This is a genomic window from Mycobacterium neumannii, from assembly GCF_002245615.1.
GTDB lineage: Bacteria > Actinomycetota > Actinomycetes > Mycobacteriales > Mycobacteriaceae > Mycobacterium > Mycobacterium neumannii_A.
Window position 1 is genome coordinate 1 of sequence record NZ_NKCO01000019.1, and the last position, 57,671, is coordinate 57,671.

The 57,671-nt window shown below is 67.3% G+C and carries 54 protein-coding genes and 1 pseudogene (1 of these 55 running past the window's edge); 16 read left to right on the forward strand and 39 right to left on the reverse strand.

Annotated elements, in window-relative coordinates; genetic code table 11:
• Positions 1–70: 70 nt before the first annotated feature.
• Positions 71–1,624, forward strand: a pseudogene (gene treZ / locus CEX88_RS19485) (malto-oligosyltrehalose trehalohydrolase); the annotation flags it as partial.
• Positions 1,625–1,698: 74 nt separating this feature from the next.
• Here treZ and ilvA read toward each other — a convergent pair.
• Positions 1,699–2,979, reverse strand: a complete 1,281-nt coding sequence (gene ilvA / locus CEX88_RS19490; RefSeq protein WP_094294731.1) for a threonine ammonia-lyase IlvA — start codon at positions 2,977–2,979, stop codon at positions 1,699–1,701.
• A 29-nt stretch (positions 2,980–3,008) separates the two neighbouring features.
• The gene (locus CEX88_RS19495) at positions 3,009–3,446 is read right to left on the reverse strand and encodes a nitroreductase family deazaflavin-dependent oxidoreductase (protein ID WP_094294732.1); all 438 of its coding nucleotides are present in this window, start codon (positions 3,444–3,446) and stop codon (positions 3,009–3,011) included.
• Between the two features lie 88 nt (positions 3,447–3,534).
• On the opposite strand from CEX88_RS19495, the gene CEX88_RS19500 reads away from it, so the two are divergent.
• Entirely contained in the window at positions 3,535–3,762 is a 228-nt protein-coding gene (locus tag CEX88_RS19500) for a hypothetical protein (RefSeq protein ID WP_094294733.1), read from the forward strand.
• Here the strand turns inward: CEX88_RS19500 and CEX88_RS19505 are convergent.
• Complete coding sequence (locus tag CEX88_RS19505) at positions 3,759–4,172, reverse strand: SRPBCC family protein (RefSeq protein WP_094294734.1); 414 nt, start codon at positions 4,170–4,172, stop codon at positions 3,759–3,761. The two genes, CEX88_RS19500 and CEX88_RS19505, sit on opposite strands and share 4 nt — an antisense overlap.
• A 30-nt stretch (positions 4,173–4,202) precedes the next feature.
• Here CEX88_RS19505 and CEX88_RS19510 point away from each other — a divergent pair, with 30 nt between their 5' ends.
• Positions 4,203–4,886: a hypothetical protein gene (locus tag CEX88_RS19510; protein ID WP_094294735.1), complete on the forward strand. Its 684-nt coding sequence runs from the start codon at positions 4,203–4,205 to the stop codon at positions 4,884–4,886.
• 3 nt (positions 4,887–4,889) lie between these two features.
• On the opposite strand, the gene dnaE is transcribed toward CEX88_RS19510, so the two are convergent.
• From dnaE to lspA, 4 genes are all read right to left on the reverse strand, one after another.
• Positions 4,890–8,435 carry a DNA polymerase III subunit alpha gene (gene dnaE / locus CEX88_RS19515; protein ID WP_094294736.1) on the reverse strand — a complete coding sequence of 1,182 codons (3,546 nt, stop codon included), beginning with the start codon at positions 8,433–8,435 and terminating at the stop codon, positions 4,890–4,892.
• 191 nt (positions 8,436–8,626) lie between these two features.
• On the reverse strand, positions 8,627–9,526 hold the full coding sequence (rarD, locus tag CEX88_RS19520) for an EamA family transporter RarD (protein WP_094294737.1): 900 nt from the start codon (positions 9,524–9,526) through the stop codon (positions 8,627–8,629).
• Positions 9,523–10,452, reverse strand: coding sequence for an RluA family pseudouridine synthase (locus CEX88_RS19525; RefSeq protein WP_094294738.1), 930 nt, complete (start codon positions 10,450–10,452; stop codon positions 9,523–9,525). Before CEX88_RS19525 ends, rarD begins: the two co-directional genes overlap by 4 nt.
• Complete coding sequence (gene lspA / locus CEX88_RS19530) at positions 10,453–10,971, reverse strand: signal peptidase II (protein WP_238382123.1); 519 nt, start codon at positions 10,969–10,971, stop codon at positions 10,453–10,455.
• 73 nt (positions 10,972–11,044) lie between these two features.
• Between lspA and CEX88_RS19535 the strand changes: the two genes are divergently transcribed.
• A complete protein-coding gene (locus tag CEX88_RS19535; RefSeq protein ID WP_094294740.1) occupies positions 11,045–11,980 on the forward strand; it encodes an asparaginase in 936 nt (311 codons plus the stop codon).
• 36 nt (positions 11,981–12,016) lie between these two features.
• Positions 12,017–12,484 carry a hypothetical protein gene (locus tag CEX88_RS19540; protein WP_064395640.1) on the forward strand — a complete coding sequence of 156 codons (468 nt, stop codon included), beginning with the start codon at positions 12,017–12,019 and terminating at the stop codon, positions 12,482–12,484.
• Here the strand turns inward: CEX88_RS19540 and CEX88_RS19545 are convergent.
• The gene (locus tag CEX88_RS19545; RefSeq protein WP_094294741.1) at positions 12,466–13,836 is read right to left on the reverse strand and encodes a DNA polymerase IV; all 1,371 of its coding nucleotides are present in this window, start codon (positions 13,834–13,836) and stop codon (positions 12,466–12,468) included. The genes CEX88_RS19540 and CEX88_RS19545 overlap by 19 nt on opposite strands.
• 33 nt (positions 13,837–13,869) lie before the next feature.
• On the opposite strand from CEX88_RS19545, the gene CEX88_RS19550 reads away from it, so the two are divergent.
• Positions 13,870–14,103 (forward strand): RNA-binding S4 domain-containing protein, encoded by a 234-nt coding sequence (locus CEX88_RS19550; protein WP_094294742.1) that lies wholly within the window; start codon positions 13,870–13,872, stop codon positions 14,101–14,103.
• Positions 14,104–14,190: 87 nt separating this feature from the next.
• On the opposite strand, the gene ileS is transcribed toward CEX88_RS19550, so the two are convergent.
• Both ileS and CEX88_RS19560 read right to left on the reverse strand, forming a co-directional pair.
• Complete coding sequence (ileS, locus tag CEX88_RS19555) at positions 14,191–17,385, reverse strand: isoleucine--tRNA ligase (protein ID WP_094294743.1); 3,195 nt, start codon at positions 17,383–17,385, stop codon at positions 14,191–14,193.
• A 279-nt stretch (positions 17,386–17,664) separates the two neighbouring features.
• On the reverse strand, positions 17,665–18,309 hold the full coding sequence (locus CEX88_RS19560) for a hypothetical protein (RefSeq protein WP_094294744.1): 645 nt from the start codon (positions 18,307–18,309) through the stop codon (positions 17,665–17,667).
• Positions 18,310–18,445: 136 nt separating this feature from the next.
• Between CEX88_RS19560 and CEX88_RS19565 the strand changes: the two genes are divergently transcribed.
• A complete protein-coding gene (locus tag CEX88_RS19565) occupies positions 18,446–18,817 on the forward strand; it encodes a hypothetical protein (protein ID WP_064395525.1) in 372 nt (123 codons plus the stop codon).
• Positions 18,818–18,861: 44 nt separating this feature from the next.
• Positions 18,862–19,599, forward strand: a complete 738-nt coding sequence (locus tag CEX88_RS19570) for a hypothetical protein (protein WP_064426658.1) — start codon at positions 18,862–18,864, stop codon at positions 19,597–19,599.
• Positions 19,600–19,606: 7 nt separating this feature from the next.
• Here the strand turns inward: CEX88_RS19570 and lipL are convergent, their stop codons facing one another.
• The 4 genes from lipL to mutA are packed head-to-tail and all read right to left on the reverse strand — an operon-like array spanning position 19,607 to position 26,008.
• A complete protein-coding gene (gene lipL, locus CEX88_RS19575; RefSeq protein ID WP_094294745.1) occupies positions 19,607–20,881 on the reverse strand; it encodes an esterase/beta-lactamase LipL in 1,275 nt (424 codons plus the stop codon).
• 47 nt (positions 20,882–20,928) lie between these two features.
• Complete coding sequence (gene meaB, locus CEX88_RS19580; protein ID WP_094294746.1) at positions 20,929–21,921, reverse strand: methylmalonyl Co-A mutase-associated GTPase MeaB; 993 nt, start codon at positions 21,919–21,921, stop codon at positions 20,929–20,931.
• Positions 21,922–24,171: a methylmalonyl-CoA mutase gene (scpA, locus tag CEX88_RS19585; protein ID WP_094294791.1), complete on the reverse strand. Its 2,250-nt coding sequence runs from the start codon at positions 24,169–24,171 to the stop codon at positions 21,922–21,924.
• A 19-nt stretch (positions 24,172–24,190) separates the two neighbouring features.
• Positions 24,191–26,008: a methylmalonyl-CoA mutase small subunit gene (mutA, locus tag CEX88_RS19590; RefSeq protein WP_094294747.1), complete on the reverse strand. Its 1,818-nt coding sequence runs from the start codon at positions 26,006–26,008 to the stop codon at positions 24,191–24,193.
• A gap of 99 nt (positions 26,009–26,107) precedes the next feature.
• On the opposite strand from mutA, the gene CEX88_RS19595 reads away from it, so the two are divergent.
• Positions 26,108–26,854: a TVP38/TMEM64 family protein gene (locus CEX88_RS19595; protein WP_094294748.1), complete on the forward strand. Its 747-nt coding sequence runs from the start codon at positions 26,108–26,110 to the stop codon at positions 26,852–26,854.
• Positions 26,855–26,861: 7 nt separating this feature from the next.
• Here CEX88_RS19595 and CEX88_RS19600 read toward each other — a convergent pair whose 3' ends face one another.
• Positions 26,862–28,070: an SPFH domain-containing protein gene (locus CEX88_RS19600; protein WP_094294749.1), complete on the reverse strand. Its 1,209-nt coding sequence runs from the start codon at positions 28,068–28,070 to the stop codon at positions 26,862–26,864.
• A 30-nt stretch (positions 28,071–28,100) separates the two neighbouring features.
• On the reverse strand, positions 28,101–28,532 hold the full coding sequence (locus tag CEX88_RS19605) for an NfeD family protein (protein WP_064395516.1): 432 nt from the start codon (positions 28,530–28,532) through the stop codon (positions 28,101–28,103).
• Positions 28,533–28,592: 60 nt separating this feature from the next.
• Here CEX88_RS19605 and CEX88_RS19610 point away from each other — a divergent pair, with 60 nt between their 5' ends.
• Positions 28,593–29,441, forward strand: coding sequence for a hypothetical protein (locus CEX88_RS19610; protein ID WP_094294750.1), 849 nt, complete (start codon positions 28,593–28,595; stop codon positions 29,439–29,441).
• On the opposite strand, the gene CEX88_RS19615 is transcribed toward CEX88_RS19610, so the two are convergent.
• From CEX88_RS19615 to CEX88_RS19660, 10 genes are all read right to left on the reverse strand, one after another.
• Complete coding sequence (locus CEX88_RS19615; protein WP_094294751.1) at positions 29,438–30,424, reverse strand: ferrochelatase; 987 nt, start codon at positions 30,422–30,424, stop codon at positions 29,438–29,440. The two genes, CEX88_RS19610 and CEX88_RS19615, sit on opposite strands and share 4 nt — an antisense overlap.
• Positions 30,425–30,438: 14 nt before the next feature.
• Complete coding sequence (inhA, locus tag CEX88_RS19620; protein WP_094294752.1) at positions 30,439–31,248, reverse strand: NADH-dependent enoyl-ACP reductase InhA; 810 nt, start codon at positions 31,246–31,248, stop codon at positions 30,439–30,441.
• A gap of 29 nt (positions 31,249–31,277) precedes the next feature.
• Complete coding sequence (gene fabG1 / locus CEX88_RS19625; protein ID WP_094294753.1) at positions 31,278–32,057, reverse strand: 3-oxoacyl-ACP reductase FabG1; 780 nt, start codon at positions 32,055–32,057, stop codon at positions 31,278–31,280.
• Positions 32,058–32,117: 60 nt separating this feature from the next.
• Complete coding sequence (locus CEX88_RS19630; RefSeq protein ID WP_094294754.1) at positions 32,118–33,128, reverse strand: VWA domain-containing protein; 1,011 nt, start codon at positions 33,126–33,128, stop codon at positions 32,118–32,120.
• A gap of 23 nt (positions 33,129–33,151) precedes the next feature.
• Positions 33,152–34,159: a VWA domain-containing protein gene (locus tag CEX88_RS19635; RefSeq protein WP_094294755.1), complete on the reverse strand. Its 1,008-nt coding sequence runs from the start codon at positions 34,157–34,159 to the stop codon at positions 33,152–33,154.
• Positions 34,160–34,180: 21 nt separating this feature from the next.
• On the reverse strand, positions 34,181–35,128 hold the full coding sequence (locus CEX88_RS19640; protein ID WP_064406116.1) for a DUF58 domain-containing protein: 948 nt from the start codon (positions 35,126–35,128) through the stop codon (positions 34,181–34,183).
• The gene (gene moxR1, locus CEX88_RS19645) at positions 35,125–36,273 is read right to left on the reverse strand and encodes a chaperone MoxR1 (protein ID WP_064348434.1); all 1,149 of its coding nucleotides are present in this window, start codon (positions 36,271–36,273) and stop codon (positions 35,125–35,127) included. The genes CEX88_RS19640 and moxR1 overlap by 4 nt, the downstream gene beginning before the upstream one ends.
• Positions 36,274–36,408: 135 nt before the next feature.
• Positions 36,409–37,116, reverse strand: a complete 708-nt coding sequence (gene ripB, locus CEX88_RS19650) for an NlpC/P60 family peptidoglycan endopeptidase RipB (protein ID WP_064395509.1) — start codon at positions 37,114–37,116, stop codon at positions 36,409–36,411.
• Between the two features lie 31 nt (positions 37,117–37,147).
• A complete protein-coding gene (gene ripA, locus CEX88_RS19655; RefSeq protein WP_066850379.1) occupies positions 37,148–38,572 on the reverse strand; it encodes an NlpC/P60 family peptidoglycan endopeptidase RipA in 1,425 nt (474 codons plus the stop codon).
• A 245-nt stretch (positions 38,573–38,817) separates the two neighbouring features.
• A complete protein-coding gene (locus tag CEX88_RS19660) occupies positions 38,818–39,381 on the reverse strand; it encodes an Rv1476 family membrane protein (protein ID WP_094294756.1) in 564 nt (187 codons plus the stop codon).
• A 159-nt stretch (positions 39,382–39,540) separates the two neighbouring features.
• Here CEX88_RS19660 and CEX88_RS19665 point away from each other — a divergent pair, with 159 nt between their 5' ends.
• Together CEX88_RS19665 and CEX88_RS19670 are read left to right on the forward strand one after the other, a co-directional pair.
• Positions 39,541–42,390: an aconitate hydratase gene (locus CEX88_RS19665; RefSeq protein ID WP_094294757.1), complete on the forward strand. Its 2,850-nt coding sequence runs from the start codon at positions 39,541–39,543 to the stop codon at positions 42,388–42,390.
• Between the two features lie 20 nt (positions 42,391–42,410).
• Complete coding sequence (locus tag CEX88_RS19670; RefSeq protein WP_066850385.1) at positions 42,411–43,004, forward strand: TetR/AcrR family transcriptional regulator; 594 nt, start codon at positions 42,411–42,413, stop codon at positions 43,002–43,004.
• On the opposite strand, the gene CEX88_RS19675 is transcribed toward CEX88_RS19670, so the two are convergent.
• From CEX88_RS19675 to CEX88_RS19730, 12 genes are all read right to left on the reverse strand, one after another.
• Entirely contained in the window at positions 43,001–43,192 is a 192-nt protein-coding gene (locus CEX88_RS19675; RefSeq protein WP_064348432.1) for a helix-turn-helix domain-containing protein, read from the reverse strand. The genes CEX88_RS19670 and CEX88_RS19675 overlap by 4 nt on opposite strands.
• Before the next feature lie 103 nt (positions 43,193–43,295).
• The gene (locus tag CEX88_RS19680) at positions 43,296–44,924 is read right to left on the reverse strand and encodes an ABC-F family ATP-binding cassette domain-containing protein (protein ID WP_094294758.1); all 1,629 of its coding nucleotides are present in this window, start codon (positions 44,922–44,924) and stop codon (positions 43,296–43,298) included.
• Between the two features lie 12 nt (positions 44,925–44,936).
• On the reverse strand, positions 44,937–45,785 hold the full coding sequence (locus CEX88_RS19685; protein WP_066850389.1) for an enoyl-CoA hydratase: 849 nt from the start codon (positions 45,783–45,785) through the stop codon (positions 44,937–44,939).
• Between the two features lie 26 nt (positions 45,786–45,811).
• Positions 45,812–46,177, reverse strand: coding sequence for a thioredoxin (gene trxA / locus CEX88_RS19690; RefSeq protein WP_064395502.1), 366 nt, complete (start codon positions 46,175–46,177; stop codon positions 45,812–45,814).
• Positions 46,178–46,217: 40 nt separating this feature from the next.
• A complete protein-coding gene (locus CEX88_RS19695; protein WP_094294759.1) occupies positions 46,218–46,850 on the reverse strand; it encodes a hypothetical protein in 633 nt (210 codons plus the stop codon).
• A 49-nt stretch (positions 46,851–46,899) separates the two neighbouring features.
• Complete coding sequence (locus CEX88_RS19700) at positions 46,900–47,247, reverse strand: metal-sulfur cluster assembly factor (protein ID WP_064395500.1); 348 nt, start codon at positions 47,245–47,247, stop codon at positions 46,900–46,902.
• A complete protein-coding gene (gene sufU, locus CEX88_RS19705; protein ID WP_094294760.1) occupies positions 47,244–47,702 on the reverse strand; it encodes a Fe-S cluster assembly sulfur transfer protein SufU in 459 nt (152 codons plus the stop codon). The genes CEX88_RS19700 and sufU overlap by 4 nt, the downstream gene beginning before the upstream one ends.
• 1 nt (position 47,703) lies before the next feature.
• Complete coding sequence (locus CEX88_RS19710; RefSeq protein ID WP_094294761.1) at positions 47,704–48,957, reverse strand: cysteine desulfurase; 1,254 nt, start codon at positions 48,955–48,957, stop codon at positions 47,704–47,706.
• A gap of 2 nt (positions 48,958–48,959) precedes the next feature.
• Complete coding sequence (sufC, locus tag CEX88_RS19715; protein ID WP_066850399.1) at positions 48,960–49,730, reverse strand: Fe-S cluster assembly ATPase SufC; 771 nt, start codon at positions 49,728–49,730, stop codon at positions 48,960–48,962.
• Entirely contained in the window at positions 49,727–50,926 is a 1,200-nt protein-coding gene (sufD, locus tag CEX88_RS19720) for a Fe-S cluster assembly protein SufD (RefSeq protein ID WP_094294762.1), read from the reverse strand. Before sufD ends, sufC begins: the two co-directional genes overlap by 4 nt.
• On the reverse strand, positions 50,926–52,371 hold the full coding sequence (sufB, locus tag CEX88_RS19725) for a Fe-S cluster assembly protein SufB (RefSeq protein WP_094294763.1): 1,446 nt from the start codon (positions 52,369–52,371) through the stop codon (positions 50,926–50,928). Before sufB ends, sufD begins: the two co-directional genes overlap by 1 nt.
• Positions 52,368–53,087, reverse strand: a complete 720-nt coding sequence (locus CEX88_RS19730; RefSeq protein WP_094294764.1) for a helix-turn-helix transcriptional regulator — start codon at positions 53,085–53,087, stop codon at positions 52,368–52,370. Before CEX88_RS19730 ends, sufB begins: the two co-directional genes overlap by 4 nt.
• A gap of 91 nt (positions 53,088–53,178) precedes the next feature.
• Between CEX88_RS19730 and mptB the strand changes: the two genes are divergently transcribed.
• Genes mptB through CEX88_RS19745 form a run of 3 tightly spaced genes read left to right on the forward strand, consistent with a single transcriptional unit; the run spans position 53,179 to position 56,581 of the window.
• The gene (mptB, locus tag CEX88_RS19735) at positions 53,179–54,864 is read left to right on the forward strand and encodes a polyprenol phosphomannose-dependent alpha 1,6 mannosyltransferase MptB (RefSeq protein WP_066850410.1); all 1,686 of its coding nucleotides are present in this window, start codon (positions 53,179–53,181) and stop codon (positions 54,862–54,864) included.
• Complete coding sequence (locus CEX88_RS19740) at positions 54,861–55,808, forward strand: ABC transporter ATP-binding protein (protein WP_094294765.1); 948 nt, start codon at positions 54,861–54,863, stop codon at positions 55,806–55,808. Before mptB ends, CEX88_RS19740 begins: the two co-directional genes overlap by 4 nt.
• Positions 55,808–56,581, forward strand: coding sequence for an ABC transporter permease (locus CEX88_RS19745; protein WP_094294766.1), 774 nt, complete (start codon positions 55,808–55,810; stop codon positions 56,579–56,581). Before CEX88_RS19740 ends, CEX88_RS19745 begins: the two co-directional genes overlap by 1 nt.
• Here CEX88_RS19745 and CEX88_RS19750 read toward each other — a convergent pair.
• Complete coding sequence (locus CEX88_RS19750) at positions 56,495–57,178, reverse strand: hypothetical protein (RefSeq protein WP_094294767.1); 684 nt, start codon at positions 57,176–57,178, stop codon at positions 56,495–56,497. The genes CEX88_RS19745 and CEX88_RS19750 overlap by 87 nt on opposite strands.
• Before the next feature lie 90 nt (positions 57,179–57,268).
• Here CEX88_RS19750 and CEX88_RS19755 point away from each other — a divergent pair, with 90 nt between their 5' ends.
• Positions 57,269–57,671, forward strand: the 5' portion of a protein-coding gene (locus tag CEX88_RS19755) for a TetR-like C-terminal domain-containing protein (protein ID WP_094294768.1). The gene runs 167 nt beyond the window's last position; only the first 403 of its 570 coding nucleotides appear in the window; the start codon lies at positions 57,269–57,271; its stop codon lies beyond the right edge, outside the window.

Consider the following 57,671-nt stretch of genomic DNA (forward strand, 5'->3'; position numbering starts at 1 on the left):
CGTCGACGCCTACCAGTCGTGACACGACTCAGCCTTCGTCGGCACCGACAGATGGGTATAAGACACAGCCGACCCCCGCTCCCCCCGTCAGCCCGACGGTGTGCACGAGAGGTCGCAGCTGTGGCAACCGGATCCGTCGGCATGGACGGACGCCGACTGGGCCGGCCGCTCGATCGAGGGTGCGGTGATCTACGAATTGCACGTCGGGACCTTCACTCCCGAAGGCACGTTCGACGCGGTGGCCGACAAGCTGGACTACCTCGTCGACCTCGGCGTCGACCTCATCGAGCTGATGCCGGTCAACGCCTTCGGTGGCACCCACGGGTGGGGTTACGACGGTGTGCTCTGGTACGCGGTACACGAACCATACGGCGGGCCCGACGCGCTGGTACGCCTGATCGACGCCTGCCACGAACGCGGACTCGGGGTGCTGATCGACGCCGTGTTCAACCACCTGGGCCCCTCGGGGAACTACCTGCCCATGTTCGGGCCGTACCTGTCGGCCGGCAGCAATCCGTGGGGCGAGTCGATCAACATCGCCGACGCCGATGCCGACGAGGTGCGGCGCTACATCATCGACTGCGCGCTGCGCTGGATGCGCGACTTCCACGCCGACGGGCTGCGTCTGGATGCGGTGCACGCCCTCGTCGACACGACGGCGATCCACATCCTCGAAGAGCTGTCCGCCGAAACCGATGCGCTGGCAGCAGAGTTGGGCCGGCCGCTGTCGTTGATCGCCGAGAGCGACCTCAACGATCCGCGGCTCATCACCCCCCGCGACAAGGGCGGCCTGGGGATGACCGCGCAGTGGGACGACGACATCCACCACGCGATCCACTCCGCAGTGTCCGGCGAACAGCAGGGCTACTACAACGATTTCGGAACCGTTGAGGCGCTGGCCACCACGCTGAAGAACGGTTACTACCACGCCGGCACGTACTCGTCGTTTCGACACCGCAGGCACGGGCGCCCGTTGGACACCGCCACGATTCCGGGCACCCGCTTACTGGCGTATACGCTGACCCACGATCAGGTGGGCAACCGCGCCGTCGGAGACCGGCCGTCGCAGAACCTGACGTTCGGCCAGCTCGCCGTCAAAGCCGCCTTGGCGCTCGGAAGCCCGTATACGGCCATGCTTTTCATGGGCGAGGAATGGGGGTCGTCGTCACCGTTCCAGTTCTTCAGCTCGCATCCGGAGCCCGAACTGGCGCGGGCCACGGCCGAGGGCCGCAAGCGTGAGTTCGCCGAGCACGGCTGGGACGCCGACGAGATCCCGGATCCGCAAGACCCCGAGACGTTCGAGCGCTCGAAGCTGAAGTGGGATGAGATCGACGAGGGCGACCACGGCCGGCTGCGGCGGGTATACCGCGATCTGATCGCGTTGCGGCACAACGAGCCCGATGTGGCCGACCCGTGGCTGAACAACCTCGGGATCGACTACGACGAAGACCGGCGCTGGATCGTGATGCACCGCGGGTCGTTGTCGATCGCATGCAATCTGGGCACCGACGCGGTCGACGTCCCGGTCACCGGCGAGGTGGTGCTGGCGTGGGGCGAGCCCGAGGTCGCCGAAAAGACCACCCGCGCCGAGGGGCACTCGTTCGCGGTCATCCGCCGAAACTGAACGTATTCGCCACTTCGCGCGGAAAAGTCCTACACAGCTTCAGTTTCGACGCCGGGCGCGCGGCACCGATCATCTCAGAGCAGGTAGCGGTACGCCGGTGAGTCCGGTTCGAGCGCCTCGACGTGGATGTCCGAGGCGCGCATGCGCTCGAGCAGGCCCTCGAAGTCGGTCGCCGAACCCAACTCGATTCCGACCAGCGCCTCGCCGGTCTCGCGGTTGTTGCGCTTGACGTACTCGAACAAGGTGATGTCGTCGTTGGGGCCGAGGATCTGGTCGAGGAATCGGCGCAGCGCGCCCGGCTCCTGCGGGAAGTCGACCAGGAAATAGTGCTTGAGGCCAAGATGCACCAGCGAACGCTCCAGTACCTCGCCGTACCGCGACACGTCGTTGTTGCCGCCCGAGATCACACACACCACAGTCGATCCCGGCTCGATGTCGGCCTCCATCAACGCGGCCACCGACAGCGCTCCCGCCGGCTCGGCGATGATGCCCTCGTTCTGGTACAGGTCGAGCATCGCGGTGCACACGGCGCCCTCGTCGACGGTCGTCATCGATACCATGTCGCCGGCCGCCGCCAGCACCTCGTACGGCAGCGTTCCCGCACGCTTCACCGCCGCACCGTCGACGAACTGGTCCACGTCGTCGATCGTCACCGGCTCACCGGCCGCCAGCGCCGCGATCATCGCGGGCGCCCCCGCCGGCTCGACGCCCAACACGGAGGTGCCGCTGGTTCGTTCGACCAGATAGGTGGTGATGCCGGCGATGCATCCGCCGCCCCCGACCGGGACGACGACGAGGTCGGGTTCGGTGTCGAGCTGATCGATGATCTCGGCGGCGATCGTGCCCTGTCCGGCCATCGTGCGCAGATCGTCGTAAGGCGGCACCAATGTCGCACCCGTGCGGGCGATGTCTTCGGCCGCGGCGGCGGCGGCCTCGTCGTAGGTCCTGCCGCCGACGATCAACTCGATGAACTCGCGGCCGTGGTATCGGATCCGGTCACGCTTCTGCTTGGGCGTCTTGCCCGGCACGTAGACCCGGCCGCGCACGCCCATCGAGCGGCACGCCATCGCGAAGCCCTGCGCGTGATTGCCCGCCGACGAGCACACCACGCCTGCGGCCAACTCGTCGGGGGACAACTGCATCAGCAGGTTGTGCGCGCCGCGCAACTTGTAGGACCGCACCGGCTGCAGATCCTCGCGCTTCAGATACACCGCAGCGCCGGTGGCATCCGAGAGCCTGTCGCTGAGTTCCAGCGGGCTGCGCAGCACGACGTCCGCAATTCGCTGAGCGGCCTCGTCGATATCCGCCGCACGAAGTGGCGACGTCCTCGCGCTTTGCCTCAGTTCAGCGGACACCGGTCAATGGTGCCACCAACCAGCGGTTTTCAAGAAATCGGGGTCAGCACGAACACCGGGATCTGGCGGTCGGTCTTCTTCTGGTACTCGGCGTAGTCGGGCCACGCGGACACGGCCCGCTCCCACCAGACGGCCTTCTCCTCGCCGGTGACCTCCCGAGCGTCATATTCCCTGGTCACCGCGCCGTCCTGCAGTTCCACCCGCGGATGGGCCTTGATGTTGTGGTACCAGACCGGATGCTTCGGGGCGCCGCCCAACGAGGCCACCACCGCATACTGGCCGTCGTGTTCCACCCGCATCAGCGGGGTTTTGCGAATCTTGCCCGTCTTCGCGCCGACGGTCGTCAGCAGGATGAGCGGCTTGCCCTTCATATCCACACCCGCGGTGGTGCCGGATTGTGTGATTCGGTCGGTGTGTTCCCTCACCCAGTCCCACGGGCTGGGCTCATACTCTCCGGAAAGTGGCATCCCATCAGCTTAGACGCGCTGGAGATCCGCTGGCCTGATCCGGCGTTTCGGGTGGCCGAAAAATAGGTTACGAGCTATCGTGGGTGCTATGACCACCGCAGGTAACTTCCGCACCGCAGCCGCACGCGTGACGTGCGACGTGTCGGTGGCGGGCGTGCCGTGGCCGGCCTACAAGCTGATCGCTCTGGTGCTCGGCGCGCTGGTGGCGCTGGTGGTCGGGATCGCCACCGCGACGACGGCCGCCGCGGTGCTGACCGGTGCCGCGGTCGGAACCGTCACATGGCTGACGTTCAGCGCGCTCTGCCCGCGCCGTTAGTCCTCGATCAGCCTCTTGAGCGTCGCCAGGTCGGCGGCCACCGCGTCGGTGTCGGCATCGAACTGCTCGTCGGTCATCGCCGGCCGTCGGCGCACGCTGAACACCACCTCACAGCGCGGCTCGCCAGCGTCGGTCGGCACATTCCAGGGCTGCACCCGCATCGGGTTGTAGACCGCTTCCCCGGTGGGCAGGCGTACGACGTGGTCGAGCACGCCGAGATCGTTGCGCGGCGAGAACTCGACGGTCACCTCGCCCATCGGTGAGTCGGCCACCCAACCGCCCGGAGTCTGGCGAAGGCCGCCCTGTGCGAGGCCCGCCGCCCACCGCGGCCACGTCTGCGGGTCCGCGGCGAACTCGTAGACGGCCTCGGGCGGCGCGGCGATCCAGGTGCTGACGTGTCGTGACTCCATCCGACCATCCTGGCGCATCACAATGACGGGATGGAATCACCGCCGGAACAGCACCGCGTGCCGGCCTGGTTGCGGCGCGGCGATCCGGAGAGCACGATGCCCGTGCTGATCGCGGTGGTGGCGGTCATGGCGTTGCAGCTCGCGATCCCGAAGGACTACACGCTGGTCCCCCGTTGGCCGCTGGTGGTGTTGGAGGGACTTCTGCTGCTGGCGCTGCTGGCGATCAACCCGCGCGTCATGACCCGGCGCACGCGGTTCGGCCGGTACACCACATGGGTTCTGCTGGCGGCGATCACCCTCGACAACACGCTGTCGGCGGTCGTGCTGGCCGTCGGCATCCTCAGCGGCGACGAAAGCAACGATGCGGCGGTGCTGCTCGGCAGCGGCGCCTCGATCATCGTCACGAATGTGATCGTGTTCGGTATCTGGTACTGGGAGCTGGACCGGGGCGGGCCGTTCGCGCGGCGTGCAGGAGAGCGGCCCTATCCTGATTTCCTGTTCCCACAGATGACCACTCCGCATGTGGCCGAACCGGATTGGCGGCCCACGTTCATCGACTACCTCTACGTCAGCGTGACCAACGTGATGGCGTTCTCTCCGACCGACACCATGCCCCTCGCACGGTGGGCCAAGATGATGATGACGGTGCAGGCGATCGTCGCGCTGGGCACCGCCGGGCTCGTCGTCGCGCGGGCGGTGAATGTCCTGAATTGACCTTCAGCCGCCCAGGCAGCCCGGCCCGAGCAGGGCCTTGAGGTCGCCCATCAAGGCCGACGACGGTGTGACGCGCAGCGACGTGTCCAGTTCCAGCGTGGTGATCCGCTCCCCGCTGATCAACCGCAGATGCACCTGCGACGTACCGGGGTGGCGGGCCAGCACCTGCTTGAGCGCGCTGACCTTGTCGACGGTGCACTGCCGCGTCGGCAGACTCACCGCCAGCGGGCGATCCAGCTGTGCATTCGAGAAGTCTGGTACCACAAGGTCATTGGCGATCAACGAGATCCGATCGTCGCGGATCGCCACCTTCGCGCCGACCAGCACGACGGCGTCGTCGGCGATCTCGGCACCGAATGTCGAGTAGGTCTGCGGGAAGAACAGCACCTCGATGCCGCCGGTCAGATCCTCCAGTTGCGCCGAGGCCCATGGCAACCCGTTCTTGTTGACCCTGCGGTTGACCGAGGCAAGGATGCCGCCGACGCGCACCTGGGTGTCGTTGGGGAGGTCGCCGTCGAGGATGGCCGGGATCGCGGTGTCGACATGGGCGGCCAGCAGGTGGGCGATGCCGTTGAGCGGATGACCGGACACGTAGAGGCCGAGCATCTCGCGTTCCAACGCGAGTTTGTGCTTGTCCTCCCACTCCTCGTCGGGCACCTTGATGGTGAACACCGCGTCGGTGGCCGTGTCGGCGCCGCCGAACAGGTCGAACTGCCCCATCGCCTCGGCCTTCTTGGTGCCGAGCACGGAATCGACGGCGTCGGTGTGGATCAGGAACAACCCCTTGCGCGGATGCCCCAGCGAGTCGAACGCGCCGGCCTTGATCAGCGACTCGGTGACCTTCTTGTTGCAGGCGCCGATCTCGATCTTGTTCAGGTAATCGGAGAAGTCGATGTACTTCCCCTTCTCGGTGCGCGTGTTGATCAACGAGGCAACGACATTGGCACCGACGTTGCGCACCGCCCCCAGGCCGTACCGGATGTCCTCGCCCACCGAGGCGAAGTTCAGCCCCGACTCGTTGACATCCGGAGGGAGCACCGTGATGCCCAGTTTCCGGCAGTCGGCCAGGTACACCGCGGCCTTGTCCTTGTCGTCGCCGACCGACGTGAGCAGCCCGGCCATGTACTCGGCCGGATAGTTGGCCTTGAGGTAGGCCGTCCAGTACGAGACGAGGCCGTACCCGGCGGCGTGCGACTTGTTGAACGCGTAGTCGGCGAACGGCAGCACGGTGTCCCACAGCGCCTTGATGGCGGCCGCGGAGAAGCCGTTGGACTTCATGCCCTCGGAGAAGCCCTCGAACTCCTTTTCCAGGACTTCGCGCTTCTTCTTGCCCATGGCTTTTCGCAGGATGTCGGCTCGGGCCAGCGAGTACCCGGCCACCTTCTGCGCGATCCGCATGATCTGCTCTTGGTAGACGATCAGGCCGTAGGTCTCGGCGAGGATCTCGCGCAGCGGCTCTTCGAGTTCGGGGTGGATCGGCTTGATCGCCTGGCGGCCGTTCTTGCGGTCGGCGTAGTCGTTGTGGGCGTTCATACCCATCGGGCCGGGGCGGTACAGCGCGATCACCGCGACAACGTCTTCGAAACCGGTCGGCTGCATGCGCCGCAGCAGGTCGCGCATCGGCCCGCCGTCGAGCTGGAACACGCCGAGCGTGTCACCGCGGCCCAACAGCTCGTAGGTCGCCTTGTCGTCGAGCGAGACGGCTTCGAGGTCGAGCTCGATCCCCCGGTTGGCCCTGATGTTGTCCAGCGCGTCGCCGATGATCGTCAGGTTGCGCAGCCCGAGGAAGTCCATCTTCAGCAGGCCGATGGCTTCGCACGACGGGTAGTCCCAGCCCGTGATCACCGCACCGTCTTGCGGGCGTTTCCACAGCGGGATCGCATCGATCAGCGGCTCGGAGCTCATGATCACCGCGCAGGCGTGCACACCGGCATTGCGCACCAGGCCCTCGAGTCCGCGCGCGGTCTCGTAGATGGTGCGGACGTCGGGGTCGGTGTCGATCAGCCCGCGGACCTCGGCGGCCTCCTTGTACCGCTCATGGTTGGGGTCGGTGATTCCCGACAGCGGGATGTCTTTGGCCATGATCGGCGGAGGCAGCGCCTTGGTGATCCGGTCGGCGATCGCGAAGCCGGGCTGACCGTAGTGCACACGCGCCGAATCCTTGAGCGCGGCTTTGGTTTTGATGGTGCCGAACGTGATCACCTGGGCCACGCGGTCGCTGCCCCACTTGTTGGCGGCGTACCGCAGCATCTCGCCGCGGCGGCGGTCGTCGAAGTCGATGTCGATGTCGGGCATCGACACCCGCTCGGGGTTGAGGAACCGCTCGAACAGCAGCCCGTACGGGATCGGGTCGATGTTGGTGATGCCCAGCGCGTAGGCGACCAGCGACCCGGCGGCCGACCCGCGGCCGGGGCCGACCCGGATGTCGACCGACCGCGCGTAGTTGATGAGGTCGGCCACGATCAGGAAGTAGGACGGGTAACCCTTGTCGCAGATGACCTTGATCTCGAAGTCGGCGCGATCGGCGTACTCCTGCGGTACGTCTCTGGAGGGGAAGCGACGCTCGAGCCCCGCGCGGACCTCGTGGCGCAGCCACGACTCCTGGGTGTGGCCCTCGGGCACGGGGAAAACCGGCATCCGGTCCCGCACGGTCCACACGTCCTCGTAGGACGACACCCGCTCGGCGATCAGCAGCGTGGAGTCGCACGCCCCGGGCACCTGGCCGTCCCACAGCGCACGCATCTCGGCGGCCGTTTTGAGGAAGTAGCCGTCACCGTCGAACTTGAACCGGTTCGGATCCGACAGCGTCTTGCCGGTCTGGATACACAGCAGCGCCTCGTGATTCTGGGCGGCGTCACGGGTGACGTAGTGGCAGTCGTTGGTGGCCAGCGGCGGGATGCCGAGCTTGCGTCCGATATCGAGCAACCCCTCGCGCACCCGGCGTTCGATGTCGAGGCCGTGGTCCATCAGCTCGAGGAAGAAGTTGTCGGGTCCGAAGATGTCCCGCCACTTGGCGGCCGCGGCCACCGCCTCGTCATAGTGGCCGAGCCGCAGCCGGGTCTGCACCTCGCCGGACGGACAGCCGGTGGTGGCGATGATGCCTTCGGCGTGCTCGGCGATCAGCTCGGCATCCATACGTGACCACTTGCCGAGTTGACCCTCGAACGAGGCGAGCGAGGACAGTTTGAACAGGTTGCGCAACCCGGTGGCGTTCTCGGCCACCATCGTCATATGGGTGTAGGACCCGCTGCCGGATACGTCGTCACCCTTTTGGCCGGGATCCCCCCACAGGATGCGCTTGGTTTCGAAGCGCGATCCCGGGGCGATGTAGGCCTCGACACCGATGATCGGCTTGATCCCGGCGTCGGTGGCGGCGTTGTAGAACTCGCTGGCGCCGAACATGTTTCCGTGATCGGTCATCCCGATCGCGGGCATCTCCAGGCGCTGAGCCTCGGCGAGCATCGGCTTGACCTTCGCGGCACCGTCCAGCATCGAGTACTCGGTGTGGTTATGCAGGTGCACGAAGGACCGCGAATCCGAAGGGCTCATAGGAGGGCCAGTCTATGACCGCCTTCCGACAGTTCTCGGCGTGTCGGAAATGCGTGTCTTCGCGCAGCCCGCAGAATCCCGGCGTGACTGGAGAGTCCGACGGGATTCAACCCCGATACGGGCATCCGCAGGCCGGAAGCGGGCACTTCTCGTCGACGACGGACAATCGCCGGGCAATTGCCACGTCGTGGTCAACGCGACGAGTCGCAGAGATCTCGCTCTACCGTGGACCGACGTACGGCGTCGGCGCTGAAGACCAGCAGCGCCAGCCAGATAAACGCGAAGCCCAACCAGCGGGCCGGCGGCATCGGCTCCCGGCCGACGATCACTCCCCACGTCAGCTGCATCACCGGCGTCAGGTAGAACAACAGGCCCATCGTCACCAGCGGCAATCGCTGCGCGGCCGCGGCGAACAGCAACAGCGGCACCGCCGTCAGGACGCCGGAGAGCACCATCAGCGCGACGTGGTCGTCGCCGTAGTCGGTGAACGTCCCGTGCCCGGTGCTCTGCAGCACGACAATGTAGGCCGCCGCGAACGGCGTGGCGATGCCGGCTTCCACTCCGACGCTGACCCGCGGGTCGGTCGTGACGACTTTCTTCACCGCGCCGTAGAGGCCGAATGACAGCGCCAGGCCCAGCCCGATGTAGGGCGGTGCGCCCACTTCCATTGTCAGCACCACCACGCCGGTCACCGCGACGGCCAACGCGGCGAGCTGCGCACGGTTGAGCCGCTCCCGGAAGACGATCAGCCCCAGCGCGACGACCACCAACGGGTTGATGAAGTAGCCGAGCGCCGCGTCCACCACGTGGCCGTTGTTGACGGCATAGACATAGATCCCCCAGTTGATCGAGATCAACGCCGACGCGGCGGCTAGCAGCAGCCAGGTGCGCCCCCTGATCCGCTTCAAGTCGCCGAGCCTGCGCACGACCGCGACCACGACGACCATCAGCAGGAAGTTCCACACGATGCGGTGCGCGAGCACCTCAAGGGCGGAGGCGGGTTTCAACAGCGGAAAGAACGCGGGAAATGTCCCCCAGCACACGTAGGCGCCGACGCCGAACAACAAGCCGGGTCTGCGGGTCTCGCTCACAGTTCGTGATTGCGCAGTACGTCGAGGGCGTGCTGCAGATCGGCCGGATACGGGCTGGTGATCTCGACGCGTCGCCCGTCGGCGGGATGCGCGAAAGCCAGCGACCGCGCGTGCAGCCACTGCCGGTCCAGCTTGAGCCGCTTGGCCAGCGTGGGATCGGCACCGTAGGTGAGATCACCGACGCATGGATGGTGCAGCGCGGCGAAGTGCACCCGAATCTGGTGTGTACGACCGGTTTCCAGTTCGATGTCGAGCAAGCTCGCGGCGCGGTGCGCCTCGAGGGTGTCGTAGTGGGTGACGCTGTGCCTGCCGTTCTCAGTGACCGCGAACTTCCAGTCGTGTCCGCGGTGACGGCCGATCGGCGCGTCGATCGTGCCGCTCGACGGGTCGGGATGCCCTTGCACCAGCGCGTGATAGCGCTTCTCGACGGTGCGCTGTTTGAATGCCCGCTTGAGCACCGTGTACGCGCGTTCGGAAAGCGCGACGACCATGACCCCCGAGGTCCCGACGTCGAGGCGGTGCACGATGCCTTGGCGCTCGTGGATCCCCGAGGTGCTGATCCGGAAGCCCATCGCGGCCAGACCGCCCAGCACGGTCGGGCCCGACCAGCCCACGGTGGCGTGCGCGGCGACCCCCGGCGGCTTGTCGACCGCAACGATGTCCTCGTCGGAGTACAGGATCGCCATCCCGTCGATCTCGACGGGCGTGTTCTCCACCGGCGCAGGCGCTTCGGGCAACCGCACGTCCAGCCAGGCGCCCGCGGTCAATTTGTCCGATTTGCCCGCAGGGGCACCGTCGATCTCGACACCGCCGCCTTCAGCCAGCGCCGCGGCGGCCGTGCGTGACAGTCCGAGAAGCCGGGCGAGGCCCGCGTCAACCCGCATGCCCGCCAGGCCCTCCGGGACTGGTAGCGACCGATTGGCCATCTATTCGTCCTCGGCGGCTTTCCGCCGCCCGACGGTATCGAAGTCGAACCCGAACAGCGACAGTCCCACCAGCAGGATCGCCCCGCCGACCACGCACGGGTCGGCCACGTTGAAGACCGGCCACCACCCGATGGACAGGAAGTCCACGACGTGGCCCTGCAGCGGGCCGGGTGAGCGGAAGAACCGGTCGATGAGGTTGCCGAGGGCCCCGCCGAGAATCATGCCCAGCCCGACCGCCCACCACGGATTGACCAGCCGTCGGCCCATCCAGATGATCCCGATCACCACGCCGGTGGCGATCAACGTGAGCACCCACGTGTAGCCGGTGGCCATCGAGAACGCCGCACCGGAATTGCGCACCAGCGTCCACGTCACCGTGTCGCCGATGATCGACACGGGCTGGCCCGGGGTGAGGAATTTGACCGCGAGCACCTTGGTGGCGATGTCGGTGACCAGCACCACGCCCGCAATGCCGAGCAGCAGCCGTAGGCGTCGCCGCGGCGGCGCCTCTTCGGCCATCTCGTCGGCCACGTCTGGGTCGTCAGTCACGGCCCCATCATCCCAAAACGTCGATGCGGAAGAATCTCGGACCATGGGTCGCCTCGTTATCGTCACCACCGGCGGCACGATCGCCAGCGGCACGGGCGAGGACGGCGTCAAGCGTCCGTCCCGCACCGGGGCCGAACTGGCGTCAGGGCTCGAGGTCAATTTCGAAGTCGATGTGGTCGACCTGATGGCGGTCGACAGCTCGCAAATGACTCCCGCCGACTGGGATCGTATCCGGGCGGCTGTCGCGGCGGCAGCGGACGCCGACGGCGTCGTCGTCACGCACGGCACCGACACCATGGAGGAGACGGCGCTATGGCTCGACTTGACCTACCGCGGCACTACACCAGTGGTGTTCACCGGCGGACAACGAAGCGCCGATGCTCCGGACGCCGACGGCTCAACCAACCTTCAGGACGCTTTGGCGGTCGCAGCCAGTCCTTCAGCTCGGGGTCTCGGAGTCGTGGTCAGTCTTGCGGGCACGGTTTGGCAGCCGTTGGGATTGCAGAAAGTGGCGACCGAGGACCTACGCGGCTTCGCGGGTACGGTTATCGGCGCCGTGTCACAGGATAGGTTCGCCCGGCAAGCGCCGAAGGAGCGGCCATACTTCGGTGCGCTGCCGGCGGCGGCAGCACCGCGGGTGGACATTGTCGCCGCTTATCCTGGCGCGGACGCGGTGGCGATGGACGGCTGCGCCGCCGCGGGCGCCCGCGGAATCGTGTTGGAGGCGGTGGGGTCGGGCAATGCCGGCTCCGCGGTGATCGCCGGCGTACAGCGACTCTGCGCCGCCGGAGTGGCCGTCGCGGTAACCACGCGAGTGCCTGGAGCGCGGGTCAGCCCCACATACGGTCCGGGCCACGATCTGGTGGCCGCGGGCGCCATACCGGTGCGGCGGCTGCGTTCTGCGCAAGCACGGGTGCTGTTGATGGCCGCGCTGGCGAGCGGGCTGCCCGTCGACGAAGCCGTCGACCGATGGGGTTGACGCGCATGGCACCGTGGACGCGTGCCCCTCGACAACATGATCCGCCGAGGCGCCACGCTGATCGCCGTCCTGGCGCTGGCCCTGGCCGCGGGCGCGGTGGCGCGTGCCGAAGCGCCCCCGGGCGCCGACGCGATCGACGACTACCCCGTCGCGCAGGGCTTCTACCGACCCGGCCCGCCGCCCAACTACCACGTGTTTTTCAAGACACCCGACGGCCTGTCGTGTGGCATCGGCCCCAACGGCGGACCCATCGGCTGTGACGGTGTTCCCCTGGGCGCCCCGCCCGGAACCAACCAGACGTTCTTGATCAGCGGCGGCCCCGCGGAGTACCGGCACTCCCCCACGCCGACGTTCACCCGCGAGGGTGTCGACGTCCTGCCGGCGGGGTACCGGCTCGAGAACTGGGGTGCCAGTTGCGGTGTCGGATATCAGGGCACCGTGACCTGTAAGACGTACGGCGATCACGGCTTCACGATCTCGAGCGTTTACGGGGTGCTCTGGTAGCGCGCCAGTTCGGCGAGGTAGTCGGGCCAGTCGAGGGAATCGACCGGGTTGGCGCGCTCGATACCGGGCGTGTCGATCGGGAACGTGCGGGCCTGGCCCGGTCCGCTCGTCCTGGTCTCGAACCGGACCGTCATCACGCCGTGCCCGGCGCCCTGGATCCAACCATGCCCGAATTCGGGATGGGTGACGTCGTCGCCGATGCGCCAGGCGGGTGCGGTCGCGGCGAGGTCCGAGACGGTGGGTGGCACCCCGGTGTGCGTGACGTCGTCGTCGGAGGCCATCAGCTCCAAATCCGGGAACAACGACTCCTGGCGAACGTCCGTGAGCCCCGAAAAGCCAACACCCAGTAGGCGAATCGGCCCGACGTCGACAGGGTCGAGCAACAGCCGGCGCGCGGTGGCGATCAACGTGGCCGCATCGGTGGTGGCGTACGGCAGGGTCGCCGAGCGGGTGAGCGTGCTCATATCGGACTTCTTCAGCTTCACGGTGACCGTGCGCGCGCCCCGGCCGTCCTTTTCCAGGCGCCGGTGGGCATGCTCACCGATCGGGCCCATCGCTTCACGAAGCTGATCGAGGGTGGTCAGGTCTTCGGGAAACGTGGACTCCGCGCTGATCTGCTTGGCGGGCGCGTTCTCGGCGACCGGCCGGTCGTCGATGCCGCGGGCGAGCCGGTGCAGCGCCGGGCCCACGGTGCCGCCGAGGATATCTGCGGCCTCGGCCTCGCTGAGCGCGGCGAACGCGCCGATGGTCTCGATGCCGAGCCGATGCAGCTTCTCCCCGGCGACGGGTCCGATCCCCCACAACCGCCGCACCGGCAGACCGTCGAGCAGCGCACGCTCCTCATCGCGGCGGACCACGCGCATACCGTCGGGTTTGGCCAACCCGGATGCGATCTTGGCGAGTTGCTTCCCCGAGCCCGCCCCGATGGACGCGACGAGCCCGGTCACCTCGAGCACCCGCGCGCGCAGGGTCCGGCAGAAGTCCTCGACCTCATCCGCCGACGCGCCCGCGAGCTCGGCGGGCTCACCGAAAGCCTCGTCGTACGAGAGCTGTTCGAGAACGGGCACCGTTGCGCGCACGGTCTCGAACACCCGGCGGCTGGCCACGCCGTAGACGACGCCGCGCGGCGGGAGGACGACCGCAGTGGCGCCGACCAGCCTGCGCGCCTGGTGCATCGGCATCGCCGACTTGGCGCCGTACACCCGGGACTCGTAGCTCGCCCCGGCGACCACACCGCGCCCACCGAGCCCGCCGACCAGCACCGGACGCCCCCGCAGGGTGGGACGGGTCAGCTGCTCGACGGACGCGAAGAACGCGTCCATGTCGAGGTGCAGAACCCAGCGAGCGTCCATTGCTGCAGATGCTAAGGCGCTAGCCTGACGCGCATGGCACACCCAGGCGACGAACCCTTCGATGTCGTCATCTCAGATGACTCGATTCGGTTGGGTCAGTTCCTCAAACTGGCCGGACTCATCGACTCGGGCGCCGATGCGAAGTCGGTGATCGCCGACGGGCTGGTCACCGTCAACGGCGAAGTCGAGCACCGACGCGGCAGGCAGCTGCGCCCCGCCGATGTCGTGGTGTTCGCCGGCCGCGGCGCCCGGGTCGCCGATCGTTAGCGGTCGGGCGTTGCCGAGTGTGGGGTTGCGTCACGGTGATTCGCGAAATGCGTTCATCGATCCCACACTCGCGGGCGGGTGCGATCGCTAGATGGTTATTTTCCTGAGCCTGAACGGGAACCCGCCACCGACAGTCCCCGTCTTCCATTCGCCATCCTCGAAATTCAGGGCACCGCCTACCATGTCGAGGCTCGAATCGTCGCGTGCACCAAGCTCCAGGTTCGGGTCGGGCCTGATCGTGAAGCTGGGCGCCAACAACTCGTTGGCGATGAGATCGGCCAGCTCGTCGCGCCAACCGGCGGGGAACTCTCGGATGGTCAACTCCAGTTCGATTCGGTCGCCGATGTCGAGACCGAAGCGCCGCCGGGCTTCCTGGAACTCGCGCACCATGTCGCGGGCCCACCCCTCGGCCTCGAGTTCCTCGGTGACCGTGCCGTCGAGCACTACCAACCCGGCCCCGTCGGACAGCGCCGCGGTGTACTCCGGATCGGCGGCGACCAGCCGCGAGCTGTACTCGTCGGGCTGCAACACCGCCGGCCCGGCGGTCAGCGTGCCGTCGGCGTTGACCACGGCTTCTCCCGCCTTGACGGCTTTGATGGCCGCCTGAACGTCCTTGCCCAGGCGCGGCCCGGCAACCCGGGCGTTCACGGTCAGTTCGATGCGGCCGTAGGTGTCGATGTCGTCGGTGAGCTCGACGGCCTTGACGTTGAGCTCGTCGGCGATCAGGTCGGCGAACGGCTCGAGCCGCTGCGGGTTGTCCACGGCGACAGTGAGTTTCGGCAGCGGTAGTCGCACCCGCAGCTTCTTGGCCTTGCGCAGCGACGACGCCGCCGATGCCACCTCGCGCACCAGGTCCATCGTCTCGACCAACTCGGGGTCGGTGGGCAGCAGGTTCTCCTCGGGCCAGTCGGTCAGGTGCACCGACCGCTCACCGGTCAGGTCGCGCCAGATGCGCTCGGTGATCAACGGCAGCAACGGGGCGGCAAGCCGGGCGGTCACCTCCAGCACGGTGTGCAGGGTGTCGATCGCGTCGGCATCCTCCTCCCAGAACCGCGAACGAGACCGTCGTACATACCAATTCGTCAGCGCCTCGGTGAACTGCCGCAGCTCGTCACATGCCCCGGAGATGTCACAGACATCCAGCGACGCGGTGAGGTCGTCGCGCAGCACGGCGAGCTTGGCCAGGATGTAGCGGTCGAGCACGTGCTTGGAGTCGGTGCTCCACGAGCCCTTCTTCGGTGCGTACAACGCGAGGAAGGTGTAGGCGTTCCACAGCGGCAGCAGAACCTGCCGGACGCCTTCGCGGATGCCCTGTTCGGTGACGATCAGGTTGCCGCCGCGTAGGATCGGCGAGGCCATCAGGAACCACCGCATGGCATCGGAGCCGTCGCGGTCGAACACCTCCGTCACATCCGGATAGTTGCGCAGCGACTTGCTCATCTTCTGGCCGTCGTTGCCGAGCACGATCCCGTGCGCCACACAGGTTTTGAATGCCGGCTTGTCGAACAGCGCGGTGGCCAGGATGTGCAGCGTGTAGAACCACCCCCGGGTCTGCCCGATGTACTCGACGATGAAGTCGCCCGGGAAGTGCGAGTCGAACCAGTCCTGGTTCTCGAACGGGTAATGCACCTGCGCATACGGCATGGAGCCCGAGTCGAACCAGACGTCGAAGACGTCCTCGATGCGCCGCATCGTCGAGCGGCCCGTCGGGTCGTCGGGATTGGGCCGGGTGAGCTCGTCGATGTAGGGCCGGTGCAGATCGGTGGGCCGCACCCCGAAGTCACGTTCGAGCTCGTCGAGGCTGCCGTAGACGTCGATGCGCGGATACGCCGGATCGTCGGACTTCCACACCGGGATCGGGGTGCCCCAGTAGCGATTTCGCGAGATCGACCAGTCGCGGGCACCGGCCAGCCACTTGCCGAACTGCCCGTCCTTGACATGTTCGGGATACCAGGTGATCTCCTGGTTGAGCTCCACCATGCGGTCGCGGAATTCGGTGACCTTGATGAACCAGGACGACACCGCCCGGTAGATCAGGGGATTGCGGCACCGCCAGCAGTGTGGATAGGAGTGCTCGTAGGTCTCGTGACGCAACAGCACCGCACCGTGCGCAGCCGCGGGCCCGCTCTGGTTCTTCAGGTCGCGGATGATCTGCGGGTTGGCGTCGAAGACGTGCTGTCCGGCGTAGTCGGGGACGGTGGTGTCGAACCGCCCCTTGGAATCGACCGGTGTGACGGTCTCGATGCCCGCGGCCTGCGCGGTGAGCATGTCGTCTTCGCCGTAAGCGGGCGACATGTGCACGATGCCGGTGCCGTCCTCGGTACTGACGAAGTCCGCGGGCAGCACGCGGAACGAGCGGGGCGCATCGGCGAAGTACGCAAACGGCGGCAGGTACCGGGTCTCGAGCAGCTCGCGACCCGAGTACGTGCCGAGGACCTCCGGCTCTTCGCCCAATTCGCGCGCATAGGCGCCGACCCGCGCCTCGGCCAACACGAAACGCCGCGCGTCGGGCCCCTGCACCTGCACGTAGGTGACGTCGGGGTGCACCGCGACCGCCTGGTTGGACGGCAGCGTCCACGGCGTCGTGGTCCAGACCAGCAGGTAGGCGCCGGCCAGATCCCCTTCGGCGATCCGGAAACCCACGGTGATCGCGGGGTCCTGGCGACTCTGGTAGACGTCGTCGTCCATGCGCAGTTCATGGCTGGACAACGGTGTCTCGTCGTTCCAGCAGTACGGCAGCACACGGTTGCCCTCATAGGCAAGGTCCTTGTCCCACAACTGCTTGAAGGCCCAGATCACCGACTCCATGAACTCGGGTTCGAGGGTCTTGTAGTCGTTGTCGAAGTCCACCCAGCGGGCCTGCCGTGTGACGTAGGCCCGCCATTCGTTGGTGTACTTGAGCACCGAGGCTCGGCAGGCGTCGTTGAACTTCTCGATGCCCATCTCTTCGATCTGCGCCTTGTCGGTGATGCCGAGTTGGCGCTGCACCTCGAGTTCGGCGGGCAGGCCGTGGGTGTCCCAGCCGAAGCGACGCTCCACCTTAAAGCCGCGCATGGTGCGGTACCGCGGCACGATGTCCTTGACGTACCCGGTGAGCAGGTGCCCGTAGTGCGGCAACCCGTTGGCGAACGGCGGGCCGTCGTAGAAGACGTACTCGGGGGCGTCGTCGCGGCGGGCGATGCTGGCGCGGAAGGTGTCGTCGCGGTCCCAGTACTCGAGGACCTCGGTCTCCAGCGCGGGGAATTTCGGCGCCCCAGCGGCCGGCTTCGGGTAGGCGGTCATAGCTCCTGTGCCTCGTTCGGCTTCCGGTTCGAAGCCTCACATGTTCGTCAAGGCACGGGGACGACGTCGCGCCGGTGCGCGAGCGCCGCGGTACCACCCCGCTTGCGCACACTAAGGGGTGCGCGCCGCTCAGTTAGGGCGTTGACGGGCCCACCCGTTCGGTTCTACTGGGCTCGGAACGCCCCAGAGGTGGTGACGCCGAACTGTTCTTCCGAAGGCTCCCCGGTGATGGCCGGATCCAAGCCGATGGCGTCGATCTTACCGCCGAACGGCGTGTGCTCAGTTCGGGGGCAACGCGTCCGACGTGATCTCGACGAGCGCGAGCGGGAACTGTTCGGACAGCTCCTCGACCGTGTACTGCTCGAAGCGGCTGGTGTCATACCACCAGTCGATACGCACATCGCCACCGGCGCGGTAGACACGCACCTCCAGTGCGTGGCCGAGGCCAGGCGGCGTCTCCTGCACCGGCACGGTGTCCGACGGCGATTCGCCGATGTAGTTGAAGTACACCTCCGGCGAAGCGGCCACCTCGCGCTCCGAAGCGGCGGCCAGGATCTGGTGCACGGAGGCCAGCACCTCGGTGGCGCTCGCGTGCTGCCCCGCCACACACACCAGGGGTACCGCGTCGAGCAGAGAACCGCGCTCGCTCGCGATGTCGACTCGGACCAGGCCTTCACCGAGTGTGCGGGCGATGGTTCTGCTCAACGCGGCGACCAGGATCTCGTCGGCCGGCAGACCGAGCCATTCGGTGGCCCCGTCGAGTTCGGCCGTCAGCTCGTCGCTTGCGGGGGTCGAAACTTTGACCATGCTGGCGGAGGCACCGGCGTCCGCAGCGTCGTAGTCCGTGACGCGGACCGTTGCCGTAGCAAACTCACCGAGCGGGCGCAGAACCTCTGTGGGCGAAGCCAGGTAGGGAGCAACCATGCGACCAAAGATAGCTCAGGTGTCCCAAAAATGGGAGACACCTCCCAAAACTGTGACGCCAGTGTCAATATAGGCAAACTCCTCCAGTTTGCGGACCGCACTGCCCAAACGCGGGACGTTGGTTTAGAGTGGACAAGTGCCTCGGACAGACGAGAACGGCAGACAACTCAAAGCGCTGCTCGACTACCTGCTCGACGGTGACATCGAGGCCAAGGACATCTACGACGCACTGGGCACATCCAGCAGCACGTACTACCGCCGAATCAAAGAGCCGGACTATCCAGACGCCGAGGAGCTGCGGCGGGTGGCGGACCGGTTCGGTCTGAACTATCCCGACCTGCAGATCAGATTCGGCTTGATGACCAGGCAAGAAGTGCTGAGTTACGTCGAATATCTCGAACGCACAGGCGGTTCCGGCCAGACGGCCGTGCGGGAGACGACCAAGTCGCGAACCCGCATTCCTCGACTCTCCGAGCTGCGACCGCGGAGTGACGCCCCGCCCCTTTAGCCGTACACTTTGCTGAGTACTACGGCAGCTCCGAAGGCAACCCTATGGCTTTGGCGACACTGATCGCGATCACGCTTTGCTGTATCGCGTGGAGCCTGTGGATTCGCCGGGTCACCTGGTCCTCCCGTTGGGAGGTGGCCGCCACCCTCAACATCGCCCTGCAGGGCATGGCGGTGTTGTTGATGTCCCCGTGGGCCTCGGAAACGCTGGGGGTCGCGCTGCACGCGCTGACCGGCAAATGGAACCTCGAAGACTTCATCGGCCACGACTGCTACATCGTCGCCGCGTCGGCCGTCGTCTACAACGCCCTCGGTCGCCTGCAGGACGACCACCTGCTGCAGAGGTCGTTCAAGCAGTACGTCGAAATCCCGGCCACGCTGTGCATCCCGTTGCTGCTGGTCACCTTCTCCCTCGGCAACGGCGCGCGCATCTTCAAGCCGGACTTCTTCCAGGTGCCCACCGACTTCTGGCTGAACACCTACTGGCTGATCCTGTGCGGCATCCTGATCTACCTGCTGGGGTACGGCAGCCGGGCCCTGCTGGTGCTGCGCAGGGATCCGCGGTCGCGCAAGATCGCCAACGTCTATCTGATCTCGTCCGCCGCGGGCATCGCCGCGTGCATCGTGCGCCTGCTGACGGCCTACATCCCCGCGCTGCAGCAGCACGACGGCGGCGCGACCCTGGTGTGGGTCTTCGCCTGTATGTGCGGTGCCGGCTTCGCGCTGACCTCGGCGGAGTCCTGGCGGCAGAAGACGAAGTGGTTCAGCAGCGCTTCTCAGTGATTGCGCGTTACCCGGCAACCTCGCGCGACACGCTGTATAACGGCGCACCCAGATCGGGCACCGTCTGATAGCCACGCCTGCGCGCCCGCGCCGCGTCGCGCCGGATCAACACGCCCAGTCCGGCGAACGTCGCCTGGTCGAGCACCATCCGCGTGAGCAGTCGGTTGTGCACGAAGCCGAACGCCAGTCCGGTACTCGGATCGGCCCACCCGACCGAGCCGGCCAGCCCGGCATGACCAAACCCGGCCATCACCCCCGGGGGCACCGGGAGCGAGTGGTAACCCAGGTTGAAGCTCAACGGTACGAAGATGTTGCGGTCAGGCCAGTAGCTCGCCCGGCCGGTCAGCGCCGCGACCCGCTCCTCGGACAGGAACTGTTTGCCCTCGATGCGGCCACCGTTGGCGATCGCGCCGTACATCTTGGCCAGGCTCCTGGCGGTGGCCACACCGTTGGCGGCCGGGATCTCGGCGTCCAGGAACGGCGTGTCGCCCTGGACCACCGACTTCATGCCGGGGAAGTACATCGAACCGAACATCCCCGACACCCCGAGCGCCGCGACGCGCGGGGCGACGAAGTTGAAGACCGGGTTGGCGAGGGCGCCCTGCGGGGCGAGGATCTGCGCGGCGCGGGTCGGCGCGCCGGCAGGCGGGCGCCCCAGGTGCAACCCGTCGGTGTCCAGCGGCTCGGCCAGCTCCTCGCGGATCAGATCGCGCATGCCCTTGCCGGTGACGGCGCGGCCCAGGCCGGACATCAGCCAGCCGTAGGTCAGCGCGTGATAGGCCTGATGGCCGAACAGCAGCTTGTTGACCGGCGCGGCCGCCACCCGCTCTTCCATCACCCGATGGTCGAGCAGCTGGGCCTTGGTGCACCCGTTGAGGTGCGACAGCCCGGCCCGGTGCTGCATCAGCTCGCGCACCGTGATCGCGGCCTTGCCCTTGACGCCGAACTCGGGCCAGTACTCGGCCACCGGGGTGTCGTAGTCGATCAGGCCGCGGTCGGCGAGTCGGTGGATGACAGTGGACGCCATGCCCTTGGTGACCGAGAAGACCATCGCACCGGTGTCAGCGTTCCAGTACTGCGTGCCGCGGCGGTCCGAGTAACCGGTCCACACGTCGACGACGGGCTCACCGTGCAAGTAGATCGACAGGGCGCCGCCGCCGTAGCGACGACCAGGGAACAGTCGCGAGAAAGCACGCAGGGTGCAGGCGAAATTGGAATCGGCAGCGCCCTGGACACCGTGCGGAAGCGCGACGCTGCGCTCCCGTTTGTTGACACCCGTCACAATTTATTTAATTTACTCGCAGCCCCGGCAAATAAACCTACCGTTACCTATTTGTTAGGTTCGCGCATGTCAGAGGCGTCGAGCAGCTGCTGCGCAGCAAGCGCGGGAGTCAGCTCGCCGTCGCGGACCTGACGTTCGATCTCGGCGCGCATCCGCTTCACGTTCGGGTTCGACAGCACCCGGTCGAGGACCGAATCCCGCACCATCGACCAGGTCCACTCGACTTGCTGAGCGCGCCTGCGGCTTTCGAACTCCCCCGCCTCGGTGAGCACGTCGCGGTGCTTGAGCACCGTCGCCCACAGCTCCTCGAGGCCCGTCCTCTCCAGCGCGCTCATCGTGAGAACCGGTGGGCGCCACAGTGTTTCGCGGGGATAAATGAGGCGAATGGCACCGGCGAGCTCACGGGCGGCCCGTTTTGCCTCGATCGCGTGCTCGCCGTCGGCCTTGTTCACCACGACGATGTCGGCGAGTTCGAGCACGCCCTTCTTGATGCCCTGCAGCTGATCGCCGGTGCGCGCGAGCGTGAGGAACACGAAGGTGTCGACCATGTTGGCCACGGTCACCTCGGACTGCCCGACGCCGACCGTCTCGACCAGGACCACGTCGAAACCGGCCGCCTCCAACAGCACGATCGTCTCGCGGGTCGCCTTGGCGACGCCGCCGAGTGTGCCCGAGGTGGGCGATGGGCGGATGTAGGCGTCGGGATGCACGGCCAACTGCGCCATGCGGGTCTTGTCGCCCAGGATCGAGCCCCTGGTCCTGGTCGACGAGGGATCGACGGCCAGCACGGCGACGCGGTGTCCCTGGTTGATCAGGTACATGCCGAGCGCCTCGATCGTCGTCGACTTGCCGACGCCGGGCACGCCGGTGATCCCGACATGCAGCGAGTTGCCCGCGTGCTCAGTCAGCTTCAGCAGCAGTTCCTGGGCCTGCTCGCGGTGGTCGACGCGCGTCGACTCCACCAGCGTGATGGCTCTTGCCAGGGCGGCACGGTCGCCGTCCGCCACGGCGGCCGCAAGGTCGGCGGTCGGATCGGCCATCTAGTCGAGGCGGTAGCCCAGCCGATCGGCCAGCTTGTGCAGGAGGCCGACCGCCGCGTCCGCGATCACCGTGCCGGGCGGGAAGATCGCGGTGGCTCCGGCGGCGTAGAGCTCGTCGAAGTCGCCGGGCGGGATGACGCCGCCGACCACGATCATGATGTCGGGCCGACCCACCTCGGCGAGCGCTTCGCGCAGCGCGGGCACCAGGGTCAGGTGCCCGGCCGCGAGCGATGAGACGCCGACGACGTGCACGTCGTTGTCGGCGGCCTGCCGTGCGACCTCCTCGGGGGTGGAGAACAGCGAGCCGACGTCGACGTCGAAGCCGATGTCGGCGAACGCGGTCGCGATCACCTTCTGCCCGCGGTCGTGGCCGTCCTGGCCCATCTTCGCGATCAGGATGCGCGGCTGGCGACCGTCGGCCTCGGCGAACTTCTGCACGAGGTCGGTGGCTTTTGTGATGTTGCTGACCCCTGCACCCCCCATCTCATCGCGGTAGACGCCGGCGATCGTACGGATCTCGGCGACGTGGCGCCCGTAGACCCGCTCGAGCGCATCGGAGATCTCACCGACGGTGGCCTTGGCCCGCGCGGCGTTGATGGCCAGGGCGAGCAGGTTGTTGCCCAGCCCGTCCTCGCCCGCCGGTCCGCGGGCACCCGCCGCCCGGCTCAGCTCGGCCAGCGCGGCGTCCACCTCGGCCTGATCGCGTTCGGCGCGCAGCCGCTCGAGTTTTGCGAGCTGCTCGGCCCGCACCCGGCTGTTCTCGACCTTGAGGACCTCGACCTCGTGGTCCTCGTCGACTTGGTACTTGTTGACGCCGATCACCGTCTGCTGGCCGGAGTCGATGCGCGCCTGGGTGCGCGCGGCGGCCTCCTCGATGCGCAGTTTCGGGATGCCGTCGGAGATCGCCTGCGCCATTCCGCCGTGCTCGACGACCTCGCCGATGTGCATCCGCGCCGCGGTGGCCAGCTGGTGGGTCAGCCACTCGACGTAGTACGAGCCGCCCCACGGATCGATCGGCCGCGTGGTGCCCGACTCCTGCTGCAGCACCAACTGGGTGTTGCGCGCGATGCGGGCCGAGAAGTCAGTCGGCAATGCCAGCGCCTCGTCAAGCGCGTTGGTGTGCAACGACTGGGTGTGCCCCTGCGTCGCGGCCATCGCCTCGATGCAGGTGCGCGCGACGTTGTTGAACGGGTCCTGAGCGGTCAACGACCACCCCGACGTCTGCGAATGGGTGCGCAATGACCTGGATTTGGGGCTTTCGGGTCCAAATTCCGCGACCAGCTCGCTCCAGAGCAGCCGGCCGGCCCGCAGCTTGGCGACCTCCATGAAGAAGTTCATGCCGATGCCCCAGAAGAACGAAAGGCGCGGCGCGAACTTGTCGACGTCGAGCCCGGCATCGAGGCCGGCCTTGATGTACTCGACACCGTCGGCCAGCGTGTAGGCCAACTCGAGATCGGCTGTGGCACCGGCTTCCTGGATGTGGTAGCCCGAGATCGAGATCGAGTTGAACTTAGGCATCTTCGTGCTGGTGTAGCCGAAGATGTCGGAGATGATCCGCATCGACTCCTTCGGCGGATAGATGTAGGTGTTGCGGACCATGAACTCTTTGAGGATGTCGTTCTGAATGGTCCCGGCCAACTTCTCCGGCGGCACGCCCTGCTCTTCGGCGGCGACGACGTACAGCGCCAGGATCGGCAGCACCGCGCCGTTCATCGTCATCGACACCGACACGGTCGACAGGTCGATGCCGTCGAAAAGCTGACGCATGTCGAGGATGGAGTCGATTGCTACGCCTGCCATTCCGACGTCGCCCTGCACCCGCGGATGGTCCGAGTCGTAACCGCGATGGGTGGCCAGGTCGAACGCCACCGAGAGGCCCTTCTGCCCCGCTGCCAGGTTGCGCCGGTAGAACGCGTTGGACTCCGCGGCGGTGGAGAAACCCGCGTACTGGCGGATGGTCCACGGCTGGTTGACGTACATGGTGGGGTACGGGCCCCGCACGAAGGGCGGTTGGCCCGGGAAGGTGTCGAGCGGATATCCGGCGGCGACGGCGGCGTCGCGGTCGGCCCCGATGTAGACGGGCTTGACGTCGATACCCTCCGGCGTCACCCAGTCCACTTGGTCGGCGCTGTATCCGTGCGTCGTGGCGGCCGCTTCGACATGGGCGGTGACGGCGGCCTCGGTCGGCGGGTCGGCACGCTTCTCGCCGTGCAGCGGGACTCCGGCGAAACTCCCGATGGTCTTTCCGATCCCGGCTGTGGCAGTCACCTCAGGCCCCCAATCTGGTGAGCAGGTCCGACAGGGTGGCGACCGCGTCGATCTTCGCGGTCAGGTAGCCGTCCGGCTTGGAATGGGCTTCCGCGACGGCCTTTTCCGGCCCGGCGAGCAGCACATGCGATACGCCCGTCTCGCGTGCCGAGTCGACCGCGGCCGAGGCTTCCTCTCCGTAGCGGGTGTCGGTGCCGCAGATCACGGCGATCGGCGGTGTCTGCTCCGCCTCGGTCACCGCTTCGATACCGCCCGACGCGAGCAGGTTCGTGGCGAAGGTGGTGCGCACGTTGTGTTCGGCGAGTGGACCGAGCGGCAGCAGCAACACCTTCGGCCTGGCCCCGGTCCTCTCGAGGAAAGCGTCGGAGCGGTCCCGCAGCTCCTCGAAGCCCGCCGCGTAGCGGGCCACCCCCGGCAGCGAATCACCTTGCGGCAGAGCCGGATCGGCGATATTGGGAAACTCGTTGACACCGGTCAGCGCCGTTCGCCGGTGTGCGATGTCCTCGGCGCGCCGCTGGGCGACCTCGGCGATCTGGGCAACGATGTGATCACGAGCCTGTTCGAAGCCGCCGCGGGACTCGATGTCCTGGAAGTGCTTCCATGCCTGCTCGGCGAGCTCCTCGGTGAGGTCCTCCACATGCCAGGAACCCGCCGCCGGGTCGAGCACACGGCCAAGGTGCGACTCCTCGAGCAACAGCAGCTGGGTGTTGCGGGCCATTCGGCGCGCGAAGCTCGGCGCCGTCCCTGGGAACCCACCGGGGATCGCGACGTCGAACGGGTGGACCTGGATGGTGTCGGCCCCGCCGACACCGGCCGAGAAGGCGGCCACGGTGGTGCGCAACATGTTCACCCACGGATCGCGCTTGGACATCATCGGCAGCGACGTCATGGCGTGCAGGGTGACCGCTCCGTGCTCCGGCGCTCCGACGACCTCGGCGACCCTGGCCCACAGCAGGCGCGCGGCCCGCAGTTTGGCGATCGTCATGAACTGGTCGTCGTCGGCGGCGATGCGGAAACTGATCTGCCGCAACCCGTCCGGGACACAGATACCGCCCTCTTCCAGCTGCCGCAGGTAGCTCACCCCCGTTGACACCAGGCCGGCCAGCTCCCACGATGCGTTGGCGCCGAGGTTGTGGAACGCGGGTCCGTCGACGGTGACGGCGCGAACGCCGCCGCTGTAGTCGCCGAATTTGGCGGCGGTGGCCACGACGTCGGCGATCTCGGGAGCCGCGCGCCCGCTCAGCGGTGCGGTCAACGGGTCGGCGCCGAGGTCCACCGACAGCCGGGAGCGTTGGTCGGCGTCGAGGTCGCTCAACAGCCCGAGCACCGCGTCGGCGGCCGAAACGTAATCGGGCCCGGCGATTTCGAAGAGCACCGGGACGAGGTCGAGGAAGACACCGTCGAACAGCCGGTCCAACTCCGAAGCCGCGACGCCCGCGGGCGCGCCGACGCGGATGACGAGCGCGCTGACCCCCTCGGTGAGGCTGACCAACACGGCGCCGTTGGATTCGGCCAGGTTGCCGGGCCCGTTCACCGGGAACGCCTCGGCGACTTTCCAGCCGGCCTTGACGTCACGGAGCGCGTCACCGCCGCGCACGAACGGCCACTGCCCGGGCAGCGGAGGTTCGGGAAGCCCATCGGCGCTGGTGTACAGCGGGCGGATCGCGAAGCCGTCGTAGGTGGGCGAATCCAGCAGCCGCTCGGGCTCGGCGGGCAGATCGGCGGGATCGCGCCGGGTGCTCTTTGCCAGCACCGCGGCAACCGCTGAGCGCCAGCGCTCGCGATCGGCCTCGACCACAGTGGGTTTCTGCACGATCATCAGGCTAAATGATCGCAGTCACAGCGGTGTCTGCCGGTCGGTCGACTCGCGGTCCCGCGAACAGGTGGCTTCGGCCGCGGTTCCGTAGTCTTGGTAGACGTGAACTCCGTCGTCAGCACCCTGCGCGCGGCCCGAGGGGCGGTGATCGCGACGCTTTCGAGCGTCTCGCGGGTGCGTCTGGTCGGGTCCCTGGCGGCGATTGTGATTCTCGTCGCAGTTGCGTTGCTGGTCCCGGTGCCGACCGCGGTGCAGTTGCGCGACTGGGCCACCTCGGTCGGGCCGTGGTTTCCGCTGGCGTTTCTGGCCGCCCACATCGTGGTGACGGTCTTCCCGTTCCCCCGCACGGCATTCACGCTCGGCGCGGGCCTGCTCTTCGGCCCGGTGCTGGGCATCCCCCTGGCGGTGACGGCGGCGACGATCAGCGCGGTCATCGCGGTGCTGCTCGTCCGCGCCGTGGACCTTCGACTGGACCGGGCGGTGCGCCATCCGCGAATCGAATCCCTCAACGCGCGGCTGCGCGAACGCGGTTGGCCGACGGTGCTGTCGATGCGGTTGATTCCCGCCGTGCCGTTCGCCGTGCTCAACTACGCCGCGGGAGTGTCGTCGGTGCGCGTGCTCCCCTACGCGCTGGCCACCTTGGCGGGACTGGTGCCGGGCACTGCGGCGGTGGTGATCCTCGGCGACGCGCTGACCGGCAATGTCAGCCCCCTGCTCGTGCTGATCTCGTTTTGCACCGCCAGCCTGGGCGTGGCGGGCCTGGTCTACGAGGTCCGCGTGCACCGGCGCCACCACCGCGAGCGCACGGTCGAACCCGCCGTCGATCAGCCGGTGCGCGTGCCGAGATAGCTCCCGGTCAGCGGGAGTGCGCCCCGCCGCCGGGCTCGCGTTCCTGCGTCGCAGGGTTGGTCTGCTGGCCGATCCCCGGGAACGACGGCGGTGCGTTGATGGGCGCGGGGCCGTCCACCGACGTGCGCGCCTCGGCTTCGGCCTTGGCCACCGCGCGGGCGATCTCGGGATCGGTCTCGGTGTTGAACCAGTCGGCGACCTCGTCGTCGTCATCGGTCTTGACCGGCGTGTCGTCGACCGGCGACGGGGTGTAGCGGAACACGCCGTCCTCCCCGGGCGCGCCGAGCATCTTGGTGAAACCCTGTAGCGCCGAACCGAAGTCGCTGGGCACCAGCCACACCTTGTTCGCCTCGCCCTTGGCCATCTGCGGCAGGGTCTGCAGGTACTGGTACGCCAGCATCTCCGGCGTTGGCCGACCCGCCTTGATGGCCGCGAACGTCTTCTCGATGGCCTTCGCCTGGCCCTGGGCCTGCAGGTAGGCCGCCGCGCGTTCGCCTTGGGCGCGCAACATGCGCGACTGGCGATCTGCCTCCGCGGCCAGGATCGCGGCCTGTTTGGCGCCCTCGGCGGCCAGGATCTGGGCCTGCTTCTGGCCCTCGGCCTGTTTGATGGCCGATTCCCGGTTGCCTTCCGCGGTCAGGATCATCGCGCGCTTCTCGCGGTCGGCGCGCATCTGCTTTTCCATCGAATCCTGGATCGACGGTGGCGGGTCGATGCTGCGCAACTCGACACGGGCGACCCGCAACCCCCAGCGGTTGGTGGCCTCGTCGAGCACGCCGCGCAACGCCGTGTTGATCTGGTCGCGCGAGGTCAGCGTCTGCTCCAGCGTCATACCGCCGACGAGGTTGCGCAGCGTGGTCGTGGTCAGCTGCTCGACACCGACGATGTAGTTGCTGATCTGGTAGACCGCGGCCTGCGGGTTGGTCACCTGGAAGTAGACCACCGTGTCGATCTGCACGGTCAGGTTGTCCTCGGTGATCACCGGCTGCGGCGGGAAGGACACCACCCGCTCGCGCAGGTCGACGCGGGCACGGATCCGGTCGACGAACGGCAGCAGCAGGGTCAGCTGACCGGACACGGTCTTGCTGTAGCGGCCGAGCCGTTCGATGACCGCGGCCTCGGCCTGTGGTATCAGCGCGATCGACTTCGCGACGATGATGGCGGCGAACACCACCAGCACGCCGACGAGCACCAGGCCGGCGACGGCTCCATCCATGGCGATTCCTTCCCTCGTACCCAGTGTGTTCTAGGCGAGCTTCTGGACGACGGCGGTGGCACCGTCGATCTGCACGACGGTCACCTGGTCCCCCGGTTCGTACACGTCGTTCTCGTTGAGCGGCCGCGCCGTCCAGACTTCACCGTCGAGCTTCACCTGTCCCTCGTGCTGGGCCACCCGGTCGAGCACCAGCGCGCTCTTGCCTTCGAGCGCCTTGGCCGGGTCGGGCAGACCGGTACCGGCCTGGAAGTGCCTGCGCAGCGCGGGCCGCACCAGCACAAGCAACAGGATCGACGCGACGGCGAACACCGCGCCGTGGACCCACAGGTCGTCGAAGATCAGGCTCGAGCCGGCCGCGGCCAGCGCCCCGCCGCCGAGCATGAGGAGGAACAGGTCGCCGGTCAGCGCTTCGGCACCGGCGAGCGCCAGCGCGGCAATTAACCAGATCAGCGCAGCGGGCATGACACCACCCTATCGTCGCGCCCGACCACCTGCGGGCGTAACAACTACACTTCGAACATCATGTGGTGTCCCAGTGTTTCGCTGTCGGTGTGGGCCAATGCCTGGTTAGCGGGCGTTGCCGCGCCCGACGATGTCCTCGACGCGCTATCACACTGGGCGCCAAAACATTCCGTAACCGCCTACGATTCGGTGGCGGCCGGCGCGACCGGTTTGCCCTGGCCCGATCTGGTGGATACGGGTGCGGTGTCGCTGCTGCAGACGCTGCGCACGGCCGCAGGCCCCGGCGTGACGGAACCGCCGATCGGCCTGGCCCTGCCGGTGCCCGGCGACGTCCGGGGGCTGCCCGCAGGCACCCAGTTCCAGCGCGACGCGGTGACCGCGGGCGAGGCCCTCGTCGTCTCCGGTGCGGGGTCGATCGGTCTGGTGCCGGATTTCGAGTACGACGAATTCGAGGAGTCCGACGAGTTCGACCGTGACCCCTGCGGGCTGTCGTGGACGGTGTACTCGATACCCGAAGCGTCCACGCCCGCGGGATACGTCGATCTCGCCGAGGCCGAGTACGCGCTGCGGTCGGCGGTCCGCTCGGCGGCGGACGCGCTCGGGGCACTGCGCGCAGGCGCGGCGGAGATCGACGTGGAGGATCCCCGCGGACTCGTCGAGCAGGTGCTGGAATCCACCCGCATGCATCGCCTTCCCGACCACGCGCCGAACCGGGCGGCGCGTGTGCTGGAGAACGCCGCGCACGTCGACGCGATCATCTCGGTCAGCGCCGGGCTGATACCGATCGGGCTGCACAGCTCCGCTGAGGTGCAGATCGCCAACGACGCGCTGCGCCCCCTGTCGACCGTGGTGCGCTCGGCGCGACTGGCCGCGGTCGACGCGGTCCTGCACTCGGCCTGGCGCGGCTAGCCGCAGTCCGGCGTGCACAGCACGCCGTCGACCGAATACCCCTGCAGTGGCGGCGGATTCGTTCCGGGCACCCGCTCAGGGTCCCGGCCGTCGCGTAACTCGGCGAGCAGATCGGCAGCGACACGTGCGAGGTCGGCGTTCGGCGTCGCCGCCCTGGCGAAGACAATTCCGGCTTCTTCGGCTTGTTCGCGCAGTTCGGTGTCGAGGTCCCACACCACCTCGATGTGGTCGGCGACGAAACCGATCGGACACACGATCACGCCCGTGGTGCCGTTCTCGATGAGCGACGAAAGATGGTCGCCTACATCGGGTTCCAGCCACGGTACCTGCGGCGGGCCGGATCGGGACTGCCACACCTGGTCGTAGTCGTCGTACCCGGCCGCAGCCGCCACCAGCCCGGAGGCATATGCCACCTGACGCTCGTAAAGCTCTGTGCCACAGCGTGACCGGGCAGCCAGCGGAATCGAGTGTGCGGTGAACACCAGGCGCGCGTCGTGCGGCACCGCCCTCGCTGCGTCGGTGATCGCGTCGGCGAACATCTGCACGAACAGCGGATGGTCGAAGTACTGACGCAGTTTGATCAGTTGCGGGGCCGCGTCGCCCGCCGCCTGCCGTCCCCTTCCGATGTCCTCGACGTACTGCGTGCAGCTCGAGTAGCCGCCCCACGCCGACGTGGTGAACACCGCCGCGCGGCGCACCCCGTCGTCGCGCATGGCGGTCACGGCCTCCTCGACGTAGGGCTCCCAGTTGCGGTTGCCGAAGTACACCGGGACGTCGACGTAGGTGCGCAGCCGCTCGATCACCGCCCGGTTGATGCCGTTGATCGGTGAGACGCCGCCGAAATGCAGGTAGTGCTCGGCGACCGACGCCAACCGCTCCCGCGGGATGCCCCGTCCGCGAGTCACGTTCTCCAGGAACGGCATCACGTCTTCGGGGCGCTCCGGCCCGCCGAACGAGAGCAGCAGGACGGCGTCGATGTCCATTTACCTGCGGTCCGTCACAGCAATTGCGTGCTTGCGCCGCCGTCGGCGTAGATCACGGTGCCGGTGGTGGCAGGCAGCCAGTCCGACAGCAGCGCGCACACCGTCTTGGCCACCGGGGTCGGGTCCTTCATGTCCCAGCCGACCGGCGCGCGCTGATCCCAGCCCTCCTCGAGCAACCGCATCTGCTCACCGGCCTCGGCTCCGAGTGCGCCGCCGACGATCGCGCTCATCGCGAGGGTGCGGATCGGCCCGGCCGCGACGAGGTTCGAACGCACACCGTACGGCCCGGCCTCGCGGGCGACGAAGCGGTTCACCGACTCGAGCGCACTCTTGGCCACGGTCATCCAGTTGTAGGCGGGCATCGCGCGGGTCGGATCGAAGTCCATACCGACGATGCTGCCGCCGCGGTTCATGATCGGCAGCGTCGCCTTCGCCAGCGAGGCGTACGAAAAGGCCGAGATGTGAATGCCTTTGGAGACGTCCTCGTAGGGCGCGTCGAAGAACGGGTTGATGCCCATGCCCGATTGCGGCATGAAGCCGATCGAGTGCACCACGCCGTCGATCTTGTTGCCCTCGCCGATCACCTCTGTGATGCGCTCGGATAACGTGTCGAGGTGCTTCTCGTTCTGCACGTCGAGCTCCAACAGCGGCGCCGGGTTGGGCAACCGGTCGGCGATCCGCTGGATCAGCTTCAGCCGGTCGAACCCGGTCAACACCAGCTCCGCACCCGACTCTTGAGCGACCTTGGCGATGTGGAACGCGATCGACGAGTCGGTGATGATTCCCGTGACGAGGACGCGCTTGCCTTCGAGCAAACCGGTCATGTGAAAGTCCCTCTCTTTTGCGAAAAGATCTAGTGGCCCATACCCATGCCGCCGTCGACGGGGATCACCGCGCCGGCGATATAGCTGGCATCCTCGGACGCCAGGAAGCTGACCGCGCCGGCCACCTCCTCGGCGGTGCCCACGCGCTTGGCGGGTATGAAATCCAGTGCACCGGCCTGGATCCGCTCGTCGAGGGCCCGGGTCATCTCGGTGTCGATGTAGCCGGGCGCGACGACGTTGGCGGTGACGTTGGCCTTGGACAGCTCACGCGAGATCGAGCGGGCCATGCCGATCAGGCCGGCCTTGGCGGCCGCGTAGTTGGCCTGGTTGCCGATGCCCCACATGCCCGACACCGAGCCGATGAAGATGATCCGGCCGAACCGCTTGCGCTGCATGGTGCGTGAGGCCCGCTGCGCCACCCGGAACGCGCCGGTGAGGTTGGCGTTGATGACCTCTTCGAACCGCTCCTCGGTCATCCGCATCAGGAACGCGTCCTTGGAGATGCCGGCGTTGGACACCAGCACCTCGACCGGTCCCTGATGCTCCTCGACCTCTTTGAACGCGCGGTCGACGGCGGCGTTGTCGGTGACGTCGCACACCACGCCGAACAGCCCCTCGGGGGCCCCCGAACCGCGGTGGGTGACGGCGACCTTGTGACCGTCGGCGGCGAGGCGCTTCGCGATGGCAAGGCCGATGCCACGGTTACCGCCGGTCACCAGCACCGAGCGGGAGACGAAAGGCGGACGACCACCGGCCGATTCGGATTCGGCGGTCGCTCCGGTGTCATTGCTCGTCGCCTGCGCAGTCATGCCCGCCAACCTATCGCCTGCCCGCCATTCTTAAGAAATCGCCTTAGTGAAGTGCCGCGCTCACAGCGGTAGCCGTCGGTTGATCAGCAGGCTGGCCACGGCCGCCACGGCCGCGAACAGGGCGCCGAGCCGGAGCCAGCCGGTGGTCGCCTCACCGCGCACGGTCTCGTACCCGATCTGGTCCTGCAGGGTGTCGTAGACCTTGTTGAGTTCGTCGAGGTTGGACGCGGTGTAGGCCTCGCCGCCTGCGAGTTCTGCGATCTTCTCCATGCCCTCGTCGTCGACGGGCACCGGGACCCGCTCGTTGTTCACCTCGACCGACCCGTTCGGCGTGCCGAACGAGATCGTCGAGATCGGCACGCCCTGATCCTTGGCGGCCCGTGCCGCGGTGAACGCACCCTTCGGGTTGTCGGGGTTGTTCGGCACCGTCTCCTTGCCGTCGGAGAACAGCACGATGTGCGCGGGCGGTGGCGTATCGCCGCCACCGATGACAGCGCCGACGGTGGAGATCGACGACAGTGCGGTGAAGATGGCCTCGCCGGTGGCGGTCTTGTCGGCCACCTGAAGATTTTCGATCGCGCGCCGGCTCGCGTCGCGGTTGGTGGTCGGCGAAACCAGGACGTTGGCGGTCCCGGCATAGGCGATGACGCCGAGGTTGATGCCCGGCGTGAGCTCGTCGACGAACTTCTTCGAGGCCTCCTGGGCCGCGGCCAGGCGGCTCGGGTCGACGTCGGTGGCGCGCATCGACTGGGAGACGTCGATGGCCAGCACCACCACCGCGCGGTTGCGCGGAAGGCGTTGGTCGTGGGTGGGCCCGGCCAGCGCGATGGTGCAGAACAGCAGCGAGATCGCCAGCAGCGCCGCGGGAACGTGACGCAGTGGACTGGGCCGCTTGGGCGCGACGCTGTCGAGCAGCTCGGTGTTGGCGAAGCGCTGCAACCGCTTTCGCCGGGCGATCTGGGCGGCGGCGTACAACCCGGCCAGTGCCAGCAGGACCACCACAAACAGGAGGAACCACCAGATGTGCTGAAAACCCGTGAGCGATAGCGGTCCCAGCAGTGGAACTGTCATCTCAGATCGTCATCCCTTGCAAATCAGTTCGGCAGACGACGGTTGATGAACAAGGCCGCCAGCGTGGCCATCGCCAGGGCCAGCGTTCCCAGCCGCAGCCACCCCACGCTCGCATCGCCGCGGATCGTCTCGTAGCCGATCTGCTGCTGCAGGTTCGCGTAGACCTCTCGCAGCTGTTGAAGGCTCGACGCGGTGAACGCCTCCCCGCCGGACAGATCGGCGATCTTCTTGAGCATCTCGTCGTCGACCGGTACGGGCTGGCGCTGGTCGTTGATCTCGACGTAGCCGTACGGCGTGCCGAACGAGATCGTCGAGATCGGTACCCCCTGGTCCTTCGCGGTGCGGGCCGCGGTGTAGGCGCCCTTGGGGTTGTCCGGGTTCGACGGCACGGTCTCCTTGCCGTCGGAGAACAGCACGATGCGCGCAGGCGGGGGTTCGTCGCCGCCGCCGATCACCGCCCCGACGGTGGCGATCGCCTGCAGAGCCGTGAAGATGCCCTCACCGGTCGCCGTGCGGTCGGCGAACTCCAGTTTGTCGATTGCGGCCTTGGTGGCCTCCCGGCCCGTGGTCGGCGACACGAGCACCGTCGCCGTGCCGGCGTAGGAGATCAAGCCCAGGTTGATTCCCGGGGTGAGTTCGTCGGCGAACTGTTTGGACGCCTCCTGGGCGGCGGCCATCCGATTCGGAGCGACGTCGGTGGCGCGCATCGACTGCGAGACGTCCATCACGAGCATCACCACCGCGCGGTTGCGCGGAATGCGGACGTCATGCGTGGGTCCGGTCATCGCCACCGTCAGCAACACCAGACCGATGACGAGCAGGATCGCGGGAAGATGCCGCCAGCGCGAAGGCCGTTTGGGCGCAACGCTTTCCAACAACTCCATGTTGGCGAACCGCAGCATCCGCCGATGCCGGGCCAGCTGGACGACCATGTAGAGCCCGACGATTCCGAGCACCGCGAGCAGGAACAGGAAGAACCAGGCGTTTTCGAAACCCGACAGCGTCATGGGTCCGAGCAACGGCAATGTCATGTGCGCCTAATCATCTCGATATCAGGCGTGGCCCGCCAGCGCGCCACGCCTGCGGTTGGCGACGAACCGGACGACGTCGGCGATCCAGTCGCGATCGGTGCGCAGCGTCAACAGCGGCGCATCGCATCGCCGCAACGTCCTGGCCACCTCCGCGCGGTGTGCCGCGGCCGCCCGCTCGAAGTCGTCGCGCAACTGCTCGTCGATGGTGAACTCACGGGTCACCCCGGTCTCGGCGTCCTGCAGCACCACTTCGCCGACCGCGGGCAGTTCGACGTCGCGCGGGTCGAGCACTTCGATTCCGAGCACCTCGTGGCGCCCCGCGATCGCCCGCAGCGGGCGCATCCAGTTGATCGGACCGAGGAAGTCGCTGATGATCACCGCCATGCCGCGGCGCCGCTCGGGCCTGCGCAACGCGTCGATCGCGGCGGCCAGATCCCCGCGGACGCCGGCAGGCGCCTTGGGCATCGTCGCGATCGCGCGCAGCATCTCCTGCTCGTGCATCCGGCCCGACAGTGCGGGCACCCGCCGCACGGTGTCGCCGTTGGCGATGATCGCACCGATCCGGTTGCCGCCCCCGCTGTTGAGGAACGTGATCGCCGCCGCGGCGGCCACCGCGAGATCGCGCTTCTCGCAACCGGTTGTGCCGAAGTCGAGGCTGGCCGACATGTCGATCACGAGCCAGGTCTCGAGTTCGCGGTCGGCGATCATCTGCCGCACGTGCGGATGCGTGGTGCGCGCCGTGACCGACCAGTCCATCCGGCGCACGTCGTCGCCGGGCTGATAGAGCCGTGACTCCCCCGGTTCCGACCCCGGGCCGGGCAGCAGGCCGAGGTGGTCGCCGTGCAGCACGCCGTCGAGCTTGCGCCGCACGGTCAACTCGAGCTTGCGCAGCGCCGCGCTCAGCGCGGGGTCACGGATCTCGCCGCGCTTCAGCGACGGCAGATCAACGGAGCGTCGGGAGCTGGTCACCGATTGCTGGCCGCACCAGCGGCGGCAGGCACGACGGGCGGCACCGAATGACCTTGCTGCGGAATGGCGTTCACCTGCGGCAGGGCCACGGTCTGCAGGATGCGGTTGATCACCGTCTCGGCCGAGATCTCGTCGGCCAACGCGTCGTAGGTCAACACCAACCGGTGCCGCAGCACATCGGGGATGACCTCGACGACATCCTGCGGGATGACGTAGTCGCGTCCGCGCACGAGCGCCAGCGCGCGCGACGCCGCGATGATGCCCAGCGATGCGCGCGGTGAGGCGCCGTAGGCGATCCACGCCTTCGCGTCGGGCATCCCGAACTTCTCGGGCTGACGCGTCGCGGTCACCACGCGGACGACGTAGTCGACCAGCGCGTGGTGCACGAAGTTGTTGGCCGCTACGTCCTGCAGACGCAGCAGGTCGCCGGGCGCGAGGATCTGCTTTGGCTCCGGCGGCTTGACGCCCATCCGGTAGATGATCTCCCGCTCTTCCTCGGGCGACGGGTAGTCGATGTTCAGCTTGAACAGGAAGCGGTCCCGCTGAGCCTCGGGCAGGGCATACACGCCCTCCTGCTCGATCGGGTTCTGGGTGGCCATCACCAGGAACGGCTGGGGCAACGGGAACGTCTTACCGCCGATGGAGATCTTGCGCTCGGCCATGACCTCGAGCAGCGCGGACTGCACTTTGGCAGGGGCGCGGTTGATCTCGTCGGCGAGCAGGAAGTTGACCACGACGGGCCCGAGCTCGATGTCGAACTCCTCCTTGCCCACCCGGTAGATGCGGGTACCGACGATGTCGGTCGGCACCAGGTCAGGAGTGAACTGGATGCGGGCGAAGGTGCCGCCCACCACCTTGGCGAAGGTCTCGACAGCCAGCGTCTTGGCCACGCCAGGCACACCCTCGAGCAGTACGTGGCCCTTGGCGAGCAGACCGACCAGCATGCGCTCGACCAGTTGGTCCTGGCCGACGATGATGCGCTTCACCTCGAAGACGGCCCGCTCGAGCGTGTGGACCTCCTGCTGCAGACCGCCGTTCTGGGAAGCCGGGCTCGACGGTGCGGCGTGTGAGCCCTGGTATCCCTGTGCCGGTGCCTGGCCGGGGTAGCCTCCAGGCCCCTGCGACGGCCCACTCGGTGAGGTCATCAACGTTCCTTCCACAAAACTCGCTGGTCAGTGCCGCACAGCCCGGTCGCGGCCGCACGCTCGCCGTCAACTATTCCAGGCACGGCAGAATCCGTCGACGCCGCCCGAAACGTTCAGCTTCGGCTCAGGCTCCGCTCAGGATTCGATGATGCGCGCCACATACGGCTGAAGGCCGGAGTGACGCACCGGGCCCACCGTCACCTTGCCCGCGCTGCCCGAGGACTCGAGCATCTGTCCGCCGCCCAGGTAGATGGCGACGTGCTGGCTGCCGCCGGGACCCCAGAACAGCAGGTCGCCGCGCTTGGCCTGCGACGTCGGCACCTTGCGGCCGGTGTCGTACTGGTCGCCGGAGTACTTCGGGATCAGGACCCCGACCCCGGCGAACGAGAACTGGGTGAATCCCGAGCAGTCGAACCCGACGGTGTTGGCCCCCGAGTCGATACCCCGGCTCGGGCCGTTCGGCTTGCCGCCGCCCCATGAGTACGGCACGCCCATCTGCGAGGCGCCGCGACGGATGACGTACTCGATCGCCTGCGGTCCGCGCACCCGGCCCGGCGCGACGCTGGCCGCCGCGGCCTCCGGTGGCGCGAGACCCAGGGTGGACAGGAACTTGCGGCCCAGGCTCATCGTGACTTCGGTGGCCTGGGCGGTCGCCGCGAGCGACGCGTTGGCGATCGCGAGGGGATCGCCAGGGGCGCCGGCGCTGATCAGTTTGGGCAGCGTCGGATCCCACTGGCCGTCCTCGGGTGCGGACGTCGCCGGCGTCGCCAGCCCGACGGTGAGCGCGACGGTCGCCACCAGCAGCGCACAACCGCCCAGGAACCGAATCAGCTTGAAACGCAAAGTTTTCCTAACGTCTTTCGCTTCTGACCGCTCACCATTCGATGAGACGAGTCGCGTACGGGGTCATGCCGCTGGTACGCACCGGCGAGATCTTCACCACCGAACCCGTATAGGGCGCTTCGATCATCTGTCCGTCGCCGAGGTACAGCGCCACGTGCTGGCTGGCGTTGGGGCCCCAGAACAACATGTCGCCACGGCGCATCTGCGACGTCGGGACCTTGCGCCCGGCGTTGTACTGGGAACCCGAATAGTGGTCGAGCTTGATGCCGACGCCTGCGAACGCGTAGAGCATCAGGCCCGAGCAGTCGAAACCGACTGTGCCCGCGCCGGAGTCGATGCCGCGGCTCGGTCCGGCAGCGTTGCCGCCGCCCCACGAGTAGGGCACGCCCATCTGCGACATGGCGCGCTTGATCACGAACTCGGTCGCCTGCCTGCCGTAGACGCGGGGAATCGCGCCGTTGTTAAAGGCCGGCGCGGCGGCCGGTTGCGGAAGGATTCCCAGCGACTGCAGGAACTTGCGCCCGAGGTCCTGGGTCACCTGCGCCGAGGTGGACGCGATGCCGAGAACCGCGTTGATGATCGCGATCGGATCGCCGCTGACGAAGGCGCTGGGGATCGCCGGCAACGTCGGGTCCCACGGCGTGGCCCAGTTACCGGTGCCGGGGTCGACACCCTCCGGGGCGCGGTCCCAGTCGGGGCTTTTCGGCGTCGCGGCGGCCGCCGGTTGCGCGGCAGGACCCGCCGGTGACGCCGGCGCGGCCTGGGTACGCGCCTCGGCGAGCTTGGCCTGCGCGGCCTTGCGCTCGGCGGCCAGCTTGTCGAGCTGGGCCTGCTGGGACTTGAACGTCTCCTGCGCGTTGGTCAGAGCCGAAACCGCGGACTGCTGGCTGGCTTCGGCGTCGGCGACCGCCTTGTCGGCGTTCTGCTTGGCCAGCCGCGCCGCGGACTCGCGGTTGACCTGCTCGGTGCGGGCTCGCTGCAGATCGGCGATCACCTGCTGCGAGCTGATCGCCAGCGTCTGCCCAGCCGCAGCCGTCTTGATGACCTCGGCGGGATCGCCCGCGGTCAGGTACGAGTCCGAGGGGCCGTTGACGTACGTCGCGGCGGCGAAGGAGTTGAACCGCTTCTGCGCCTGCTCGATCGCGATGTTGGCGTGCTCGACGCGCTGTCGGCTCGCATCGACCTCACGCTGCGCGGCGTCCGCGTTATCCCGGGCGGTCTGCACGTCGACGATCGCCTTGTTGACGCTTTCCTGCTGCTGCTGAATCTCGGCGCCGAGATCCTGCAGCTTCTGATCGGCATCGGCGACGGCGGCGACCAGCGCGGCGAGGCTGTCGGGGCTGTCGGGTTGCGCGAGGGCCAGGCCGGGGGCGGTGGACAACATGGTTGCCACGATCAGGGCCGCGCAGAATCGTCCACACGGCCGCGTAGCGGATGCGCCAGGTGTGCGTCTCATCCGACTCAGTTCTCCTATGGCTTCAGGCGAACGTGCGGACACATTCGTCACGGTGACTGTGCTCATTTGTCACACGATGCACATCTACAACACAGTTACCGATTGCACCGTACGTCACATCTGACGCCAAAGAAACTTTAGTCGCGAATTACAAGTTTGTAATTGAAAGAAGTGTTATCGGGTCGTGACTTCGCCAATACCGGGGCATTCGGCAATCACCCCAAAACCGTTGGCGCAGTGGAGATTCAAGCGTTCTCGCGCGACGTGGAACGCTTGGCGCGAACCTGCAAAAGTCGCGTACCGATAACGGCGGCAACCACTCCCACAACGACCACAATCGTCAATGCAGTCCACGGAAAGTGCGTTGCCGTCAGCTCACTGAGGAAATTCTGCGAACCCTGGACCGGACCGCGCCCTTCGGCGACATCCTGGCCCGCCTCCAGTGTCATGCGGTCGAACGTCGTACTGAAGGTGCCCGAGTCCGTCGGGCTGAGCACCAGCACCGTCGACCCGGGAAACGCCTCGCCCACCTCGGTCGCGATATCGCGCAGTGGCGTGTCGATCGGCGGGTTCTGGTCCACGACGACGATCTTCAAGTCGATGCCCTTCTGCTGGGCCTCGGCGACCACGTCGGGCAGACCCGCGTTGTCGGGTGTGGGCGAGGCGCTCACCCCGTCGTCGCGGACGTCTTCGATGACCAGATTCAGGCACGTGTCGACCGGCGTGGTCGCGGCGTCCATGCCCACGGGCCCGCAGACGTCGGGCGGGATGTAGGCCGGCAGATACGGAATCACATGCGGTCCGAACACAGAAGAACCGTACGTGATGGGTACTCAGCAGAGTGACAGCACGCGCTGCGGGTACGAGACTGAGAACCGACCCTGACCGTTTTGCAGGACAAGCGTACTGTTAGAGTTGTAACGCGGCCGTCACAGCCCGTCGGCTGCGAGAACTAGCCGGGAGTTGATGTGAGCAAAGGTAATACGGAAAATTCTTCCCCCAATTCTTTTGACGCCCGCGACACCCTGAAGGTCGGAGACAAGAGCTACGAGATCTACCGCCTCGACGCGGTGCCGGGTACCGACAAGCTGCCCTACAGCCTGAAGGTCCTTGCCGAGAACCTGCTGCGCAACGAGGACGGCGCCAACATCACCAAGGACCACATCGAGGCGATCGCCAACTGGGATCCCGAAGCCGATCCCAGCGTGGAGATCCAGTTCACCCCCGCGCGCGTGGTGATGCAGGACTTCACCGGTGTGCCGTGCATCGTCGACCTGGCCACCATGCGCGAAGCGATCGCCGACCTCGGCGGTGACCCCGAGAAGGTCAACCCCCTCGCCCCCGCCGACCTGGTGATCGACCACTCGGTGATCGCCGACCTGTTCGGCCGCGAAGACGCGTTCGAGCGCAACGTCGAGATCGAGTACGAACGCAACGGCGAGCGTTATCAGTTCCTGCGTTGGGGCCAGGGCGCCTTCGACGACTTCAAGGTGGTTCCGCCGGGCACCGGCATCGTCCACCAGGTCAACATCGAATACCTGGCCAGTGTCGTGATGGACCGCGACGGGGTGGCGTACCCGGACACCTGTGTGGGCACCGACAGCCACACCACCATGGTCAACGGTCTCGGCGTGCTGGGCTGGGGCGTCGGCGGCATCGAGGCCGAGGCCGCGATGCTGGGCCAGCCCGTGTCGATGCTCATCCCCCGGGTCGTCGGGTTCAAGCTGACCGGTGAGCGGCAGCCGGGCGTGACGGCCACCGACGTGGTGCTCACGGTCACCGAGATGCTGCGCCAGCACGGCGTGGTCGGTAAGTTCGTCGAGTTCTACGGCGACGGTGTGGCCGAGGTTCCGCTGGCCAACCGGGCCACGCTGGGCAACATGAGCCCCGAGTTCGGTTCCACCGCGGCCATCTTCCCCATCGACGAGGAGACCATCAGCTATCTGCGCTTCACCGGGCGCAGCGAGGAGCAACTGGCGCTCGTCGAGGCGTACGCCAAGGAACAGGGCATCTGGCACGACCCCAAGCGGGAGCCCAAGTTCTCCGAGTACATCGAGTTGGACCTGTCCGACGTGGTGCCGTCGATCGCCGGACCGAAGCGCCCCCAGGACCGCATCGCGCTCAACGAGGCCAAGGGGGCCTTCCGTCAGGACATCACCGACTACGTCGAAGACGGCGAATTCAACGGTGAGTACTCCCAACTCGACGAGGCGATCGACGAGACGTTCCCGGCCAGCGATCCGGTACGCAACACGTCGTTCCTCAACAACAAGAAGCCGCCGGCCCATGTCGCGAGCGCGGCGATCGAACCCAATGGCCGGCCGAGCAAGCCCGTAACCGTGAAATCGGATGAACTCGGCGAGTTCGTGCTCGACCACGGCGCGGTGGTGATCGCCGCGATCACGTCGTGCACCAACACCTCCAACCCCGAGGTGATGCTCGGCGCGGCGCTGCTGGCCAAGAACGCGGTCGAGAAGGGTCTGGCCACCAAGCCGTGGGTGAAGACGACGATGGCTCCCGGCTCGCAGGTCGTCACCGACTACTACGAGAAGGCCGGGCTGTGGCCGTATCTGGAGAAGTTGGGCTTCTTCCTCGTCGGGTACGGCTGCACGACCTGCATCGGCAACAGCGGCCCGCTGCCCGAGGAGATCAGCGAGGCCGTTAACGACAATGACCTCGCAGTGGCGGCGGTGCTGTCGGGCAACCGCAACTTCGAGGGCCGGATCAACCCGGACACCAAGATGAACTACCTGGCGTCTCCGCCGCTGGTGATCGCCTATGCGCTCGCCGGCACGATGGACTTCGACTTCGAGGAGATGCCGTTAGGCCAGGACAAGGACGGTAACGACGTCTACCTGCGCGACATCTGGCCATCGCAGTCCGACATCAACGACACGATCGCCGAGGCGATCAGCCAGGAGATGTTCACCAAGAACTACGCCGACGTCTTCAAGGGTGACGAGCGCTGGCGCAACCTGCCCACCCCGGAGGGAAACACCTTCGAATGGGCCGAGGATTCGACCTACGTGCGCAAACCCCCGTACTTCGACGGGATGTCGGCCGAACCGGAACCGGTGACCGACATCAAGGGCGCGAGAGTGCTGGCGCTGCTGGGTGATTCGGTGACCACCGACCACATCTCCCCGGCCGGCGCCATCAAGCCGGGCACGCCCGCGGCGCAGTATCTGGACGACCACGGCGTAGAGCGTGCGAACTACAACTCGTTCGGCTCCCGACGTGGAAACCACGAGGTGATGATCCGCGGCACGTTCGCCAACATCCGGCTGCGCAACCAGTTGCTCGACGACGTCTCGGGTGGTTACACCCTCGACTTCACCAAGGACGGCGAGCAGGCGTTCATCTACGATGCCGCGCAAAACTATGCGGCGCAGGACATTCCGCTCGTCGTGCTCGGCGGCAAGGAGTACGGCTCGGGGTCGTCGCGTGACTGGGCCGCCAAGGGCACGCGGCTGCTTGGGGTGCGCGCAGTGATCACCGAGTCGTTCGAGCGGATCCACCGGTCGAACCTGATCGGCATGGGCGTGATCCCACTGCAGTTCCCCGAGGGTGAGACGGCGGAGTCGCTGGGCCTCGACGGCACCGAGACGTTCGACATCACCGGCATCGAGGAGCTCAACGAGGGCAAGACGCCGAAGACGGTGCACGTCACCGCCGCGAAAAACGATGGAGCGGACGGCTCTGGGGACACCATCGAGTTCGATGCGGTGGTGCGTATCGACACCCCGGGTGAGGCGGACTACTACCGCAACGGCGGCATCCTGCAGTACGTGCTGCGCAACATGCTCGAGTCGCAGTAACGCGGGAAGGGACAACCGCGTTGCCCCGGGTCACCGACGACCACCTGGCGGCGCGTCGTCGGCAGATTCTCGACGGCGCCCGCCGGTGTTTCGCGGAGTACGGCTACGACAAGGCGACCGTGCGGCGGCTCGAGCAGACGATTGGGCTGTCGCGCGGCGCCATCTTTCATCACTTCCGGGACAAGGACACGCTGTTCTTCGAACTGGCCCGCGAGGACGCCGAGCGCATGGCCGATGTCGCCGCACGCGAGGGGCTGGTCCAGGTCATGCGCGACATGCTGGCCGCGCCCGAGCAGTTCGACTGGCTGGCCACCCGCCTGGAGATCGCGCGAAAGCTGCGCAACGACCCGGAGTTTCACCGCGGTTGGGCAGAGCGCTCCGCCGAACTTTCGGTGGCCACGACCCAGCGGCTGCGCATGCAGAAGCAGGCGGGCCGACTGCGCGACGACGTTCCCAGCGCCGTGCTGCAGACCTATCTCGACCTCGTCCTCGACGGCTTGGTCGCACGTTTGGCGTCGGGGGACGATCCCGAAAAGCTCAGTGCCGTACTGGACCTGGTCGAGGCGTCACTGCGGCAGCGACGCGACCAAGAGACCGCGCGGCAGGCCGACTAGCGGCGCCTGCTGCGGTGGTTCGGACCCCCACGACTGCGCATCGTCGTACCCGACTCACGCAGCATGCTGTGGATCGAACCATACGAGCGTCCCGTGGACGCGACCAGAGTACGGATGCTTGCCCCACCCTCGTAAGCACTCCGCAGCTCGTTCAGCAACTGGTCTCTCGACTTGTCCAGCTTTTTCATCAGCACCTCCCCGCTTCGATGCCCCGACGGATACCCAGCGTAGGAAGCGGTTACACACAGCGTTTGAAATTGACCAAACGCTTCGCGTAAAGGCCAGAGCTGATCAAGCCAACTCGATCAGGTCGCGATAATCCTCGGACCAGTAGTCCTCGGTGCCGTCCGGCAGCAGGACCACGCGTTGCGGTTCGAGCGCCTCGGCGGCGCCGGGATCGTGGGTCACCAACACCACCGCGCCGAGGTAGCTGCGCAGCGCATCGAGCACCTGCTCGCGCGACGCGGGATCGAGGTTGTTCGTTGGCTCGTCGAGAAGCAGCACGTTCGCGGTCGACGCGACCAGGCCGGCCAGCGCCAGCCGGGTCTTCTCGCCGCCGGACAGCGTGCCCGCCGGCTGATCCAGCTGCGCTCCGCTGAACATGAAGGCACCCAACAGCCCGCGCAGGTCCTGCTCTCCGGTGTCGGGTGCCGCGTGGCGGATGTTCTCCCACACCGTCGCGTTGTTGTCGAGGGTGTCGTGTTCCTGGGCGAAGTAGCCGAGCTTGAGGCCGTGGCCGGGTTCGAGTCGACCGGCGTCGGGCGTCTCGGCCCCCGCCAGCAGGCGCAACAGGGTGGTCTTGCCTGCACCGTTGAGCCCCAGCACCACCACCCGCGAACCCCGGTCGATCGCCAGGTCGACGCCGGTGAAGACCTCGAGTGAGCCGTAGTTCTTGGTCAGCCCCTTGGCGACGAGCGGGGTCCGCCCACACGGCGCGGGGGTCGGGAACTTGATGCGCGCCACCTTGTCAGCGACGCGTTCCTCGTCGAGTGCGGCCATCATTCGATCGGCGCGACGCAGCATGTTCTGCGCGGCAACGGCTTTGGTGGCCTTGGCCCCCATCTTGGCCGCCTGGGTGCGCAGTGCGGACGCCTTGCGTTCGGCGTTGGCGCGTTCGCGGCGGCGCCGGGCCTCGTCGGTCGCACGGGCGTCGAGGTATTTCTGCCAGCCCATGTTGTAGACGTCGACCTCGCTGCGGACGGCGTCGAGGAACCACACCCGGTTCACCACGTCGGCCAGCAGATCGACGTTGTGGCTGATGACCACCAGGCCACCGGGATGGTTCTGCAGGAAGTCGCGCAGCCAGCCGATGGAGTCGGCGTCGAGGTGGTTGGTCGGTTCGTCGAGCAGCAGCGTCGTGCTCGAGCCCGCGCCACTGTCGGAGGCGGCGAACAGGATCCGGGCCAGCTCCACGCGCCGGCGCTGCCCGCCGGAGAGTGTGCGCAGCGGTTGGGTGAGGACCCGCTCCGGCAGCCCGAGGCTCGCGCAGATCCGGCCCGCCTCGCTCTCGGCGGCGTAACCGCCCAGTGCCGCGAACCGCTCCTCGAGCTGGCCGTACTTTCGCACGGCCTTGTCGCGGGCAGCGTCGTCGGCGACTTCGGCCATCAGCAGCTGCTGCTTCTCGAGGTCGGCAAGCAGGGTGTCCAGGCCGCGCGCCGACAGGACCCGGTCCCTGGCGAGCACGTCCAGGTCGCCTTCCCTGGGATCCTGTGGCAGATAACCGATCTCGCCGTTGCGGATGATGTCGCCCGCATACGGCTCGCCCTCGCCGGCGAGGATGCGCATCGTGGTGGTCTTACCCGCGCCGTTGCGGCCGACCAGTCCGATCCGGTCGCCAGGCTGGACGCGAAGCGCAGTTCCGTCGGTGGACAGCAATGTGCGCGCCCCAGCGCGGACCTCGAGGTCCGTTGCGGTGATCACGCTGTGCCGTCCTTACTTGTCGTCGGTGAATGCGGGGGCCCGCTTTTCGGCGCGCGCCGCCACCGCTTCTTCGAAGTTGGCGGTGAGCAAACGGACGAACAGTTGTCCGAGACCCTCGGCTTGCATATGCCCTTCCAGGCTACCGGCGTCCAGTCCACTCCAAAGTGTGCGCTTGGTCAACTCGATTCCGGGCCGGGAGAACGCCGCGATGCGCTCCCCCATCTGGTAGCAAACCTCGAGCAGGTCCTCGCCGGGCACCGCGCGCGACACCAGGCCGATGCGTTCGGCCTCCGCGGCGTCGACGTCACGTCCGGTCAGCATCAGCTCGAACGCCCGCGACGTGCCGATGGCGCGCGGAAGCAGATAGGACAACCCCAGCTCGCTGGCGGTCAGGCCGTTGTTGATGCCGGCCGCGCGGAAGTAGGCACCGTCGGCTGCCACGCGGATGTCGCAGGCCAACGCCAGGCACAAGCCCCCGCCGATCGCGGCGCCGTTGACCGCCGCGATGACCGGCTGGTGCATCTTGCGCAGGGACAGGATGACGTCGTCGAGCACCTCCATCGAGCGCAGCGCGAACGTCGGCCGGGTCAACCCGTCGATGTGCGGCACGGAACCGGCCGACTTGTGATCCGCCCCCGAGGAGAACCCGCGGCCCGCGCCGGTGAGCACGACCGCCCGCACGGAGTTGTCGTAGGTCAGCTCGTCGAGCACCTTCTTGAGGGGAACCATGACGTCGAACGCCATGGAGTTCATTCGCTCGGGACGGTTCAGCGTGACCAACGCGATGCCGGGGCGCGGTCGGTCGACCAGGACGAAGCCGCCCTTGTGATCGTCGGTGTTGTTGTCTGCTCGCTCGCTCACGCATGCACGCTATCGCGTGCGGACATTCACTCCGGCTGACCGTTGTCCTGCGCGGCGATCGCCGCGTCGATGTCGAACTCCTTGACGCGCTGAACCAGTTCCTCCAGGGCGGCCGGCGGCAACGCGCCTGCCTGGTTGAACACCAGCTTGCCCTTCTTGAACGCCATCAGCGTGGGGATGGACCGGATGTCGGCCGCGGCGGCCAGCTCCTGCTCGGCCTCGGTGTCGACTTTGGCGTACACCACGTCGGGGTGTTGTTCGGAGGACGCCGCGAACGTGGGCGCAAACGCCTTACACGGGCCACACCACGACGCCCAGAAATCCACCAGCACGATCTCGTTGTCGTTGATGGTGTTGTTGAACTGTTCGGCAGTGATGTCTTGGGTAGCCACGTTGATTCCTAACGCTGATCGTCAGCTGTCTGTTCCCAGCCTACGGACGGATACCCAGTTCAGTGCGGCCACGCTCGAAGAAGTCGGTGATCCGGGCGGCCAACGTGTCGACGTCATGTGTGGCGTCGAGTGGATACAGGGCGCCGAACGGCGCGTTCCAGAACGGACCCGTCCGCTGTTGCCACGGGCCGACGTATGCATACGGCGTCGGATGGGTTTCGTCACCGGCCGAGACCCCGTAGTTCACCTCGTCTTCGACGGCGGCGACGTCGAAGTGTTCCGGCCACAGCGTCGGATGCTGCTCCGGTAAAACATGTTTCAACGCATACCCGCCGGCGTAGTGCGAACGCTGAAGCCACGCCGCGGCTTCGGGATCGAGCTCGAGATCGGCGTCGGTGGGCAACGGGTCGACGATCTGGTAGACGTCGTCCGGAGGGCCGGGCACCACACCGGCCGCCTCCGCGATGGCTTCGACGCGGCCGGCCAGCGGAACACTCCCGTCCGGAAACACCAGGTCGGTACCGTGCACCGACAGGGGTAGGGCGACCGCGGCGAATCCGTCAGGCCGCACGGCGAGCCTGATCGTGCCCGCGGACCGGTATTGCGGGCCGGCGATCAGGCTTTCGGCCACCCCGCGCAGTTGGCGGCGGGTGGCCACGTAAGGGTGCGTCATATCGCATCGAGCGTACGGACGCCGCGCGCCGAACCCGACGCCGCCTGAGCTAGACCGTGAAACCGAGCGCGCGCAGCTGCTCGCGGCCGTCCTCGGTGATCTTGTCCGGGCCCCACGGCGGGTTCCAGACCCAGTTGATCTTCAGTTCGTTGACCAGCCCCGCCCCGACCAGCGCTGTGCGCGACTGGTCCTCGATCACATCGGTCAGCGGACAGGCCGCCGAGGTCAACGTCATGTCGATCAACGCGACCTTGCCCTGCTCCCCCTGCTCGACGTTGATTCCATAGACCAGGCCCAGATCGACCACGTTGATACCGAGCTCGGGGTCGACGACGTCGCGCATCGCCTCCTCGAGGTCGAACAACAGTTCCTCGTTGGGTACTGCGGTGTCACTCATCCTGCCTCCTGAAATCCTTCCGATGCCTGTGACAGTGCATCTTTGAAAGCCATCCACCCCAGCAACGCGCACTTGACCCGCGCCGGATACTTCGCGACACCGGCGAACGCGATGCCGTCCCCGATGACGTCCTCGTCGCCCTCGACAGTCCCGCGCGAGGAGATCAACTCGCTGAACGCGGCGACGGTCTTGAGTGCGTCGCCGACGCTCTGGCCGATCACCTGATCGGTCAGCACCGACGTCGAGGCCTGGCTGATCGAACAGCCCTGCCCGTCATAGGAGATGTCGACCACCTGCTCACCGTCGTCGGACAACGCCACCCGCAGGGTCACCTCGTCACCACACGTCGGGTTGACGTGGTGAACCTGCGCGCCGTAGGGCTCGCGCAATCCGCGGTTGTGCGGGTGTTTGTAGTGATCGAGGATCACTTCCTGATAGATCTGATCCAGCCGCACGTCAGTCCCTGCTGAAGAATTCGACGGCGCGGCGCACACCGGCTACCAACCGATCGACCTCGTCGGAGGTGTTGTACACCGCGAACGACGCCCGTGCGGTCGCGGCGATCCCGAACCGCCGATGCAGCGGCCACGCGCAATGATGACCGACGCGCACCGCCACGCCCTCGTCGTCGAGCACCTGCCCAACGTCGTGCGCATGCACGCCGTCGACGACGAAACTGACCGGCGAGCCCCGATTCTCCAGCGACGTCGGACCGATGATGCGCACGCCGTCGATCGCGGTCAGTCCCTCCAACGCGGCCGCCACGAGCTCGGATTCGTGCGCCTCGACGGCGCCCATGCCGATCTCGCGCAAGTAGCGCGCGGCGGCAGCCAACCCGACCACTTGCGACGTCACCGGCGTTCCGGCCTCGAAGCGCTGCGGCGCAGGCGCGTACGTCGTCTCTTCCATCGTCACGGTCTCGATCATCGAGCCGCCCGTCAGAAACGGTGGCATCGCGTTCATCAGCGCAGACCGCCCGTACAGCACGCCGATCCCGGTCGGTCCCAGCATCTTGTGCCCGGAGAACGCCGCGTAGTCCACGTCGAGCGCATGCAGGTCGACGGGCTGGTGCGGCACCGACTGGCAGGCGTCGAGCAGGGTCAACGCGCCGACGGCCCTGGCGCGCGCAACCAGCTCGCCAACCGGCGCCAGGGCGCCGGTGACATTCGAATGATGGCTGAATGCAACGAGTTTCACACGCTCATCGAGCTGCAGCGAGTCCAGGTCGATGCGTCCGTCATCGGTGACGCCGTACCACTTGAGCGTGGCGCCCGTCCGGCGCGCCAACTCCTGCCAGGGAACCAGGTTGGCGTGGTGTTCGAGTTCGGTCGTCACGATCACATCGCCGGGCCCGACGGCGTGATCGAACCGCGTGTCCCCCACCGCGTACGAGACCAGGTTGATCGCCTCGGTCGCGTTCTTGGTGAACACCAACTCATCGGCATCGGCACCGACGAATGCCGCGATGTCGGCGCGGCCGTCCTCGTAGGCGTCGGTCGCCTCCTCCATCAACTGGTGCGCGCCGCGGTGCACCGCGCCGTTGGAGGTCACCAGGAACTCGCGCTCGGCGTCGAGGACCTGCACCGGCCGTTGCGAGGTAGCCCCGGAATCCAGATACGCCAACGTGTTTCCGCCGCGCATCTGCTTCTTCAGGATCGGGAAGTCCGCGCGGACGGCGGTCAGATCCAGCGGGCGAACGGTGGCGGTCATGGCTAGGCCTCCGCGGCCGCCGTCTGCGTGAAGCGGACGTAGCCCTTCTCCTCGAGCTCGTCGGCGAGCTCTGGACCACCGGAGGTCACGATGCGTCCGTCGACGAACACGTGCACGAACTGCGGCTGGATGTAGCGCAGGATGCGGGTGTAGTGGGTGATCAACAGCACGCCACCGTTCTCGGTCTCGGCGTACCGGTTGACGCCCTCGCTGACCACCCGCAGCGCGTCGACGTCCAGGCCGGAGTCGGTCTCGTCGAGGATCGCGATCTTCGGCTTGAGCAGCGCCAGCTGCAGGATCTCGTGACGCTTCTTCTCACCGCCGGAGAAACCCTCGTTGACACTGCGTTCGGAGAACGACTGGTCGATGTCGAGATCGCTCATCGCCGACTTGACCTCTTTGACCCAGTGCCGCAGCTTCGGCGCCTCACCGCGTACGGCTGTGGCGGCCGTGCGCAGGAAGTTCGACATCGACACACCCGGCACCTCGACCGGGTACTGCATCGCGAGGAACAGGCCGGCGCGGGCGCGTTCGTCGATGCTCATCTCCAGCACGTCCTGGCCGTCCAGCGTGATCGAACCGGACGTCACCGTGTACTTGGGGTGACCGGCGATCGCGTAGGATAGCGTGGACTTGCCGGAGCCGTTGGGTCCCATCACCGCGTGGGTCTCCCCCGACCTCACGGTCAGGTCGACACCCTTGAGGATCGGGATCTCGGTCTGCTCAGGCGTTTGCACCGAGACGTGCAGGTCTTTGACTTCAAGTGTGGTCATGATTGGACTGTTCTCGATTCCGTGATCGCTAGTTCTCGTTCGATTGCTTCGGTGAGGCGCTCGCGCACCGCGGGCACGGCGATCTTCGCGATGATCTCGTTGAAGAAGCCGCGCACCACCAAACGTCGCGCCTGGTCCTCGGGGATGCCGCGGGCCCGCAGATAGAACAACTGCTCGTCGTCGAAACGCCCGGTGGCACTGGCGTGTCCGGCTCCGACGATCTCGCCCGTCTCGATCTCGAGGTTGGGCACCGAGTCGGCGCGAGCGCCGTCGGTGAGCAGCAGGTTGCGGTTCACCTCGAAGGTGTCGGTGCCGGTGGCCTCCGCGCGGATCAACACGTCACCGACCCACACGGTGTGCGCATCGGGCAGGTTGGATTCCGGATCACCTTGCAGCGCACCTTTGTACAGCACATCAGACTTGCAGTTCGGGTGGGCGTGGTCGACCAGCAGCCGCGACTCGAAGTGCTGGCCGTCGTCGGCGAAGTACGTGCCGAGCATCTTGGCGTCGCCGCCGGGCGCGGTGAAACGCACGTTCGCCGTCGTCCGCACCACGTCCCCGCCGAGCGTCACGTTGACGTGGCCAAGCACGGCGTCCTTGCCGAGGCGCGCGTGATGTGCGCTGACGTGGACGGTGTCGTCGGCCCAGTCGGCGATCCAGATCACCCCGAGGCCTGCCGAATCGCCGACGATGATCTCGACGTTGTCGGCGTAGGTCCCGCTGCCGCGCAGGTCCACCACGACGATCGCGCGGGAGAGTTCTTCGACGCGGATCTGCAGATGCCCGTAGGCGACCGCACCCTCGCCGGGACCGTCGATGTCGATCTCGATCGGTTCGGCGACCTCGGTGTCACGGCCCACCGTGACGATCGTCGCGCTGTCGAACGACGAGTACGCCTGTGCCGCAACGCGGTCGGCGGGCACGCCGCCCTGGCCGAGCCGCTCGTCGTCGCGGCCGACCGTCTCGATGGTGACGCCGGGGCGCTCGCTCACGGTGATGCCGGTGCTACCGGAGGCGACCGCGGATCCGTCGTGCAGACCGCGCAGGCGCTTCAACGGCGTGAACCGCCAGATCTCGTCGCGACCGCCGGGAACCTCGAAGGCGTTCACGTCGAACGACGTGAAGATCTCGCCCTTGTTGAGTGCCGACCCGGCCGGTGTCCCCTCGATCGCAGTGGTCAGATTCTGTGCCGTCACTATCCAACCGCGCCTTCCATCTGCAGTTCGATCAGCCGGTTGAGCTCCAACGCGTATTCCATCGGGAGCTCCTTGGCGATCGGCTCGACGAAGCCGCGCACCACCATCGCCATCGCCTCGTCCTCGGTCAGGCCGCGGCTCATCAGGTAGAACAGCTGATCCTCGCTGACCTTGGACACCGTGGCCTCGTGGCCCATCGTGACGTCGTCCTCGCGGATGTCGACGTACGGGTAGGTGTCGGAGCGGCTGATCGTGTCGACAAGCAGCGCATCGCATTTCACGCTCGACCGCGATCCGTGGGCGCCCTTGTTGACCTGGACCAGGCCGCGGTAAGAGGCCCGGCCACCGCCGCGCGCGACGGACTTGGACACGATGTTGCTCGACGTGTTCGGCGCCAGGTGCAGCATCTTGGCACCGGTGTCCTGGTGCTGACCCTCGCCGGCGAACGCCACCGAGAGCACCTCACCGCGAGCGTGCTCACCGGTCATCCACACTGCGGGGTACTTCATGGTGACCTTGGAGCCGATGTTGCCGTCGACCCACTCCATCGTCGCGCCGGCCTCCGCCCTGGCCCGCTTGGTGACCAGGTTGTAGACGTTGTTCGACCAGTTCTGGATGGTCGTGTAGCGGCAGCGGCCGCCGGACTTGACGATGATCTCGACAACCGCCGAGTGCAACGAGTCACTCTTGTAGATGGGCGCGGTGCAGCCCTCGACGTAGTGCACGTAGGCACCCTCGTCGACGATGATCAGCGTGCGCTCGAACTGGCCCATGTTCTCGGTGTTGATCCGGAAGTAGGCCTGCAGCGGTATGTCGACGTGTACACCGGGCGGGACGTAGATGAACGAACCGCCCGACCAGACGGCGGTGTTCAGCGCGGAGAACTTGTTGTCGCCGGCCGGGATCACGGTGCCGAAGTACTGCTTGAAGATGTCCGGGTGCTCACGCAGCGCGGTGTCGGTGTCGAGGAAGATGACGCCCTGCGCCTCCAGGTCCTCGCGGATCTGGTGGTAGACCACCTCGGACTCGTACTGGGCCGCGACACCGGAGACCAGCCGCTGCTTCTCCGCCTCCGGGATGCCCAGCTTGTCGTAGGTGTTGCGGATGTCCTCGGGCAGGTCGTCCCACGTGGCCGCCTGCTTCTCCGTGGACCGCACGAAGTACTTGATGTTGTCGAAGTGGATGCCCTCGAGGTTGGAACCCCAGTTCGGCATCGGCTTCTTCTCGAAGGTGCGCAGCGCCTTCAGCCGGATGTCGAGCATCCACTGCGGCTCGTCCTTCTTGGCGGAGATGTCACGAACCACCGCCTCGGACAGCCCGCGCTGCGCGCTGGCGCCCGCGACGTCGGAGTCCACCCAGCCGTAGCCGTACCGGCCCAGCGAGGCGATCGCCTCGTCCTGGCTGAGCGGTTCGCCTACCTTGTGGACCTCGGGTGTCGTCGTCATCTCGACGCTCCTTGTTTGTTAGTGGGGGCTGTTGGGGCTGAAGCACTGATCTTTTCGACCAGGGGTACGTGCGTGGTGCACGCGAAGTCGCCGTTGACGATGGTGGCGAGCCTCTGCACGTGGGTTCCCAGAATCTCCGCGAACGCCTCACGCTCGGTCTCACACAGCTCGGGGAACTCCTCCGCGACGTGTGAGACCGGACAGTGATGCTGACACAGCTGGATTCCGTGGATCGATCCAGGCGCCGGTGTCACCGAAGTCACACTGGTCGCGTAGCCGGCCTTGGTTAGCGCGTCGGCCACCCGGTCGGCTTTAGATCCAACGTCATCGGGCCCCTCGGTTACTCCCGCGAGGATCCCGTCGATACGGCGCCGCGCGAAGGTCCGCACGGCGTCGTCGCCGCCGATCTCGCGCAGCTGACGAATGGCCGCCGCGGCCAGGTCGTCGTAGGCGTGGCCGAGCTTGGCACGACCCGCCGCAGTGAGCCGATACCGCTTCGCGGGCCTGCCGCGTCCGGTGTGCTGCCAGGCCGCTGCGGCGCTGGCCTGCGCGTCGCCGGCCTCGATCAAGGCGTCGAGGTGGCGACGCACGCCTGCGGCCGAGATTCCGAGCTGTTCGCCGATCTCACCGGCGGTGATGGGCCCAGATTCGAGCAGCAATTGCACGATCGCCCCACGCGTGTGGCGATCGGCTCCTGCCTCCGGACCGAATTTCACAACACTATTGTGACGGAATTCGGAAACCCCTGTAAAGCAAGGGCACCCTTAGCGTGACTTGAGCCATAACGCCGACGGTTACGCTGCTGAGGTGGCAGCCCGCCTCCCGTCGTTCAGCTCGTCGATCGCCCGTTGGCACGCCGACGAACCCCCGGTGGGATCACCCCTCAACGATGCCGAGGTCATCGCGCTGCGCCGGACCCGGCTGTTCGGAGCGGCCGGCACCGTCTTGATGGCGATCGGCGCGCTGGGCGTCGGGGCCAGGCCGGTGGTGCAGGACCCGACGTTCGGCGTGCGGCTGCTCAACCTACCCTCGCGCCTGCAGACCGTGAGCCTGACTATGACCACGACCGGCGCGGTGATGATGGCGCTGGCCTGGCTGATGCTCGGGCGGTTCACCCTGGGTGACCGGCGGATGTCGCGCAGCCAGCTCGACCGGCTGTTGTGGCTGTGGGTGCTGCCGCTGCTCATCGCGCCGCCGATGTACAGCCGCGACGTGTACTCCTATCTGGCGCAGAGCGAGATCGGCGTCAAAGGCCTCGACCCGTACCGGGTCGGCCCGGCCACCGGCCTGGGTCTGGACCACGTGTTCACGCTCTCGGTGCCGAACATGTGGCGCGAGACACCCGCGCCGTACGGGCCGCTGTTCCTGTGGATCGGTCAGGGTATCTCGGCGTTGACCGGTGAGAACATCGTCGCCGCCGTGCTGTGCCACCGGTTGGTCGTGCTGTTCGGCGTGGGCCTGATCGTCTGGGCGACCCCACGCCTCGCCCGGCGCTGCGGCGTCGCCGAGGTGAGCGCGCTGTGGCTCGGCGCCGCCAATCCGCTGCTGATCATGCATCTGGTCGGGGGCATCCACAACGAAGCGCTGATGCTCGGCCTGATGCTGGCAGGCACCGAGTTCGCGCTGCGCGGGGTCGACGCCGCTGCGCCGCTGCTTCCCAGGCCGTTGTCCTGGCCGGACGGCCGCGAGCAGTGGGCACGATGGTGGCCGCTGACGATGCTGTTGGTCGGCGTGGTGCTGATCACGCTGTCGTCGCAGGTCAAACTGCCGTCGCTGCTGGCGCTGGGATTCGTGGCGATGGCGCTGGCCTGCCGCTGGGGCGGCACGGTCAAGGCGTTCTTCTTGGCCGGCGGGTCGTTGACGGCGGTGTCGGTGGTGGTGATGGCGCTGATCGGGTGGGCAAGTGGCCTCGGGTTCGGCTGGCTCAACACGCTGGGCACGGCGAACGTCGTGCGTAGCTGGATGTCGCTGCCCACCCTGTTGGCCCTGGGCACCGGTCAGGTCGGCATCCTGCTGGGGCTCGGCGATCACACCACGGCGGTGCTGGGGCTCACCCGTGCGATCGGCGTGTTCATCATCGCGATCCTGGTGACCTGGCTGTTGCTGCTGGTGCTCCGGGGACGCCTTCATCCGGTGGGCGGGCTCGGCGTCGCGCTGGGTATGACGGTGCTGCTGTTCCCGGTCGTCCAGCCCTGGTACGTGCTGTGGGCCGTCCTGCCCCTCGCGGCGTGGGCCACCCGGCCGGCCTTCCGCAGCACGACGATCGTGGTGACGCTGGCCGTCGGCATCTTCGGCCCGACCGCCAACGGCGACCGTTTCACGGTCTTCCAGATTCTGCTCGCGACCGCGGCGAGCACGGTGATCGTCGTCGCGCTGTTTCTGCTCACCTACAACCGGCTGCCCTGGCGCAGCGTGGCGAGCCCGCCGCATGAACGACCGCCGCCACCGCAGCCACAGCCCGCGCGGCCCGACGCATACGCTGAGTCCCCGTGACCCACTCTGGATCCGGGGCGTCGTCCCCCGCCCCCGTACGCCTGCGCGGGGTCACGAAGCGCTACGGGTCGACGGTCGCGGTGTCCGAACTCGACCTGGAGGTAGGGGCCGCCGAGGTGTTCGCGCTGCTCGGGCCGAACGGCGCAGGCAAGACCACCACCGTGGAGATGTGCGAGGGCTTCATCAGGCCCGACTCCGGCTCGATCGAGATCCTCGGCCTGGATCCGTTCGGCGACAACGCCCGGTTGCGTGAGCGCATCGGCGTGATGCTGCAGGGCGGCGGAGGTTACCCGGCGGCCCGCGCCGGCGAGATGCTCAACCTGGTGGCGTCCTACGCGGCCAACCCGCTCGATCCGGCATGGCTGATGAACACCCTCGGACTGACCGAGGCGGCCCGCACAACCTACCGGCGGCTGTCCGGTGGCCAGCAGCAGCGGTTGGCGCTCGCCTGTGCGGTGGTCGGTCGCCCGGAGTTGGTGTTCCTCGACGAGCCGACCGCGGGTATGGACGCCCATGCCCGAATCGTGGTGTGGGACTTAATCGATGCGCTGCGTCGCGACGGCGTGACCGTGGTGCTGACGACCCATCAGCTCACCGAGGCCGAGGAGCTGGCGGATCGCATCATGATCATCGACCACGGCGTGCCGGTGGCCACCGGTTCGCCCGAGGAGCTGATGCGCAGCGGCGCCGAGAACCAGTTGCGCTTCCGCGCGCCGCGCATGCTCGACCTGTCGCTGCTGGTTTCCGCACTGCCCGAGAGTTACAAGGCAACCGAGACCGCCCCTGGCGAATACCTGGTGGAGGGCGCGATCGACCCGCAGGTGTTGGCGACGGTGACGGCGTGGTGCGCACGTCTGGACGTACTGGCCACCGATATGCGCGTCGAACAGCGCAGCCTCGAGGACGTGTTCCTCGACCTGACCGGGCGGGAGTTACGGCCGTGATGACGAATCGCTTTGCGCCAGGCACCTTCACGCCCGATCCGGGACCGGCGACCGTGCAGAAGATGCTCGCCGCGCAATTCGGCCTGGAGCTGCGGCTGCTGCTGCGCAACGGCGAGCAGCTCCTGTTGACGATGTTCATCCCCATCACCTTGTTGGTGGGCTTGACGCTGCTGCCACTGGGGTCGTTCGGGCCGAACCGGGCGGCGACGTTCGTGCCCGCGATCATGGCGCTGGCCGTGATCTCCACCGCGTTCACCGGGCAGGCGATCGCCGTGGCATTCGATCGCCGCTACGGGGCCCTCAAACGCCTTGGCGCCACGGCGCTTCCGGTGTGGGGCATCATCGCGGGCAAGTCGCTGGCGGTGGTGGCGGTCGTGTTCCTGCAGGCGATCGTGTTGGGCACCATCGGGGTGGCGCTCGGCTGGCGACCGCACCTGGCGGGGCTTGCGCTCGGCGCGGCGGTGATCGCTTTGGGCACAGCGGTTTTCGCAGCGTTGGGCCTGCTGCTCGGCGGCACTCTGCGCGCCGAGATCGTCCTGGCCTTGGCGAACCTGCTGTGGTTTGTCTTCGCGGGGCTCGGCGCGCTGACGCTCGAGGGCGGCATGGTGCCGTCCGCCGCGCAGTGGGTGGCCCGGTTGACGCCGTCCGGCGCCCTCACCGAAGCGCTGACCCGGGCGATGACGTTGTCAGTGGACTGGTTCGGCCTTCTGGTGCTCGCGGTCTGGGGCGCCGTCGCCGCGCTGTGCGCGCTGCGCTGGTTCCGCTTCACCTGAAGCCAACAGCGGCAGCAGGTATTCGAGCTGTCCGACCTCTTCGATGTTGTGCTTCACCCACGCGCGCACTTTGTTCGCCGGGAATCGTCGGCGCACGACGCTGTTGACGACAGAGAAAAGCGGCGCGCGTGCGCCGAGATCCATCACCGTCACGTAATGGGCACCGTCGGCGCCCGCAGACCAGGTGTGCTCGAGCTGGAAGATCGCAATTCCCGCAACCCGTTTGACCAGTCGGATACCGGTCTCGTCGAGCTTCTCGACCCGCGCGACCTCGTCGATCCGGTACTCGGGTCGACCGCCGAACGCCTCGACCATGCGGAAACGCGCACCGTCGGCCGCTCCACCTCCTGGCGCCGGACGCGCCAGTGCCCAATGGATGTGATCGATCGGATGCCAGGCGAGATAGCGGTCGATGACCTCTCCCCCGTACACCATCGTTTCGCCCAGGTGCGTGAACCAGTCCAGCAGCATCGCCGGGGTGACGCCGGCCAACGGCCGGTGGTCGATGGTGATGCGGCGCCTGCCGTGGCGATGGTCGAGATACTGCACCGTCGCGGTGTCGACGGAACGCAACGGATAGAGCACCGGACGCACCATGAGATCCTCCTAAGATACGGAAGCGTTTCTTAAGCATGACACTAAACTCCCGCGATAAGATACGCAAGCGTTTCCTGAAAGGAGTGTCGAATGCCGCGTCGCCGCGGACAGGAACTCGACGCCGCTATCCGTGACGCCGTGCTCGACGTGCTCGGCCGGCACGGTCCGGCCGGCGTCACGATGGAGGCCGTCGCCGCGGCAGCCGCGACGAGCAAACCCGTGCTGTACCGGCGCTGGCCGGACGCCACCGCACTGCTCCGAGACACCCTGCTCGACATCGCCACCGACGCGATTCCGCACGAGGACACGGGCAGTTACCGCGGCGACATGCTCGCTGTGTTGCGTGGATGGGCCGCGTTGTTCACCGGCCCTCGGGCACCGGTGATTCGGGCCGCGATCGCGGCGGGCGCGCACGATCCGGACCTCACCGAGGCCTTCCGCAACGGCGTCATCGGCTGGCGAAAGCAGGAAATGGCCGCACTGCTGGCGCGCG

Coding starts and splice junctions, on each gene's coding strand:
- CEX88_RS19570 (WP_064426658.1), top strand. CDS start 18,862: ATGGCTTTGGCGACACTGATCGCGATCACGCTTTGCTGTATCGCGTGG.
- CEX88_RS19630 (WP_094294754.1), bottom strand. CDS start 33,128: ATGACAGTTCCACTGCTGGGACCGCTATCGCTCACGGGTTTTCAGCAC.
- dnaE (WP_094294736.1), bottom strand. CDS start 8,435: ATGAGCCCTTCGGATTCGCGGTCCTTCGTGCACCTGCATAACCACACC.
- ileS (WP_094294743.1), bottom strand. CDS start 17,385: ATGACCGCCTACCCGAAGCCGGCCGCTGGGGCGCCGAAATTCCCCGCG.
- CEX88_RS19605 (WP_064395516.1), bottom strand. CDS start 28,532: ATGCCCGCTGCGCTGATCTGGTTAATTGCCGCGCTGGCGCTCGCCGGT.
- CEX88_RS19745 (WP_094294766.1), top strand. CDS start 55,808: ATGACGAATCGCTTTGCGCCAGGCACCTTCACGCCCGATCCGGGACCG.
- ripA (WP_066850379.1), bottom strand. CDS start 38,572: ATGAGACGCACACCTGGCGCATCCGCTACGCGGCCGTGTGGACGATTC.
- CEX88_RS19635 (WP_094294755.1), bottom strand. CDS start 34,159: ATGACATTGCCGTTGCTCGGACCCATGACGCTGTCGGGTTTCGAAAAC.
- mutA (WP_094294747.1), bottom strand. CDS start 26,008: ATGATCGTGCAGAAACCCACTGTGGTCGAGGCCGATCGCGAGCGCTGG.
- CEX88_RS19550 (WP_094294742.1), top strand. CDS start 13,870: ATGGCACACCCAGGCGACGAACCCTTCGATGTCGTCATCTCAGATGAC.
- CEX88_RS19700 (WP_064395500.1), bottom strand. CDS start 47,247: ATGAGTGACACCGCAGTACCCAACGAGGAACTGTTGTTCGACCTCGAG.
- CEX88_RS19615 (WP_094294751.1), bottom strand. CDS start 30,424: ATGGACATCGACGCCGTCCTGCTGCTCTCGTTCGGCGGGCCGGAGCGC.
- CEX88_RS19610 (WP_094294750.1), top strand. CDS start 28,593: ATGTGGTGTCCCAGTGTTTCGCTGTCGGTGTGGGCCAATGCCTGGTTA.
- CEX88_RS19505 (WP_094294734.1), bottom strand. CDS start 4,172: ATGGAGTCACGACACGTCAGCACCTGGATCGCCGCGCCGCCCGAGGCC.
- CEX88_RS19500 (WP_094294733.1), top strand. CDS start 3,535: ATGACCACCGCAGGTAACTTCCGCACCGCAGCCGCACGCGTGACGTGC.
- CEX88_RS19600 (WP_094294749.1), bottom strand. CDS start 28,070: ATGGATGGAGCCGTCGCCGGCCTGGTGCTCGTCGGCGTGCTGGTGGTG.
- CEX88_RS19510 (WP_094294735.1), top strand. CDS start 4,203: ATGGAATCACCGCCGGAACAGCACCGCGTGCCGGCCTGGTTGCGGCGC.
- lspA (WP_238382123.1), bottom strand. CDS start 10,971: ATGGCCGAAGAGGCGCCGCCGCGGCGACGCCTACGGCTGCTGCTCGGC.
- sufC (WP_066850399.1), bottom strand. CDS start 49,730: ATGACCACACTTGAAGTCAAAGACCTGCACGTCTCGGTGCAAACGCCT.
- CEX88_RS19560 (WP_094294744.1), bottom strand. CDS start 18,309: ATGGTTGCTCCCTACCTGGCTTCGCCCACAGAGGTTCTGCGCCCGCTC.
- CEX88_RS19545 (WP_094294741.1), bottom strand. CDS start 13,836: ATGGACGCTCGCTGGGTTCTGCACCTCGACATGGACGCGTTCTTCGCG.
- CEX88_RS19695 (WP_094294759.1), bottom strand. CDS start 46,850: ATGACGCACCCTTACGTGGCCACCCGCCGCCAACTGCGCGGGGTGGCC.
- meaB (WP_094294746.1), bottom strand. CDS start 21,921: ATGGCCGATCCGACCGCCGACCTTGCGGCCGCCGTGGCGGACGGCGAC.
- moxR1 (WP_064348434.1), bottom strand. CDS start 36,273: ATGACCTCACCGAGTGGGCCGTCGCAGGGGCCTGGAGGCTACCCCGGC.
- CEX88_RS19525 (WP_094294738.1), bottom strand. CDS start 10,452: ATGGCCAATCGGTCGCTACCAGTCCCGGAGGGCCTGGCGGGCATGCGG.
- CEX88_RS19750 (WP_094294767.1), bottom strand. CDS start 57,178: ATGGTGCGTCCGGTGCTCTATCCGTTGCGTTCCGTCGACACCGCGACG.
- CEX88_RS19495 (WP_094294732.1), bottom strand. CDS start 3,446: ATGCCACTTTCCGGAGAGTATGAGCCCAGCCCGTGGGACTGGGTGAGG.
- inhA (WP_094294752.1), bottom strand. CDS start 31,248: ATGACCGGTTTGCTCGAAGGCAAGCGCGTCCTCGTCACGGGAATCATC.
- CEX88_RS19675 (WP_064348432.1), bottom strand. CDS start 43,192: ATGAAAAAGCTGGACAAGTCGAGAGACCAGTTGCTGAACGAGCTGCGG.
- CEX88_RS19535 (WP_094294740.1), top strand. CDS start 11,045: ATGGGTCGCCTCGTTATCGTCACCACCGGCGGCACGATCGCCAGCGGC.
- CEX88_RS19540 (WP_064395640.1), top strand. CDS start 12,017: ATGATCCGCCGAGGCGCCACGCTGATCGCCGTCCTGGCGCTGGCCCTG.
- sufB (WP_094294763.1), bottom strand. CDS start 52,371: ATGACGACGACACCCGAGGTCCACAAGGTAGGCGAACCGCTCAGCCAG.
- CEX88_RS19710 (WP_094294761.1), bottom strand. CDS start 48,957: ATGACCGCCACCGTTCGCCCGCTGGATCTGACCGCCGTCCGCGCGGAC.
- fabG1 (WP_094294753.1), bottom strand. CDS start 32,057: ATGACTGCGCAGGCGACGAGCAATGACACCGGAGCGACCGCCGAATCC.